This window comes from Nocardia sp. NPDC058518 (assembly GCF_042719655.1).
Classification (GTDB): domain Bacteria; phylum Actinomycetota; class Actinomycetes; order Mycobacteriales; family Mycobacteriaceae; genus Nocardia.
This window is the reverse complement of record NZ_JBHXNJ010000004.1, coordinates 145,290-198,207: the sequence shown is the minus strand read 5'-3', so window position 1 is coordinate 198,207 and position 52,918 is coordinate 145,290. Positions and strand designations below refer to the sequence as shown.

At 66.8% G+C, this 52,918-nt stretch carries 46 protein-coding genes; 26 read left to right on the top strand and 20 right to left on the bottom strand.

Annotated features, from left to right (window positions below):
* The first annotated feature begins 571 nt into the window (after positions 1–571).
* The 3 genes from ACFWPX_RS09935 (at position 572) to ACFWPX_RS09925 (ending at position 3,390) form a co-directional block, all read left to right on the top strand.
* On the top strand, positions 572–1,513 hold the full coding sequence (locus ACFWPX_RS09935) for a ParA family protein (RefSeq protein WP_378922071.1): 942 nt from the start codon (positions 572–574) through the stop codon (positions 1,511–1,513).
* Positions 1,514–1,552: 39 nt separating this feature from the next.
* Positions 1,553–2,584: a ParB/RepB/Spo0J family partition protein gene (locus ACFWPX_RS09930; protein WP_378922069.1), complete on the top strand. Its 1,032-nt coding sequence runs from the start codon at positions 1,553–1,555 to the stop codon at positions 2,582–2,584.
* 80 nt (positions 2,585–2,664) lie between these two features.
* Entirely contained in the window at positions 2,665–3,390 is a 726-nt protein-coding gene (locus ACFWPX_RS09925) for a GNAT family N-acetyltransferase (RefSeq protein WP_378927222.1), read from the top strand.
* 136 nt (positions 3,391–3,526) lie between these two features.
* Here the strand turns inward: ACFWPX_RS09925 and ACFWPX_RS09920 are convergent, their stop codons facing one another.
* The 6 genes from ACFWPX_RS09920 to ACFWPX_RS09895 form a co-directional block, all read right to left on the bottom strand.
* Positions 3,527–4,738: a peptidoglycan-binding protein gene (locus ACFWPX_RS09920; protein WP_378922067.1), complete on the bottom strand. Its 1,212-nt coding sequence runs from the start codon at positions 4,736–4,738 to the stop codon at positions 3,527–3,529.
* 133 nt (positions 4,739–4,871) lie between these two features.
* The gene (trxA, locus tag ACFWPX_RS09915; RefSeq protein WP_056822621.1) at positions 4,872–5,204 is read right to left on the bottom strand and encodes a thioredoxin; all 333 of its coding nucleotides are present in this window, start codon (positions 5,202–5,204) and stop codon (positions 4,872–4,874) included.
* A 41-nt stretch (positions 5,205–5,245) separates the two neighbouring features.
* Positions 5,246–6,232, bottom strand: a complete 987-nt coding sequence (gene trxB / locus ACFWPX_RS09910) for a thioredoxin-disulfide reductase (protein WP_378927085.1) — start codon at positions 6,230–6,232, stop codon at positions 5,246–5,248.
* A 317-nt stretch (positions 6,233–6,549) separates the two neighbouring features.
* Positions 6,550–7,317, bottom strand: coding sequence for a hypothetical protein (locus ACFWPX_RS09905; RefSeq protein ID WP_378927084.1), 768 nt, complete (start codon positions 7,315–7,317; stop codon positions 6,550–6,552).
* A 96-nt stretch (positions 7,318–7,413) separates the two neighbouring features.
* Positions 7,414–8,010, bottom strand: a complete 597-nt coding sequence (gene sigM, locus ACFWPX_RS09900; protein WP_378927221.1) for an RNA polymerase sigma factor SigM — start codon at positions 8,008–8,010, stop codon at positions 7,414–7,416.
* Between the two features lie 298 nt (positions 8,011–8,308).
* On the bottom strand, positions 8,309–12,091 hold the full coding sequence (locus tag ACFWPX_RS09895; RefSeq protein ID WP_378927083.1) for a murein biosynthesis integral membrane protein MurJ: 3,783 nt from the start codon (positions 12,089–12,091) through the stop codon (positions 8,309–8,311).
* Positions 12,092–12,979: 888 nt separating this feature from the next.
* On the opposite strand from ACFWPX_RS09895, the gene ACFWPX_RS09890 reads away from it, so the two are divergent.
* The gene (locus ACFWPX_RS09890) at positions 12,980–13,273 is read left to right on the top strand and encodes a hypothetical protein (protein WP_378927082.1); all 294 of its coding nucleotides are present in this window, start codon (positions 12,980–12,982) and stop codon (positions 13,271–13,273) included.
* 72 nt (positions 13,274–13,345) lie between these two features.
* On the opposite strand, the gene ACFWPX_RS09885 is transcribed toward ACFWPX_RS09890, so the two are convergent.
* Both ACFWPX_RS09885 and ACFWPX_RS09880 read right to left on the bottom strand, forming a co-directional pair.
* Positions 13,346–15,805, bottom strand: coding sequence for a DUF6049 family protein (locus tag ACFWPX_RS09885; protein ID WP_378927081.1), 2,460 nt, complete (start codon positions 15,803–15,805; stop codon positions 13,346–13,348).
* The gene (locus ACFWPX_RS09880) at positions 15,802–16,257 is read right to left on the bottom strand and encodes an NUDIX hydrolase (protein WP_378922054.1); all 456 of its coding nucleotides are present in this window, start codon (positions 16,255–16,257) and stop codon (positions 15,802–15,804) included. The genes ACFWPX_RS09885 and ACFWPX_RS09880 overlap by 4 nt, the downstream gene beginning before the upstream one ends.
* Positions 16,258–16,458: 201 nt before the next feature.
* Between ACFWPX_RS09880 and ACFWPX_RS09875 the strand changes: the two genes are divergently transcribed.
* Positions 16,459–17,922 carry a CCA tRNA nucleotidyltransferase gene (locus ACFWPX_RS09875; protein WP_378927080.1) on the top strand — a complete coding sequence of 488 codons (1,464 nt, stop codon included), beginning with the start codon at positions 16,459–16,461 and terminating at the stop codon, positions 17,920–17,922.
* On the opposite strand, the gene ACFWPX_RS09870 is transcribed toward ACFWPX_RS09875, so the two are convergent.
* Positions 17,923–18,738, bottom strand: a complete 816-nt coding sequence (locus ACFWPX_RS09870; RefSeq protein ID WP_378922050.1) for a hypothetical protein — start codon at positions 18,736–18,738, stop codon at positions 17,923–17,925.
* Between the two features lie 210 nt (positions 18,739–18,948).
* Between ACFWPX_RS09870 and ACFWPX_RS09865 the strand changes: the two genes are divergently transcribed.
* The 3 genes from ACFWPX_RS09865 (at position 18,949) to ACFWPX_RS09855 (ending at position 21,348) form a co-directional block, all read left to right on the top strand.
* The gene (locus ACFWPX_RS09865; RefSeq protein WP_378922048.1) at positions 18,949–19,698 is read left to right on the top strand and encodes a LamB/YcsF family protein; all 750 of its coding nucleotides are present in this window, start codon (positions 18,949–18,951) and stop codon (positions 19,696–19,698) included.
* 15 nt (positions 19,699–19,713) lie between these two features.
* Positions 19,714–20,388 (top strand): allophanate hydrolase subunit 1, encoded by a 675-nt coding sequence (locus tag ACFWPX_RS09860; RefSeq protein WP_378927079.1) that lies wholly within the window; start codon positions 19,714–19,716, stop codon positions 20,386–20,388.
* 69 nt (positions 20,389–20,457) lie between these two features.
* Entirely contained in the window at positions 20,458–21,348 is an 891-nt protein-coding gene (locus tag ACFWPX_RS09855) for a biotin-dependent carboxyltransferase family protein (protein ID WP_378927078.1), read from the top strand.
* On the opposite strand, the gene ACFWPX_RS09850 is transcribed toward ACFWPX_RS09855, so the two are convergent.
* Complete coding sequence (locus ACFWPX_RS09850) at positions 21,317–22,864, bottom strand: DUF4185 domain-containing protein (protein WP_378927077.1); 1,548 nt, start codon at positions 22,862–22,864, stop codon at positions 21,317–21,319. The two genes, ACFWPX_RS09855 and ACFWPX_RS09850, sit on opposite strands and share 32 nt — an antisense overlap.
* Positions 22,865–22,956: 92 nt before the next feature.
* On the opposite strand from ACFWPX_RS09850, the gene ACFWPX_RS09845 reads away from it, so the two are divergent.
* On the top strand, positions 22,957–23,193 hold the full coding sequence (locus ACFWPX_RS09845) for a hypothetical protein (RefSeq protein WP_378927076.1): 237 nt from the start codon (positions 22,957–22,959) through the stop codon (positions 23,191–23,193).
* Here ACFWPX_RS09845 and ACFWPX_RS09840 read toward each other — a convergent pair.
* Complete coding sequence (locus ACFWPX_RS09840; RefSeq protein ID WP_378927220.1) at positions 23,162–24,475, bottom strand: MFS transporter; 1,314 nt, start codon at positions 24,473–24,475, stop codon at positions 23,162–23,164. The two genes, ACFWPX_RS09845 and ACFWPX_RS09840, sit on opposite strands and share 32 nt — an antisense overlap.
* A gap of 247 nt (positions 24,476–24,722) precedes the next feature.
* Here ACFWPX_RS09840 and ACFWPX_RS09835 point away from each other — a divergent pair, with 247 nt between their 5' ends.
* On the top strand, positions 24,723–25,442 hold the full coding sequence (locus tag ACFWPX_RS09835) for a pirin family protein (RefSeq protein WP_378927219.1): 720 nt from the start codon (positions 24,723–24,725) through the stop codon (positions 25,440–25,442).
* A 2-nt stretch (positions 25,443–25,444) separates the two neighbouring features.
* Here ACFWPX_RS09835 and ACFWPX_RS09830 read toward each other — a convergent pair whose 3' ends face one another.
* The gene (locus ACFWPX_RS09830; RefSeq protein WP_378922038.1) at positions 25,445–25,975 is read right to left on the bottom strand and encodes a hypothetical protein; all 531 of its coding nucleotides are present in this window, start codon (positions 25,973–25,975) and stop codon (positions 25,445–25,447) included.
* Positions 25,976–26,196: 221 nt separating this feature from the next.
* On the opposite strand from ACFWPX_RS09830, the gene ACFWPX_RS09825 reads away from it, so the two are divergent.
* The 5 genes from ACFWPX_RS09825 (at position 26,197) to ACFWPX_RS09805 (ending at position 31,591) form a co-directional block, all read left to right on the top strand.
* Positions 26,197–27,051 carry a helix-turn-helix domain-containing protein gene (locus ACFWPX_RS09825; RefSeq protein ID WP_378927074.1) on the top strand — a complete coding sequence of 285 codons (855 nt, stop codon included), beginning with the start codon at positions 26,197–26,199 and terminating at the stop codon, positions 27,049–27,051.
* Positions 27,052–27,061: 10 nt separating this feature from the next.
* A complete protein-coding gene (locus ACFWPX_RS09820; protein WP_378922034.1) occupies positions 27,062–27,427 on the top strand; it encodes a DUF397 domain-containing protein in 366 nt (121 codons plus the stop codon).
* 42 nt (positions 27,428–27,469) lie between these two features.
* Positions 27,470–29,485, top strand: coding sequence for a M13 family metallopeptidase (locus tag ACFWPX_RS09815; RefSeq protein ID WP_378927072.1), 2,016 nt, complete (start codon positions 27,470–27,472; stop codon positions 29,483–29,485).
* A gap of 70 nt (positions 29,486–29,555) precedes the next feature.
* A complete protein-coding gene (locus ACFWPX_RS09810) occupies positions 29,556–30,308 on the top strand; it encodes an MBL fold metallo-hydrolase (RefSeq protein WP_378927071.1) in 753 nt (250 codons plus the stop codon).
* Positions 30,309–30,412: 104 nt separating this feature from the next.
* A complete protein-coding gene (locus tag ACFWPX_RS09805; protein WP_378927070.1) occupies positions 30,413–31,591 on the top strand; it encodes a Fic family protein in 1,179 nt (392 codons plus the stop codon).
* Here the strand turns inward: ACFWPX_RS09805 and ACFWPX_RS09800 are convergent.
* The 7 genes from ACFWPX_RS09800 to ACFWPX_RS09770 form a co-directional block, all read right to left on the bottom strand.
* On the bottom strand, positions 31,588–32,664 hold the full coding sequence (locus ACFWPX_RS09800; protein ID WP_378927069.1) for an ABC transporter ATP-binding protein: 1,077 nt from the start codon (positions 32,662–32,664) through the stop codon (positions 31,588–31,590). The two genes, ACFWPX_RS09805 and ACFWPX_RS09800, sit on opposite strands and share 4 nt — an antisense overlap.
* Positions 32,665–32,733: 69 nt before the next feature.
* Complete coding sequence (locus ACFWPX_RS09795; RefSeq protein ID WP_378927068.1) at positions 32,734–34,062, bottom strand: ABC transporter substrate-binding protein; 1,329 nt, start codon at positions 34,060–34,062, stop codon at positions 32,734–32,736.
* A 21-nt stretch (positions 34,063–34,083) separates the two neighbouring features.
* Complete coding sequence (locus ACFWPX_RS09790; RefSeq protein WP_378927067.1) at positions 34,084–34,950, bottom strand: carbohydrate ABC transporter permease; 867 nt, start codon at positions 34,948–34,950, stop codon at positions 34,084–34,086.
* The gene (locus tag ACFWPX_RS09785; RefSeq protein ID WP_378927065.1) at positions 34,947–35,858 is read right to left on the bottom strand and encodes a carbohydrate ABC transporter permease; all 912 of its coding nucleotides are present in this window, start codon (positions 35,856–35,858) and stop codon (positions 34,947–34,949) included. Before ACFWPX_RS09785 ends, ACFWPX_RS09790 begins: the two co-directional genes overlap by 4 nt.
* Before the next feature lie 157 nt (positions 35,859–36,015).
* Entirely contained in the window at positions 36,016–36,906 is an 891-nt protein-coding gene (locus ACFWPX_RS09780) for a L,D-transpeptidase (RefSeq protein ID WP_378927064.1), read from the bottom strand.
* Positions 36,907–37,225: 319 nt separating this feature from the next.
* On the bottom strand, positions 37,226–38,563 hold the full coding sequence (locus ACFWPX_RS09775) for a cytochrome P450 (RefSeq protein ID WP_378927062.1): 1,338 nt from the start codon (positions 38,561–38,563) through the stop codon (positions 37,226–37,228).
* 36 nt (positions 38,564–38,599) lie between these two features.
* Positions 38,600–39,760 (bottom strand): serine hydrolase domain-containing protein, encoded by a 1,161-nt coding sequence (locus ACFWPX_RS09770; RefSeq protein ID WP_378922073.1) that lies wholly within the window; start codon positions 39,758–39,760, stop codon positions 38,600–38,602.
* 151 nt (positions 39,761–39,911) lie between these two features.
* Between ACFWPX_RS09770 and ACFWPX_RS09765 the strand changes: the two genes are divergently transcribed.
* A complete protein-coding gene (locus ACFWPX_RS09765; RefSeq protein WP_378927061.1) occupies positions 39,912–40,556 on the top strand; it encodes a hypothetical protein in 645 nt (214 codons plus the stop codon).
* A 35-nt stretch (positions 40,557–40,591) separates the two neighbouring features.
* A complete protein-coding gene (locus ACFWPX_RS09760; RefSeq protein ID WP_378927060.1) occupies positions 40,592–42,052 on the top strand; it encodes an MFS transporter in 1,461 nt (486 codons plus the stop codon).
* Between the two features lie 63 nt (positions 42,053–42,115).
* On the opposite strand, the gene ACFWPX_RS09755 is transcribed toward ACFWPX_RS09760, so the two are convergent.
* The gene (locus ACFWPX_RS09755; protein WP_378922009.1) at positions 42,116–42,784 is read right to left on the bottom strand and encodes a S1 family peptidase; all 669 of its coding nucleotides are present in this window, start codon (positions 42,782–42,784) and stop codon (positions 42,116–42,118) included.
* Between the two features lie 490 nt (positions 42,785–43,274).
* Between ACFWPX_RS09755 and ACFWPX_RS09750 the strand changes: the two genes are divergently transcribed.
* The 9 genes from ACFWPX_RS09750 (at position 43,275) to ACFWPX_RS09710 (ending at position 52,775) form a co-directional block, all read left to right on the top strand.
* On the top strand, positions 43,275–44,129 hold the full coding sequence (locus tag ACFWPX_RS09750; protein WP_378922007.1) for an MlaE family ABC transporter permease: 855 nt from the start codon (positions 43,275–43,277) through the stop codon (positions 44,127–44,129).
* A 3-nt stretch (positions 44,130–44,132) separates the two neighbouring features.
* Positions 44,133–44,996 (top strand): MlaE family ABC transporter permease, encoded by an 864-nt coding sequence (locus tag ACFWPX_RS09745; protein WP_378922005.1) that lies wholly within the window; start codon positions 44,133–44,135, stop codon positions 44,994–44,996.
* 7 nt (positions 44,997–45,003) lie between these two features.
* Entirely contained in the window at positions 45,004–46,497 is a 1,494-nt protein-coding gene (locus tag ACFWPX_RS09740) for an MCE family protein (protein ID WP_378927058.1), read from the top strand.
* On the top strand, positions 46,494–47,519 hold the full coding sequence (locus ACFWPX_RS09735; protein WP_378927057.1) for an MCE family protein: 1,026 nt from the start codon (positions 46,494–46,496) through the stop codon (positions 47,517–47,519). The genes ACFWPX_RS09740 and ACFWPX_RS09735 overlap by 4 nt, the downstream gene beginning before the upstream one ends.
* The gene (locus ACFWPX_RS09730) at positions 47,516–48,511 is read left to right on the top strand and encodes an MCE family protein (protein ID WP_378927056.1); all 996 of its coding nucleotides are present in this window, start codon (positions 47,516–47,518) and stop codon (positions 48,509–48,511) included. Before ACFWPX_RS09735 ends, ACFWPX_RS09730 begins: the two co-directional genes overlap by 4 nt.
* Entirely contained in the window at positions 48,508–49,608 is a 1,101-nt protein-coding gene (locus ACFWPX_RS09725; protein WP_378927055.1) for an MCE family protein, read from the top strand. Before ACFWPX_RS09730 ends, ACFWPX_RS09725 begins: the two co-directional genes overlap by 4 nt.
* Positions 49,609–49,616: 8 nt before the next feature.
* Positions 49,617–50,705, top strand: coding sequence for an MCE family protein (locus ACFWPX_RS09720; RefSeq protein WP_378927054.1), 1,089 nt, complete (start codon positions 49,617–49,619; stop codon positions 50,703–50,705).
* Positions 50,702–51,880, top strand: coding sequence for an MlaD family protein (locus ACFWPX_RS09715; RefSeq protein ID WP_378927053.1), 1,179 nt, complete (start codon positions 50,702–50,704; stop codon positions 51,878–51,880). The genes ACFWPX_RS09720 and ACFWPX_RS09715 overlap by 4 nt, the downstream gene beginning before the upstream one ends.
* A gap of 130 nt (positions 51,881–52,010) precedes the next feature.
* The gene (locus ACFWPX_RS09710; RefSeq protein WP_378927052.1) at positions 52,011–52,775 is read left to right on the top strand and encodes a hypothetical protein; all 765 of its coding nucleotides are present in this window, start codon (positions 52,011–52,013) and stop codon (positions 52,773–52,775) included.
* Positions 52,776–52,918: the final 143 nt, after the last annotated feature.

Below are 52,918 nucleotides of genomic sequence, written 5' to 3'. Positions count from 1 at the left end.
GCTTGCTCTCCGTCCTCGCCCGCCCCCCCCGGGGCCGCGCGGCCCCCCCCCCGGCCACTTCGTGGCCGCCGCTCCCTAGGGGTCGCGGGTGCGGGTTGGGAGTGCGGTCATGGCAGACCTGGTGTGTGCGGTGTGGATGGTTTCACGTGGAACGCGGACTGTTCCTCGCTGCGGAGATTGATCGGCGGGACGCAGCCGACTGATCTCGCGAGGACATGGGTAACTCCTCAACCACCTCCCAATGGCTACCCGCATCACGTGAGGCCGAAGGAGAACAGTCGCGCTACCGGACGGCACGCTGAAGGCTCGGAGAGGCGGAATAGGCGTGTCCTTCTCGGCGTGCCGCGATTCAGCTTTCCTAACTGACTTAGGGCTGGCAAGCTGTCAGAGTCGGGCGGGAGTGAGCCACCCTCCTCGAGTCTTCGAGTTCTCCACCGACACAGTTTGTTTGTGACGACACGGCGCCGACGCTCGTCGGGGATACGTGATCTGAAGTTTCTCGGGTTAGGAGCAATCTATGTCGAGCGGTCCGGCGAATGTTTCACGGGAAACAACGTCGCGGGTCCCGGGGATGCTGGATTCCAGCAACTTCGACGCGGAGACGTTCGGGAATACTCCTTTCGGGCATATCTCCCCGGCCGAGACCCCGATCGCGGCGGAAGCGCAACGCGCCAGCCAGATTCTGCATCCAGGAAAGGTCAATGTGCCGAAACCTCGCGAGCAACGGATCATCACTATCGCCAACCAGAAGGGCGGCGTCGGTAAGACGACTACGACGGTCAATCTCGCTGCGGCGCTAGCGCACCAGGGAATGACGGTCCTTGTGGTCGATCTTGATCCGCAGGGGAACGCGAGTACGGCGCTGGGCGTCGCACACAACTCGGGTGTGCCGTCCAGCTACGAGCTGTTGATCGGCGAGGTGACGGTCAAGGACGCGATCCAGGTGAGCCCGCACAGCGAGCGCCTGCTGTGTGTTCCGGCCACGATCGATCTGGCCGGCGCGGAGATCGAACTGGTCTCGATGGTCGCCAGGGAAGGCCGGTTGAAGACCGCGATCCGCGAGGCGGGCATGGTCGGTTTCGACATCGATTACGTGCTGATCGACTGCCCGCCCTCGCTCGGCCTGCTCACGGTCAACGCGCTCGTAGCGGCCAAGGAGGTGCTGATCCCGATCCAGTGCGAGTACTACGCGCTGGAAGGCGTGGGTCAGCTGCTGCGCAATATCGGGCTGGTGCAGGCGCACCTCAACCCGGAACTACACGTGTCGACCGTCCTGCTGACGATGTACGACGGCCGCACCAAGCTGGCCGACCAGGTTGCCGAGGAGGTGCGCAACCACTTCGGAGACGTCGTCCTCAAGTCGATGATCCCGCGCAGCGTGAAGGTCTCGGAGGCGCCGGGCTACGGGATGACCGTGCTCGATTACGATCCAGGCTCCCGCGGTGCGATGAGTTACATGGACGCGGGACGCGAGCTCGCCAGTCGTGCGCAGCTGAAGCAAGACGCGTCGTAGCGTGAGCGTGAGTTGGAACGAAGAAGGGATCGGTAGCCGATGAGTCAGGCGAAAAAGGGCGGTCTCGGTCGCGGGTTGGCCGCATTGATCCCGACGGGTCCGGCCGTGACGCCGGGCCTGAGTAGTGCCGCGGCAAGCGTGATCGGGATCAATCCGATCGGCCCGCAACCGGCCGAGGCATTCCTGCATCGGGTTCCGGACGCCGAGCCGGAACCCGAGCCCGAATCCGATCTGGTCTCCCCCGGCGGCGCGGTGTACCGCGAGGTTCCCGCGGACCTGATCGAGCCGAACCCGAAGCAGCCGCGTCAGGTCTTCGAGGAAGACGCACTGGCCGAGCTGGTGCACTCGATTCGCGAGTTCGGTCTCATGCAGCCGATCGTCGTGCGCCGTATCGAACCGGGCGTCGACAAGTTCCAGTTGGTCATGGGCGAGCGCCGCTGGCGCGCCTGCCAGGAAGCCGGACTCGCCACCATCCCGGCGATTATCCGCGACACCGACGACGGTTCGATGCTGCGTGACGCGCTGCTCGAGAACATCCACCGCGTGCAGCTGAACCCCCTCGAAGAGGCGGCGGCCTATCAGCAGCTGCTCGAGGAATTCGATGTCACCCACGAGGAATTGGCTTCGCGAATCGGTCGATCCCGGCCGGTGGTGACGAATATGATTCGTTTGCTGAAACTGCCGATTCCCGTGCAACGTCGGGTGGCCGCCGGGGTGCTCTCGGCCGGACACGCCAGGGCGCTGCTCGGCTTGGATGCCGGCGCGGACGCACAGGAAGTACTGGCGGCGCGGATCGTCGCAGAGGGGCTGTCGGTTCGGTCTACCGAGGAAGCGGTGCAACTCGCGAATCGCGAGCCCTCGCCGACCGCTCCCCCGGCACCGAAACGCAAACCGATCCACATGCCGGGACTGCAGGATGTTGCCGAGCGACTCTCGGGGTCTTACGACACCAGGGTCACGGTCAGCCTCGGTAAGAACAAGGGCAAGATCGTTGTCGAGTTCGGTTCGGTCGAAGATCTCGAGCGCATCGTGGCGCTGATGGAGCAAGTCGGCCCCGAAACGTCACTGTGACTGAAAGAGGCGGCACGTACTGTGGATAGTGATGTGGCGTGAGCGTGGATGAATCCGACAGCTGGAGGCTGAACAGAGCGGTGTCGACCAGCGTCACGGCGTTGACTCTCGACGGGCTCGGTCAGCTCCCGGCGCACACCCGGCGGTGTGTGTTCTGGGAGCTCGACCCGGCCGTCGCCGCTGACTCGCACGCGTTCAGCGATCCGGTCTTCGAGAAGGAAGCCTGGCTCTCGACGGTGATGCTCGAATGGGGCTCGTGCGGGCAGGTGGCCCACGTGGACAACAACCTCGCGGGCTGCGCGCTGTACTCCCCCCCGAGTGCGGTGCCGCGGTCGGCACTGTTCCCCACCTCCCCCGTGAGCCCGGATGCGGTCCTGCTGACCACGCTGCAGGCCGAATTCCCCTACGACGAGGCCGATGTAGCCCATCGCCTTGTTCAGGCCGTGGTGGCCGATCTGGTGCGTCGTGGCGTGCGTGCGCTGGAGGCGTTCGGCATTCGCAACGGCCCACCGTCCAGTTCGGTGGCCGATCGGGGCTTCGGATCGTCGATGCGGCTGATGGAACGGATCGCGGCGCCACTGCGCGACCCGTCGTCGGCGACGAGGTGCACTCCCGAAACCTGCATGATCGACGCGGATTTCCTCGCCGAGGTCGGCTTCGAAGTGGTGGCCCCGCATCACCGCTTCCCCCGCCTGCGGCTGGAGCTCAACTCCGATCACGGCTGGAAGGAAGACGTCGAGCGCGCACTCGACCAACTGCTGGCGGCTGCGCAGATCCGCCTCCCCGTGACTTCTGGCCAGATTTAGGTGCGTTGTCGGATAGTGACGCGGCTGGCCGGAAGGCGGGGAGCCGGTTGGCCCGTTCCCGGTGAGTTACCCATGTAGTCACGAGATCAGTGAAACGGCCCCGCGGAAAACCGCGGGGCCGTTGGTCTTTGTAGAACTACACGCGCGGGGCTGGAACGTGGCCCGCGTCGGCGGCCGCCAGTTCTTCGGCGAGCAACTCGGCGAAGGTGTAGGTGCCGGTGGGCTGGTCGTCCTGGCCGAGTAGGTAGAGCCGCTTCACCGAGATGAGAATCGCTTCGGCGATCACGTCGCGCATGCGCGGGTTGGTGAGCACCGAGGCGTCGTAGTCGTTGGTGAGGTAGCCGAGGTCGACCTGAACGGTCGGCATCTTGGTCAGGCGTAGCAGGTCCCAGGTGCGCTGATGAGTCCGGCAGTCCTGCACCGAGGTTCGGGCCACTACTTCGCGCTGGATGAAGCCGGCGAGTACCTGACCGATCATCGACACCGAACCGTGGGAGTTGCCGAAGTAGAAGCCGGCCACCCCCTTCGCCGACGGGTTGTCACTGGTCGCGCAGCGCAGCGAGATCATCAGATCGGCATCGAAGGCGTTGGAGGTATCGGCGCGTTCGACATCGGTGGGGTTGGCGCCCCACGGCCGGGACAGGAAGGTTTCCATGCCCGTCGCGGCCATCCGGCCCTCGAGGCGGGAAGCCAGATCCCACAGGATCTCCGACTCGAAGACGTCGCCGAATTCGGTGGGTACCGCGAAACCCTTGTCGGTGCCGCCGAATCCGGGGTCGATGACGATCCGCTTACCGGTGAGCTGCGGGCCTGCCCGGTGCACCACTTCTTCCTCGGCGATGCGGTGCGGGTTGCCACCGGTGACACGCGCGCCGAGCAGATCCAGCGAGCGCAAGGTGTCGGGTCCGCAGATACCGTCGGCGGACAGACCGATCTCGCGCTGGAACGCGCTGAGACCGTCGTGGGTGTGCGGGCCGAAGTGCCCGTCCACCCGGTACACGTAGAAGCCGAGATCCTGCAGCTTGCGCTGCAGGGTGGCCACGTCGTCACCGTAGAGCGGTGCCGACAATTGGTAGATCAACGTGCGAGCACCCAGCCGGTAGGAGGCTTCCTTCAGCGCGCGATAGGTGGCCGGACCGACCACCCCGTCGACGAGGAGACCGCGCTGCTGCTGGAACGCGCGGATCGCCGAATCGAGGGGCCGATCGAACACCGCCTCGGTGTCTTTCCAATACTCCGGGACGTCGGTGGATTCGACGTGTGGGAGATGCAGGAAGCCGAGGCTTGCGAGGGTGCTCCGAACCTCTGCGACGGCTGGTCCTGAATCGCCGTGACGAAGTCGGTGCATGCGTGAGAGCCCTTTCCTTCGGCCGGAGCGTGGCGTCAATTGTCGCAGACCCGGGCCGCTTTGCGGGAATCCCGGGTCCAGGCATCCTACGGCGCGTCGGCCGGTAGGAGACGCTTTTATCGGATGCTCTGTGTTAGATGAGCCCGTCGAGCTCGCGCAGCAGTGCGGCCTTGCCCTTGGCACCGACGATCTGCTTCACCGGCTTGCCGCCCTGGAACAAGATCATCGTGGGCAGCGAGAGGATCTGGTAGTCGCGGGCGATGCCGGGATTGGCCTCGGTGTCGAGCTTGGCGATGGTCAGCTTGTCGGCGTGGGTGCCTGCGATCTCCTCCAGCACGGGGGCGACCATCTTGCACGGGCCGCACCAGTCGGCCCAGAAGTCGACCAGCACCGGCTTTTCGCTGAGCAGGACGTCATCAGCGAAGGACTGGTCGGTGACGGTGATGGTGTTGGCGCTCTCGGCCATGGGTGTCTCCTCGACAGGGGTGGAACTCGAAATACTCGAAATCAGTTGGTGCGCACGGCGGCCGGGCCGTCGGCGTGGTCGAGCGTGTTGGCGGTGATGTCGCCCTGCTCGGCGAGCCAGCGCTCGGCGTCGATCGCGGCGCGGCAGCCGGTACCCGCGGCGGTGATCGCCTGCCGGTAGGTGTGGTCGACGAGGTCGCCCGCGGCGAACACGCCCGCCACGTCGGTGGCGGTACCCGGTTCGGTCACCTGCACATAGCCTTCGCCGTCGAGTGCGACCTGGCCCTTGACGAGTTCGCTGCGCGGGTCGTGGCCGATGGCCACGAACAGCCCGGTCGCGTCGAGCTCGGACTCCTCGCCGGTACGGGTGTCGCGCAGGGTGAGGCTGGTGACGCTCTTCTCACCGTTGACCTTCACGACCTCGGAGTTGAGCCGGAACTTGATCTTCTCGTTGGCCTTGGCGCGCTCGAGCATGATCCGCGAGGCACGGAACTCCTCACGGCGGTGTACGACCGTGACGCTCGCGGCGAACTTGGTGAGGAAGGTCGCTTCCTCCATGGCGGAGTCACCGCCACCGACCACGACGATGTCCTGGCCCTTGAAGAAGAAGCCGTCGCAGGTGGCGCAGGCGCTCACGCCGCGGCCGAGCAGGTCCTGCTCCCCCGGCACGTTCAGGTAGCGCGCGGCCGAGCCCATCGCGAGGACGATGGCGTAGGCCTCGAAGGTCTCGTCACCGACGGTGACCTTCTTCACCGGGCCGGACAGGTCGATCGCGTCGACGTCCTCGGTGCGCAGCTCGGCGCCGAAACGCTTGGCCTGGTCGCGCATCTGTTCCATGAGGTCGGGACCCATGATGCCGTCGCGGAAGCCGGGGAAGTTCTCCACGTCGGTGGTGGTCATCAGGGCGCCACCGAACTGGGTGCCCTCGAAGACCAGCGGCGAAAGCTCCGCGCGGGCGGCGTAGACGGCCGCCGTGTAGCCGGCGGGTCCTGAGCCGACGATGATCAGGTCGCGAACTGGCGTGCTCATGGGGCCCTTCCGAAAAAGCAATGTGGGGACGTGTCGATTAACAACAGCCTAAACGGTGTTGTTCCCACAGCACGTCGGTGCTGCCCACAAGTGGTGCAAGGCGCACAAACAAACAACCAAGTGCACAACCTGGTCCGAGTAACCCTGATATGTCCCTACCCGAAGGGGCCCGCCCCGATCTGGACTGACCGGAGGGTGCGACGAAGGAGTACCCGGAGGGAGGGAAGATCGGGGGCCCGAAGGGCCCCGACTCGAGCGCGTCAGCGCTCCAACAAACACAGCAAGCTAAACCGCCCCGGGCCCGGTTTTACCTGATGTCAGCCGATGTCGCGCAGGGTCAGCTGTTCGGGGGTTCCGGTCGTGCAGCCGGTGCCGACAACGAGAGCCGTAATGGTCGGGGCCTCGGCGCCCTGGACGAGGACGAGGACGGCGTCGGAGCCACGGAAGGTGATATTCGACGCTCCGAGCACCGCCCGGTCGATGCCGTTGGCTTGCACACAGCGGGTGAGGGCGGCGTCGTCGGCCAGCGGCCCGATCACATCGCGCTTGCCCAGTGCGCGCAGCGCGGCGGCGGTGGTGAGTTCGTCGTCGGGGGCCGCCGGTTCGGTGAACGGCGCGGCGGTGGGGGTGCCCTCGGTGGTGTCGAGGGTGCTGAACACGGCACCGGCTCCCGCCAGGACGGCCACCGTAGCGGCGGCCGCGGCGAGCAGCCCCAGTCGGCGCCGGGAGCGGTATCGGTCCAGCGAGATCGGGGCCCGGTCGGCGGTTGGTGCGGGCGGCTCGGCAGGCGACGTCTGGGGAACGGCCGAGAGCGGTGTTATTCGGTCGGTCGGCCCGTCCCCCGCGTCGAGCTGGGCGACGAAACGGAACATGCGGTCGGCCACGTCGTCGGGCATGCGGTGCATGACCCGCTCGTCGGTGGCGAGCGTGCGGAGGTGGGTGTTCACCTCGTCGAGCTTGTTCAGGTAGTGCAGCGCGTCTACGTCGGTGCGGACCACGGGCCACAGTTGCTCGCACAGTTCGGGCGCGAGGTTGTCGGCATGCAGATCGGCCAGCAGTTCCGACGGGAACGGAGGCTGCGGCACGGATCGAGACACCCTCGCACCTCCCCTGTTCTGTCGATATCGGATCGCAGGATTTACATCGCTGACTTGTTCGTCACTGTTAATGACGCATCCCGACTACATCCGGTTCCCTGGATCCCGGAAAAATTCCAAACGTTCTTGCAAACGTACGCGCGCTCGGGCGCATCGGCTCTTGATCGTGCCCGGCGCCACGCCGAGCGCAGCGGCGGTTTCGGCGACGCTGCGACCTTCCATCTCGGTCATCACCAGGGCCAACCGTTGTTCGTCAGGGAGGGTGAACAACGCCTCGCTCACAACGGTGGACAGTTCGTAGTGAGCAAACGCATCATGCGGGTCGATCGCCTCTGGCATGGTGTCGGGCAGGATCGAGACGGCGCGACGGGTCTTGTTGCGCCGGATCCGGTCGAGGCAGGCATTGACCACGATCGCGTGCAGCCAGCTGCGCACCTCGGATTCGGCGCGGAACGAGCTTGCCGTGCGATGGGCCGAGAACAGCGCGTCCTGCAGGCAGTCGGCGGCGTCCTCGCGGTTGTAGGAGGTGCGCAGCGCGGTCTGCCAGAGATGGTCGGAGTGCCTGCGCAGCAGCTCGGCGAAGACGTGCGGTTCCCCGCGCACGTGGGCGGCAAGCAATTGCTTGTCGCTGCCGTTCTCCAGGAACGAGCGGACGCTGGGCGCGACCTGCCGCGGTGGCACACCGCGGACTTGCTCGTTGACATCCGGCGACAAAACTGACCCCTTGGACAGCGCTCATTACGGCGACTTCAAGTCGGCGAAACAAGGCCGATCCATCACCTGACTACTACGCGGCGTCCAGGATCGACGTCGACAAATCCTGGGTAACTCCCAACCGAGAGCGCGCAGGGATCATATCGTTGATAACAATTACGCACCAACCGGACCGCGGTTCGATGAAGATCGGCAACGGGCCCAGAAATGATCGACCACCTGCGTCGATGCGGAGGTGGGAGGGGTGCGGTCCGGGTTTTACGGACTAAGGTGCCGCGTCGAAGCGGACGTCGGCGATCGCGGTCTGGAACTGACCGCCGGAGTTCGCCAGTCCGGTAATCCACACGAGCACGAAACGAGCGGCCTGATCGGTCTGCACGGCGATATCGGTGACCCCGTCACCGAGCTTGGCCGAGCCGATCAGCTGGGTCTGGTCGAGGGTGGGCGCCTCGGTGGGCGAGGTGCGGATCTCGACGGTGCTCCCCGCGCTGGGCGAGGTGATCGACACATTGGTCAGCTTCGCCGGGGTCGGCAGCGTGGCCAGCAGTCCCACGCCCTTCTTGAGGGCGGGGAACTGCTGGAAGTACTGATCGGTGCGCCAGACCGTCGTCGCGTTGTGGTCGAGCACCGCGCCCGCCGCCGCGGCGCCGTCGGGCGTGCCCTCCGGGGAGAACACCGCGGCACCGGTGACCGGCACCGGCACGCTCGTCGGCGGTGCCGCGGGGTCATCGGCGGGCGGTGCCGACGCCGCGGGCGGCGCCACACTCGAGGTGAGCCCGATATTGATCTGCTGGTCAAGCGGCTTGTCCGACGCGCCGGGCGCGAAGATGCTGACCATCCACCAGATCAGCACGCCGACCACCAGCGCGGCGAGCACGCCGAGGGCGACCATGATCCACATCATCCGCTTGGAGCGTTCCCGCTCGGCCGCGAGCAGTTCCGGGTCGGCGAGCGAATCGGCACCGGGGGCAACCGCCCGCTGACCCAGACGTAAGACCGGAATGAAGTCGGTCTTCTGGTCGACGACCGAGGCCTGCTCGAGCACGTGCTGCACGGTGGCAGCGGTGCGAACGCCCTTGTTGGATTCCAGCGAGCGAACCGCGACGGCCGAGATCTCGAACGGCACTTCCGGCCGGATCTGCCGCGGTTCCACCGGGGTGCCGTCGGGCCCGAAATCGGCCAGCCGCAGCCCGCCGATGGTGGCCGCCGAGCCGGTGACACCGCCGACGCGAATCGGCCAGCGCGCGGTGATCAGGGCGTAGAGCATCGCGCCGAGGCCACGGACGTCGCCTTGCGCGTCGGAATCGCCGAGTGTGCCGGGGAACGCCAGGACGGCGTCACCGGAGGCACTGATCCGGATCCGATCGGGGTGATCGATCGACAGCGAGCCGCCGCCACGGTGGGCGAGTTCGGCCGCCGAGGCGAGTGCCCTGATGGCCCTGGCCGCGCCGATCGGCGACGGCACGGTCTCGGCCATCTCGCGCAGCGAACGGCCGGGGGTCCACTCGGCCACGACGATGCCGCCGGAGCTGCCGCGAACCACATCGAGGACCCTGGCAAGGCCGGGCGAATTGATCCGGCCCAGTCGCAGCGTGCGCGACAGCACCGCCTGCGGGCCGTCGTGACCGGAGTTCTCACTGGAGGTCTGATCGGCGTCCACGAAGGTCAGCGCGACCTCGCGATCGAGCTTGATATCGAGTGCCTGCCAGAACTTCAGCCCGCGCGCACCACCGTGACCGGCCAGCAGCCGGTACCGGCCACCGGCGACCGACGCGCCGGGGATGAGCTTGGGGCCGCGCTGACCACGGTTGGCCGCGGCGCTCGGGGGCACCTGCGGTGGGATCGGCAACATGCCGGTGTCGTATGTCGGATCGTGCGGCGGCATGGCCGAACGCGCGTCTTCCTCGTGCGTATCGCCTTCGTCTGGCGCGTCGGTATGCTCGGAATCCGTCGAGTTCGGCGCATCGGGCCCGACCTCGGTGGACATTCCTGCTGCCGCGCGCGCCGCAGAATCAGCGGCCGGGACGCCGCCCACCGCGTCATCGCTCACCCTCGGTCCTCCTTCGGCCTGAAAACCCGTGTCGGTCTGCGGAACAGCGTACGGGAACTGTGCTTTACCGGTGCTGTCAACAGCGCCCGGTCGAATGACGGGAAGCACCATGGTCTGGGTGTCCAAAGACTGCCCGTATGCGGGGAATCCATAGGTATCGGGACGGCGCAGGACGGTGGTCGCGTAGATGTCGTCTGCCGGGGTGTCGTCGAGTCCGAGATCCGGCGCGGGCGGGGTGATACCGAGCTTGCGCGAGATCGCGACGGTGATGGCGACGACCTCGGGGATACCGGCCAGACGCATCAGGCCGAACGCCACCGAGAACATGACCAGCGAATCGATGACAACGCGCAGCAGCGAGCCCGCGCCCCCCGAGACGCGGTCGAGTCCGGTCACCGTATCGACGATCAGCATCACCGCGCCGCCGGCGATCGAGGCGAGCAACACTCTGGTCACAGTTCGGCCGACATTGACCATGCGCAAGTCGCCGAGGCTGCGGTGCAGCAGTACGCCGCCGATCACCGCGCCCGCGGTGAATCCGAGGCCGGTGGCGACACCGAGAACGATCACCACATCGTCGCTGTCGCGGGCGATGACCGGTGCCAGTGCCGAGATCAGGATCTTGATCGTCGTGATGCCGAGGATGATCCAGGTCGGTGTCCACGCCTGCTCGCGCGCGTAGAACACCCGCAGATGGATGAGCACGAGCGAATACGGGATCAGCGAGAACGCCGACCAGCTCACGGCATCGCCGAGCCGTTCGGCGTCCCCGGCGAATCGCGCGTAGCCGTAGAGCGCCTGGCCGATCTCCGGGCCCGCGAGGGTCATGAATGTGACGATCGGGATCATCGCGATCATCGTGAGCCGGGTGGCGACGGACAGGTCGTCGACTACCGCGGGGGTGTCGTCGTCGGCGGCGCTGCGGCTCAGCCTCGGCATGATCGCGGTGAGCAGGGTTACCCCGATCACGCCGTAGGGCAGCTGCAACAGCGCCCATGCGTTCGCGAAGATCGCGGGACCCGCCACGTCGGCCTGGGAAGCGATGTTGTTCGCGACCACCAAGCCGACCTGGCTGATCAGCACGTACAAGATGATCGCGATGCCCATCTTGCCGAACTGCTTGAGGCGCGCGTCGACACCCCACAGTGGACGCAAGTTGATCCCGTGCCTGCGGATCGCGGGCAGCAGACAGAGCGCCTGTGTCGCTACGCCCGCGGTGATACCGAGGCCGAGAACCAGCAGTTTCGGATCGCTCATCCGCACCGGATCGAGGGTGATCTCGCCGGGTGTCAGCGCGTAGACCGCCAGCACTGTCAACGCGACCACATTGTTCATCACGGGGGCCCACGCACCCGGCTTGAACGCCTGCCTGGTGTTGAGGATCGCGGTGAACAACGCCGACATGCCGTAGAAGAGGAGCGCCGGTGCCAGTAGGTAGGTCAGCGCGACGGTCAGGTCCGTGTTCACCTTGCCGTCGGCGGAGACGAGCACGTGACCGGCCAGGATCGGCGTGGCCGCCAAGGTCAGCACGGTGGCGATGAACAGCACGGTGAAGGCCGCTGTCACCAACCTGCGCACGAACGCGGCACCGTTGTCGGCGTCCTCCTGCTCGGCGCGAATCAAGGTCGGCACGACGATGGCGGTCAGCACGGCGCCGAGGACGAGCTCGGCGATCATGTTCGGGATCAGGTTCGCGGAGATGAACGCACTGGCGATGGCCGGACCGAGCACCGTCAGCAGCAACAGCTGCTTGGCGAAACCGGTGATACGGCTGATCAGCGTGGCGACCGCGATCGAACCCGAGTCCTTGAGCAGCTTGGCATTGGCGCTCATCGGGGCCTTGCCCGCTTCTTGCGCCGCAGGTTCGGCGGCCACCTTCTTCGGCCGGGCGATGACCTGAGTCCGCTCCGCAGACCGATCAACAGCAGGCGAACCGCCCGCTCCCGGCCTGCGGTCGCGGGATCCCGCACCTGCCCGCGCGGAATCCGCAGCGGGCATCCCGGGGAAACTTCCACGCGGGGGCACGGGTCGCCCCTGCTCCGGTGGACTCTGCCGCCGCCCACCGGCCTGATCGGGTCGATCCTGTCTCGGAATGGCGCCGGACTGCGCACCACGCGGCGGGACGGGGCGTTGCTGGGGGAACTCGCCCGAAGGGTTCGGGCCGGGCCGCCGTTGGGCGAACCCGTCCGGTCCGGCGCCGGGGCGTTGCTGTTGCGGGAATTCACCTGAACGACCGGCGGAACCCGGGCCGGGGCGTTGCTGTTGCGGGAACTCACCTGAACGACCGGCGGAACCCGGGCCGGGGCGTTGCTGCTGGGGGAACTCACCCGAGCGCCCTGCGGAACCGGGCGCGCGGCGTTGCTGTGGAGGCGCGGGGCGACCGTCGGGGCCGTATGCCGCTGGACGCGGTGGCTCGCCGGGGCGGCCGCCAGGGTGCTGTGGTGCGCCGGAAGGACCGCCTACGCCGGGGCGCTGGGGCGGTACAGGACGTTGCTGCTGCGGGAATTCACCCGAGCGATTCGCCGGGCCGGGAGGCTGTTGACGCGGGTTCGGGACCTGTCCGGGCCGTTCGCCGTGCGGCGGACGTTGCGGATCCGGTGAGCGATAGCCGCCGGGCGGTTGGGGCGCGCCTTGCCTGCCCGGTCCTGGGCGGTGTCCAGCGGGCGGTTGGTCCGGTCCTGGGCGGTATCCGGGCGGCGGGGGTTCAGGGCGATAAGCCGGCTGACCCGGCGGCATGGCAGGGCGCGGGGTGCGCTGACCGGAGGGCGGCGCCGGTGCGCCGGGGTCGGCGGAACCCGGCCGGTAACCGGTCTGTTCGAAGGGCAGGTAACCGGCCTGGCCCGGTTGCTCGGGCTGAGGTCCGGCACCGGGATGACGAGGCATCGCATGCGGATCGAACCCCGGATCACCGGGCCGGACCGGCGGACGGCCATCTCGGGGCCCGGCGAAGTCGGGTCGATGACCGGGTACACCAGGGCGCCGATCCCCCGGTCGATCCACGTGTGGCACAGCCTCGTCGTGATCAGCGTCCTGCCCGGCCGTCATCCCGCGTTCCCACGGCGCGCTGGGGGCCCGGCGCAGGGTCGGGTCGTCGTCGTGGTCACGCCGATGAGCGGAATCATCGTCGCCCATCATGCCTCCTGTACCCGGCGTAACCCGCGAATCCCGCCGGTCCGATGAGCGTTTCGCTCACCAGTGCCACTCTCGTCCTTGTCTGTCATGGTGCCCTGACCGCGCGTCAGGCGCGGGCGTTCACTGCCGCTGCAGTCGCTGACGTGCGCGCCGCAGCCGACCCGCCCGTTCCACCGTCTCCGGGGTGAACCCTTCGTCGGCGGGGTCGGGTTGCCCGCGGAACCGCCGCAGCAGTCGGCGCCCGGCCAGCAGCAACAGCAGTATCGCGGCACATGCGGTAATTATGGCCAGGGCCTGACCGTAGGCGTTCGAGCGCACCGAGACCGAGGTCGCCTCTCCTAGCGCTATCCCGTCCGGGGTGGTAAGGGCGATCGGAATCACCAGCTTACGGCTGTCGCTCACCTCGGTCGGAATCTGGAACGACCGGGTACCGGACGGCGGAAGCAGCTGTTCGCCGATATCGGTGATGTTCGTCTCGGCAGGCGCTTCGATCCGGAACATCACCCGGATGGCGACGGGCAGTTCATTGCGCGCCACCAGCAGCAACGGGCTCTGCTCGGAGGCCAGCGTGTACACCCCGCCTGGCGGCAGCACCGAGACCGAGGAGAACATCGTGTCCAGTTCCCGGGTCGCCTGGTCGATGCGCCGCTGGGCGTGCAGGTCGGCGAGTGTGTCGTTGTCGGCCCTGCGGTCGGACAGGCTCAGCGCGCGCAGCAGATCCTCGCGCGCCGGGGTCAGGAACGCGTGCGGGGTGAGCTCGGATTCGGGCAGTTCGACCAGTGCGCGCATCAGCTCGGTCACCCGGGCGCCCTGGGCGTGAATCGGTCCGATGAACTCTTCCGGCGCCGCGTCCTGGGCGGCGCGCGGCAGGTACTCCAGCGCGAACGGCCGCGGATCGGGCGCCTGGGCGATGAGGTCGGCGAAGGCGCGCGGGCTCGCGAGGTTGTTGCGGGTGAGCAGTTCGACCTGCTTGAGCAGCGCGACGCCCTCCTCCCGGCTGGCACCCCACTGCTGCGGCGGCATCAGCAACTGCGATCGCGGCCGGTCCGGCGACGGATTGAGCGCACTCCACGCCATCGCGCCGAGCGCGTCCTGCAATCGGGCCGAGCGCGAATCGTTGGTGACGTCGAAACGCACCTTCGACGGCGTGAACGACGGCGTCGGCGGATTCGAACCGACCGCGGCCAGCGCGGTCGCCGACCAGATATCGAAGGTGGTCACGCGCAGCGCGGGATCGGTCCCCACGGCGGCACCGGCGGGCGGTTCGACGCTCACATTCGGCACCCGCACGACATCGGGCGCGGGCTGTTCCCCACCCACGACGACATCGGGCGTGAGCATGGTCGGCGCGGTGGTGAGCGCGTTGTCGGTATCGGGCGGCGACCCGTCACCCGACACCGCCGAACCGGCCAGCACCGCCGTTCCGTACCCGTGCTGGCGCAACAACTGCCCGGCCGGATCGTCGATGCTGCCCGAGTCGGGCAGGCTCACCCCGCGCAACGACTGGGTGCCGAGGATCGAGTCCACTACATCGGCGGGCGCGAGCAGTGCCCGCGCCGACAGACCAGGATCGTTCACCGAGGCCAGCGCCGAGATGTCGACCTGCGCGAACGGCAAGGCCACCGTGCACATCGACCCCGCCAGCGCCCGCAACCGGTCGAGCCAGGCCTGCGCGTTCGCCGCCCCGGTCCCCTCCCTGGTCGCCCCGCTCGGATCCGACGGACTCGCCAGTACCCGATAGCCGCGGGTCATGGTCTGCACGGTCGAGACGAGGTCGGGATCGATGGCGATACACACCGATCCGGCCACACCTTTGTCTTTGCCCGGCGTCGGCACCACCGATTCCAGGGCCGCGACGAGCTGTTCGAGGCGGCCACCCTTGCCGACCGAGGCCGCCAGTTCGTCATCGAGCAGTTCGACCTGGCCGTTCACCGCGCCGGGTTTACCCGCGACCATGCGCGGCCGGTCGGCCAGCGGCCAGATCATCGTGGTCGCGATGGGCGACGCTTCCGGCGGTGCCCCGACCGGTGGATTCGTGTCGTCGGTGCCGGGCAGCCCAAGCACGGGAAGCAGGAAACGCGCGTCGTCGAGCCGGGCCTGGGTGCCGTAGGCGGGTTCGCCGTTGACATTGAGCAGCAGCGGATACACACCGGGATCGGTCAGTCCCAGCGATGCCTCCGAGCCAGCGCGCAACGCGATACTCACCGAGAACTGTTTGCGCTGACCGGGACTCAACTGCGGCGCCACATCCTGGAACGGACCGGTCACCTCGTAGTTCACCTGGTCCAGACGCAGCGAGCTGCGCAACCCGCTCGGCGAATCCACCGCGGCCGCCCGCTGGATTCGCACGCTCACATCGTCGACGACCCGGTCGCCGATATTGGTGACCGTGCCCGACACGGTCAGCTTCGGGTCGCTGCCGGTGGTGACCGTGCCCGGCGCCACCGCGTCAAGGGTCAGCTTGAGAAACTTCGGCGTTCCCGACCCGTCCGTTTGAGCGTGCGCGACCGCGGGCAGCAGCGTCATCGAACCCAAGATGGTCAGGACCGCCGTGATCAGCCGGATCAGTCCACCCGTCATCGCTTGCCGGTCTCCATCCGGTCGATCAATCGATTCGCCACTTCGGCCAGCCGCCGTTCGTCGGCGTAGGCCAATCGGGAATCCAACTCGCTCAACGGAACCCACGCAACCTGGGTGACTTCGACGTCGGCATCGGACAATTCACCACCGAGACATCGCAGCAGGAAATGGTGCACGGTCTTGTGTACCCGTCTGCCCTCGGTGACGAACCAGTAATCGATACTGCCGAGTTCGGCGACCACTTCGCCGTCGATCCCGGTCTCCTCGGCGACTTCGCGGATGGCGGTCTGCTCGGAGGTCTCGCCCTGCTCGATATGCCCTTTGGGCAGCGACCACAACAGCCGGCCGCGTCGGTCGGTGCGGCCGATCAGGGCGGCGGTGCGCTGGTCTTTGGGACCGTCGAGGCCCTCGACGACCAGTCCGCCCGCCGAGGTTTCCCGCACGGTGCGCATGCGAGGTTTGCCGGCAGTGTTCGCCGAACCACGCCGCCGCGGCTGGCGGCGTCGACTGTTCGCGCGATCGGCCGGAGGAGACACCTCGCCAGCTTAGCTGTGTTGTCGGCGTCCGCTTCGTGGCCGCCGCTCCCCAGGGGTCGCGGGTGCGGGCCGGGTGGGTTGGGTAATCGGTTCGACGGGGTCGGTAGGCTACTTTTCGTGGTTTCTCCTGACGTTGTCCCTGATGCTGTGGCGGATCGTCGTGCTCGCCTGCTGGCGGGGGCGGCGGTGACTTTGGGGCAGCTCAATGATGTTTTGGCGCCATTGGGGGGAATGTTCGCCGAGCGGGGGCACAGTCTCTATCTGGTCGGCGGCAGCGTGCGCGACGCGGTGCTCGGCCGGCTCGGCAACGACCTGGATTTCACCACCGATGCGCGGCCGGAGGTCGTGCAGGAGTTGATGCGCGGGTGGGCCGACCATCTGTGGGATACCGGCGGCCTGGCTTTCGGCACGGTCAGCGCGGCCAAGGATGACCAGCAGCTCGAGATCACCACCTTCCGCGCCGATACCTACGACCGGGTCTCGCGCAATCCCGAGGTCACCTTCGGCGACACCCTCGACGGCGACCTGGTGCGGCGCGATTTCACGGTGAACGCGATGGCGGTCAAGATCGCCGCCGACGGGTCGCTGGAATTCGTGGATCCGCTCAACGGCATCGACGCGCTGCTCGAGGGCGTGCTCGATACCCCTGCGGCGCCGCAGGATTCGTTCGACGACGATCCGCTGCGCATGCTGCGGGCCGCGCGCTTCGTCGCCCAGCTGGGGTTCGAGGTGGCGCCGCGGGTGCGTGCGGCGATCATCGAGATGGCCGATCAGATCGACCGGATCACCGCCGAGCGGGTGCGCGCCGAACTCGACAAGCTGATCGGTGCCGCTCACCCGATCGACGGCATCAACCTCATGTGCGACACCGGTCTGGCGCAGCGGGTGCTGCCCGAGGTGCCCGCGATGAAGCTCGAGATCGACGAGCACCACCAGCACAAGGACGTGTACCAGCACTCTTTGACGGTGCTCTCGCAGGCGATCGACCAGGAGGAGGGCGACCCCGACCTGGTGTTGCGCTGGGCGGCGCTGCTGCACGACATCGGCAAGCCCGACACCAAGCGCAACGAGCCCGCGGGCGGCGTCAGCTTCCACCATCACGAGGTGGTCGGCGCGAAGATGGTGCGCAAGCGGATGCGGGCGCTGAAGTATCCGAAGGCGTTCACCGAAGAGGTTGCGCGCCTGGTGTTTCTGCACTTGCGTTTCCACGGATACGGCAAGGGTCAGTGGACGGATTCGGCGGTGCGCCGGTATGTCACCGACGCCGACGACCTCCTCGACCGGCTGCACAAGCTCGTACGCGCCGACTGCACCACCCGCAACAAGCGGCGCGCCGCCGCGCTGAGCTCGACCTACGACGAGCTGGAGGAGCGGATCGCGGCGCTGCGCGCGCAGGAGGATCTGGCGCGGGTGCGCCCGGATCTGGATGGCAACGCGATCATGGAACTGCTCGGTCTGCCGCCTGGTCCGCAGGTGGGTAAGGCGTGGAAGTTCCTGAAGGATCTGCGCCTTGACCGCGGTCCGATGACGAGGGAAGAAGCCGAAGCCGCCCTCCAGGAATGGTGGAATACCCAGAACTGATCAGAAGACGATCAGTGTTGTTCCCGCGATGATGGCGTCGCGGATCTGGGTCAGGTCGAACGAGCCGGTGGTCTCCGGCAGTTCGAGCCGGAATTTCACCTCGTCACCGCGCCGGTGCGCGTAGGAAATGCTCGCCCGGTTGGGCAGGTCGTCGAGCAGCAGCGCGGGCGCGGGCACGACGCGTTTGGGCAGCCGGATGCCGTACCAGCTGGCTTTTCGGATGTCGATGGTGAGCAGGTTGTCGTAGACCTGCCCGTCGACGACCGCCCGCATCTTGCGCGTGCGATGGGTCGCGACGATCTGTCCGCGATCGTCGAGCCGCACCCGCCAGTCCAGGTTCTGGGCGTCCACCCAGTCGGCCATCGCGCCGATCCCGATGGTGCCCTCGATATCGAGCTGCTGGACCCGGACCTTGGTTGGCACACCGGGAATAAGCCGCACGCCGTGCGCGACCACGGTGACCGTGTCGAAGGGATGCGAGTCCCAGACCAGGTTCGACAGCACCGTCTTGCTCTGGAAGTGCGCGCCGCGTCTGCGCACCTTGAACGTATCGAGGGTGGCGGTGAGGTCGTGCCCGAGCAGCGTGGCGCTGATCTCCTGACCGCCGAAACGGCTGAGGATGCCCTCGCTGAGCACGGTCATCAGCACATCGGGCATGAGGGCGGTGACGGTGCCGGAACCCAGGTCGGCGACGGGATCGGCCCAGGACGTGGTGAACCCGAGCCACTGGTCGATCCAAGACGGGTCGAGCAGGCGTTTGCCCATGTCGACAGCGCCCGCCAGTGACCAGGACTTCGGATCGAAATACGTGGCCATGATGGCTCCGAGCGTACTTGGCGGAATCGCCGGTTGCCACGAAGTGTGACCCGATTTTTTGTCCGAGCGCGCCGCTCTGAGCCGGTGCTCCCGCGGGGGTACGCCTGCTGAACCACGCCCCCGGTAATAACGGTATGAATCTGTGCGTTCATGCTCGAATTACCGGGGTACCTACCCGGCGAGTGACCCGCGAAGACCGGAGGGCATCGCATGCCGCTGGACCTGAACAGTGATCTGGGCGAAGGCTTCGGCCCGTGGCGGATGGGCGACGACGCCGCCATGCTCGACATCGTGACCAGCGCCAACATCGCGTGTGGTTTCCACGCGGGCGACCCGACGATCATGCGCCGCACCTGCGAACTGGCGGTGGCCAAGGGCGTACGGATCGGCGCGCATGTCGGCTATCGCGATCTGGTCGGGTTCGGCCGTCGCGATATCGCCATCTCCCCGGCCGATCTGCGCGACGAGGTGCTCTATCAAATCGGCGCGCTTGCGGCCTTCGCGCGGGCCGCGGGCGATCGGGTGCGCTATGTGAAACCGCACGGCGCCCTCTATCACGCGGCGGCCCGCGACCGGCTGCTCGCCGAGGCGCTTGTCGCCGCTGTGGCGGAGGCCGAACCGGGCCTTGCGCTGCTCGGTCCGGCGGGCACCGAATTGGAGCGTGCCGCGCAGCGGGTGCGTTTCGTCGGTGAGGGATTCGCCGACCGGGCCTACACTGCAACAGGTTCGCTGGCCCCGCGCGGAGTTGCCGGGGCGGTGCTGTCGCCCGACGACGCCGTGTCGCAGGCGACAACTCTTGCGCTGTCGGGGACCGCGCGTACCGTAGACGGTCCCGGTACGGTCGCCGTGACCGTGGCCAGCGTGTGCGTCCACGGCGACTCTCCGGCGGCCGTCGAGATGGCCCGCCGGATCCGGGGGGCGCTCGACGAAGCCGGGATACCGGTGGAGCCGTTCAGCTGAGGGGCGGGAGGCAGGATGGACATCGATTGGAACGCGCGGATCCGACCCGCGGGTGACCGCGCCATGCTCATCACCCTGGACGACCCGCGCCCGGTGCAAAGGCTGGCCTCGGCGTTGCGCGTGCACGCGATCGCCGGTGTCGAGGATGTGCTGCCGGCGGCGGAAACCGTGCTGGTCACCATGCATTCGGTGAGCTACGGCGTGCAGGTCCGCCGCGAGCTCGTCGCGCTGCTCGACCGGCTGGATCACGAGCCACCACAAGCGGATTCGCCGGATGTTTCCCGTGGAACAGTGCCTGATACCGAGCCTGTCGTGGAGATTCCCGTCCGCTACGACGGCGCGGATCTGCCCGAGGTGGCCCGGTTGCTCGACCTGTCGATCCCGGCGGTGGTCGCGGCGCACACCGGCACCGTCTGGCGGTGCGCGTTCGTCGGGTTCGCGCCCGGTTTCGGCTATCTCACCTCGCCCGACGGCAGGCTCACGGTGCCGCGGCGCACCCGCGCCCGCACGGCCATCCCCGCGGGCGCGGTGGCACTCGCGGGCGGATATTCGGCGGTCTATCCGCGCGGCACACCGGGCGGATGGCAATTGATCGGCACCACCGATCTGCGAATGTGGGCGGTGGACCGCGATCCGCCCGCGCTGGTGCGGGCGGGTTCGGCGATCAGGTTCGTCGCTTCCGAGGAATAGCTGCTTCGGCGGATAATCAAGGGCTGCTCAACGGTGCGCCGCCTCGACAGCAATTCGGGGAGAGATCGCATGCTGATCTTTATCGAGCGGGTGGGGCCGCTCGCGACGGTGCAGGACCTGGGCAGACAGGGCTGGTTCGATTCCGGTGTCGGGCAAGCGGGCGCGGCCGATCGTGGGTCGCTCCGGCTGGCGAACCGGCTGGTCGGCAATCCGGAGGACTTCGCCGCCATCGAGGTGCTGCTCGGCGGGCTGGCCCTGCGCGCCGACGGTCACCTCACCGTCGCGGTCACCGGCGCGCCCGCCCCCGCCACCGTCGATGGCACCCCGGTCGGGCATGCCAGCGTGCTCGAACTCGATGAAGGCCAGGTGCTGCGACTCGGCCTGGCGAACACCGGTCTACGCAGTTATGTGGCGGTGCGCGGCGGTATCGACGTGGCCAAGGTGCTGGGTTCGCGCAGCCGCGACACGCTGTCCGGCATCGGCCCCGACCCGTTACTCGTCGGCACGCAACTACCCGTCGGTCCCCCGCCGCGCACCCTCCCGACCGTGGAATTCGCGCCGGTTCCGCTGCGGCCGGACATACTCACGGTCCGCGCCTGTCCGGGCCCGCGCGCTGACTGGTTCACCGACCCCGACCAGCTGTTCCGCGGTTCCTGGATCGTTTCCGCCGACACGGACCGCGTGGGCGCCCGCCTGGATCGCGCCGACGGACCACCGCTGGTGCGTTCGGTCGCGCGCGAATTGCCCTCGGAGGGCGTGGCGCTGGGATCGGTGCAGGTACCACCGAGCGGTCAGCCGGTCGTGTTCCTGGCCGACCACCCGATCACCGGCGGCTACCCGGTGATCGCGGTCGTCCTCGATGCCGATATCGACCGGGTCGCGCAGGCTCGTCCGGGAGACAAACTGCTGTTCGTGGCAGCACCGGCGATCAACGCGGCGGATTCAATCGTGCGTGCATGAGGTACACGTTGTAGCTGTCCCACGCCGACATCGTGAAATACAGATCCTGCGCGGTCGACCACGGATGGATGAAACCGCCGTACGCCTTCGGATACATCTCGGTGGACACCAGCGGCACCCCCGAAGTCCACGCGCCCTGCGGCTGACTCGCGGTCCGCAACACGATCTGGCCCGCGACCGAGTCGAGGTAGACCATCTGCCACTGCCGGCTCTCCTCGTCGAACCGCACCGACAGCTCACTGGCGGTGCCGTGCACGAGCGGTGTCGCCGAGTTCTCCGCCGCGGGTGCCCAACTGCCGTCCACCCAGTACTGGTAGGCCGTCTTGTTTAGCACGTCGTCCTTGCGCACCCTGGCCAGCCCGATCATTCCGATCCGGCCGTTGGGCGTGCCGAACATGTAGACGTAATCCCCGTGCGGCACCATCGCGGCCACCTGGAATTGCCCGAGCCCGAACATGTTCTCCCAGCGGGCATGCTGGTCTTTGGTCCAGGTCTGGCCGCCGTCGTCGGAGTAGGCGAGTCCGCCGTAGTTCGTCATCCACATGCCGGGAATCTTCGACCAGTGGTTCACCGACATGTAGCTCAGGAACTGCCTTTTCCCGAGCGCGAAACCCGAGGTCGGGATCGTGGTGGTCTCCCAGTTCTTGATCTTGCGGCTGCCGAGGAGCTCGGCGGCGTGGCAGGGGCTGTCCTGCACCATCGAGTCGATGGTGATCCCGTCGCTCAGGTCCTTGTCGGTGCTGTAGGCGAGCACATTCGACCGCCAGTCGGCGGTATCGGCGCCCGCGCCGCCGTAGGCCCAGCCCTCACCGAAGGTGTCACCGAAAACCATGGCGACCTTGCCCGGTTCGGTTTCCCAGAACAGCCCGAGATCGGTGCCGTCGACCTGCCAGCGCATATCGGTCCGGTTGGCCGAGCCGTGCCCGGTGACCTGGTCGACGAGCCGCACGGATTCCACCTTCGCGGGCACGACGGGCGCCGCCAGCGGGCCACGCTCGATCGGCCGGACCACCGGCGCCGGCGGCTCCTGGGCAGGCTCGCCCTCGCCACCGGGTACCGGGATCGGAATCGGCTCGATCTCCGGTTTGATCCTGATCCGGGGCAACGGGGTGGCTGAACCGGTCCCTGAACCGGTCGCCGAACCGGTCGACGTTGTCTCGTGGGTATTTTCCGGTTCCGGTTCCGGCGTGTCCCGCACCTCCGGGCACGGATTGCGGCATGGATCCGAGGGCAGCGGGACCTGCGCGACGCGCGTGTTGTCGTGCGGCGGATCGGGAATCGGCACCGGCGTCAGCTCCGGCACCCAGACCGGGATATCGATGCTCGGGGGCAGGACCGGCGCGGGCGGCGCTGCGGGATCCGGCAGCCGGTTGACCGGGTCGAATCCCGTTTCGCCGCAGATGTTTACCGGCGGCGGCACCCACGGCAGCGGACCCGCCTGCGCGGGAACAGCGAGGATCGCGGACAGTGCCACACCCACGGCGGCAGTTCCGTGCGATACGGGTCTTGCGCGCATCTGGCTCCCTCGAATCGGTGTCGGCGAGGAACACCTGTGATCTTGTGTGAACTTACCGGAACCGATCGCTGTTGCCGTGCGTCCAAACAGATGTGAACGAAATCGAGTACGTCTTCGGAACCGGCGACGCGGTCGTGCACCACTGGTCGAGCCACGACGAACTGGCCGACACGAGCGTCTTCGACGCCCTATGGATCGACTACGACTCCGGCATCGACAGCGACGCTTTCCTCCCCGACATCCCGCTGGCCACCGTCGACCATCGAACGGTCCTGGCGCAGGAACCCGCGGGCACCCTCAGCAGGCCACCCTGGCTCGACGGGAGTTGAGCGCGATGGCCACGATGCCGAGCGCGTAGACCCCGGCACCGGCCAGTACTACCCCGATGGAGCGTCCATCGGCCGGAATCACCAGCGCGGCCACCGCGATCGCCAACACGAAACAGACGTTGAAAACCGTGTCCTGCAGGGCGAATACCTGGCCGCGCTGATCGTCGTCGATATCGATCTGCATGCTCGCGTCGCCGGTCAGTTTGATCGTCTGACCGGCGAGGCCGAGCCCGAACGCGCCGATCAGCAGGAGCCGGTGCGCGTTGTCGATCGCCGAGCCGGTCGCCAGCGCGATCGGTGTCACGAGCGTGAGCTGCACGATCACCGCTGTCGTCAGGCCGAGCAGCACGGTGCGCGGCCTGCCGAGACGGGGAATCAGGATCGGCGTTCCGATCGCGGCCACCAGCATGCCCGCCGCCGCGAACCCGATCGCGACCCCGAAGCCGACCAACCCGCCGCTCATCTGCGCGCCGTCGGTCGGCTGACGCAGCACCAGCACCATGATCAGTGTGTTCATCCCGAACACGATGCGATGCGCGCCGATTCCGATCATCGCCGTCGTCACCTGCACCGAATGCCACACCGCCCGCGCGCCGGTGCGCAGACCGGTCGCGATGGCGTGCACGGTGCTCTCGCTCCCGGCCGAACCGCGATCGGGCCCGAGCACCTGCGGGCGGAACCCGAGTGCCAGCACCGCACCGACCAGCGAACCGATCCCGCTGAGGGCCACCGCCACCGCCGAGGCCGCGTCACCCGCGCCGATCAGCGCGATCACCGCCACCGAGGCCGCCGCGCCGATCCCGGCACACACCGAGGCCACCGTCGCCAGCACCGAATTCATGGGCACCAACCAGCGCTGTTCGAGCACTCGCGGCAGTGCCGCCGACACCCCGGCCAGCACGAACCTGCTGATCCCGACCGTCGCCAGGGCCAGCACCAGCAGTGGCGTCTCCCCCACGCCGAGGAACAACCCGATCGCGGCCACGCCGATCAAGACCGCCCGCGCCACACTCGCGACCAGCAGCACATTGCGCCGATCCCACCGATCCAGCAGCGCGCCCGCGTACGGCCCGAGCACCGAATAAGGCAGCAGCAGCACCGCGAAACCGGCGGCGATGGCCAGCGGATCGGTCTCGCGTTCGGGGTTGAACAGGATCGCGCCCGACAGGGCCGCCTGGAACATCCCGTCACCGAACTGCGCGGCCAGCCGCAGCAGGGCAAGACGCGGCATCCGCGGGTTACGGCGGACCACCGCGCGGGTGTCGCGAAGCAGATGTCTCATCGAGATCGGCTGCTCATCCGCCGTATTCGAGCCGTCCGAGGGATGAGTCGACACGCCATGACCATAGTGCCAAGGAGAACCGTCCAAGGGAGCACTCATACCCGTGAGCAGTACACCATCACCAGCGCCGAGGCGAACCGCCGCACACCCGTGGGCTGTACACCTTCACAATTGGTGCCAGAATTGAACTGTGACGCCCACATCGACGACACCACCGCGGATCGAACTGCACCGCGGTGGCGACCGGATGAAGACGCGGATCCCGTGGCTCGACTCGAAGCATTCGTTCTCCTTCGGTGAGCACTACGATCCCGACAACACCCATCACGGGCTGCTGTTGGTGAACAACGAGGACGTGGTGCTGCCCGGCGAGGGCTTCGACACCCATCCGCACCGGGACATGGAAATCGTCACCTGGGTGCTCGGCGGCAGTCTCGTGCATCAGGATTCGCTCGGCCACAACGGTGTCATCTATCCGGGTCTGGCCCAGCGGATGAGCGCGGGCACCGGCATCCAGCACTCGGAGAAGAACGATTCGTGGCGCCTCGACGGCAAGTCCCACGACGAGCCCGTGCATTTCGTGCAGATGTGGGTGGTCCCCGATGAGCCCGGCGTCGACCCCGGCTACCAGCAGCTAGAGATCGATGACGAACTAGCGCGCGGCGATCTGGTGACGGTCGCCTCCGGCCTACCCCGCTATCGCGACCGCACCGCCATCGCGATCAATTCCTCGCACGCGGCTATGCATGTCGCCAGGATGACGGCCGACAGCCCCGGTGTGACCATCCCCGATGCGCCCTACCTGCATGTTTTCGTCGCGCGCGGCGAGATCGACGTCGAGGGGCTCGGCACCTTGTCCCAGGGCGACGCGGTCCGGCTGACCCGCTCCGGCGGGCAGTTGATCCGTCCGCACGGCTATGCCGAAGTGCTCGTCTGGGAGATGCACGCGCGTCTCGGCGGACAGTGAACTCAGGCCGAACCCGGCTGCCGCAAGAGGGTCGCCGACTTGGCATTGGTCCGGGTAGCGGCGACGATCTGCGCGAAATCCGGCCGGAAATCACCGTCGGGCGCCTGCATCCAGGTGCGATAACCGCTGCGCTCGTCGGCCGGCGACGGCAGCACGATATCGCTGCCGGGTAAGGCGACCGAGGCGCACACCCGGAACAGCTCGGCGAACAGCACGGTGTCGAGGTAGGAGTTGTCGACCGGCCCGGTGAGGAAGGTCCAGCGACCGGAGCGCGGGTGGGCGATGATCGGCCCGCAGCGCATACCGCGCGTGACGAGCAGCCCGCGGACCCGTTCGCCCAGCGTCGACGGCATCACCACCGCGCCGACCGAGCCGATCTCGAGCACGATCCGGCCGAGCGCCGCGTCGACGACGCCGTAGAGGCCATGGTGTTTGCGGTACTGGCGACAGCGCGCCAGTGCGTCCTGGATGGCCGAGTATTCCTCGGCCGCCGTGTACCCGCCCTTGTCCTCATCAGTGCGCAACGTGCTCATCACGACCTCGTCTCTGTCGACGCTGGTTCGATGTAGCTGTGAGTTCGCTCGATCGGGGCGAATCTCGGTGAGAGTTGAAGCATCACGACCCGGTGGCGCGGGAAACTTTTTCATAACGGCAGGACGTGAGGGAAAAAGACCGTTCCGCACAGCCTATAGCCGCACAACCATGCTGACAATAGTCAGTAGCTGGCGTGTCGATCGGCGTACCATATTCGCCCATGGCTCCCGTTTCGCCGACCGTCGCGCGGTGGGAACTCGTCCTGCGTCTGCGTGAACTCCGCGAGCAGCGCGGGTTCGATTCGGCCGGTTTCGCCCGCCGCGTCGGGTTCACGCCCGCCAACTGGTCCCATGTCGAGAAGGGCAGGCGGGTGCTCACCCGCACCACCATCGAACCGGTCCTCGACGTTCTCGATGTCACGCCCGACGAGCGCCACGAACTGCTCGCCCTGCTCGAGGCGAGCAAACAGCGTGGCTGGTGGGCGACGGCCTCCTCGGCCCTGATCGGTTCCGAGTTGCAGCGGCTGTACGGGATGGAGGCGGGCGCGCAGAGCATCCGCAGCTACGACAGCATGATCGTTCCCGGGTTGTTGCAGACCGAGGCTTACGCGCGTGCCCTGATCAGCGCCGATGTGATGATCCGCCCGGTGCAAGTAGACCAATTAGTCGCAATACGCCTGCGCCGTCAGCGGCGGCTGCGCGAGCCCGATCCCCTCGAGCTCACCGCCGTGCTCGGCGAGGCGACTCTCCGTCAGCAGACCGGCGGCAGCGCGGTGTTGCGCGAGCAGTTGCGGCACCTGGTGGCGCTGGTGCGTGAGCTCGACACCGTCGATGTGCGCGTCATCCCGTTCAGTGCGCCCGAAGGAGCCGTGCTCGGCGGTTCCAGCTTCCATCTGCTCGACTTCGCAAGCGATCAGCTACCAACTTTCGCCTGGGCCGAGAGCGCGGTGTTCGGTGGTCATGTCGACGACGCCGAACAGGTCCGCGATCTCGGCTTCGCCTACGTGCGCGCCCGCGAGCAATCCCTTTCCCGCACCGAATCTCTCGCCCTGATCAGGGAGTATGCGAGCGTGTAAGATTCGGGGTATGTCCACCACCGCTCGTCGCCGCCCGGCCGAACACGGCTGGTTCTCCTCGTCACGCTCCAACAACGGCAACCAATGTGTCGAGGTTCGTTTCGATGGAAACACTGTCCAGGTACGAGACAGCAAATTCCGCCGCGACCCGATGAACGCCGACTCGGCCGAGCCCATCATCACCGTCGACGCCCCCGTGTGGACAGCCTTCCTGCACTCCCTCCTGACCGAACACCGCCACCCCGACCTCATCACTCACGTCTCCCCCGACGGCTCGACCACCCTCCGCCACAAAGACGTGCAGTTGCGTTTCACCGCCGCCGAATGGCAAGCCTTCGTAGCCGGCGCCCGAGACAACGAGTTCGCCTGCGTTTGAGATGACGTCGACAGCCGCCGGTGTTTCGGCATACTGGACCGCGTGACTTCTGATCTGAGTGCTCCCTCCGGAATTGATCTGTCCTTCCGCGATCAAGATGTGCGGGTGCAGGACGATCTGTTCGCGCATGTCAACGGGCAGTGGTTGGCCGGGTACGAGATCCCGGCCGACCGGGCCGTGGACGGTGCGTTCCGCACGTTGTACGACCAGGCCGAGCTCGATGTGCAGGCGATCATCACCGACAGTGCCTCCGGTGCGGCCGACGATGCCGATGCCCGCAAGATCGGGGACCTGTTCTCGAGCTTCATGGACACCGAGGTGGTCGCGGCGGCGGGGTTCTCCCCCATCGCCGATGAGCTGCGCTCGATCGCCGAGGTAGCCGATCCGAGTGCGTTCGCCGCGCTGCTCGGCCGGTTGCAGCGCACCGGTGTTCGCGGCGCGCTCGCCTATTACGTCGACACCGACGACAAGAACTCCACCCGCTACCTCGTGCACGCGACCCAGTCGGGCATCGGGCTGCCCGACGAGTCCTACTACCGCTCCGACGAGTTCGCGGAGATCCGCGACGCCTACATCGCGCACATCGTCAAGATGTTCACCATCGCCGCCGAGGACGCGTCGTTGGAAGGGCTGCTGCCCACTGACCCGGCCGACGCCGCTCGCCGCGTGTTCGAGCTGGAACGCAAACTCGCCGCTGGTCATTGGAATGTCGTACGGCGCCGTGATGCCGAGAAGAGCTACAACCTCACGACTTTCGCCGACCTGGTCGCCGAGAACCCGGAATTCGACTGGGCTGCTTGGGTAGACGGCGTCGCCGAGGGTCTCGACCGTGACGGCGAGGACCTGTTCGCCGAGCTCGTCGTACGTCAGCCCGACTACCTGCGCGCCTTCGCCACCGCGTGGGCCGAGCTACCGCAGGCGGATTGGCAGGCGTGGACGGCGTGGCAGGTGCTGCACGCGCGCGCCGGTTTCCTCACCGACGAGATCGTCGAGGAGTATTTCGACTTCTACGGCCGCACCCTCACCGGCGCCGAGGAGAACCGCGAGCGCTGGAAGCGCGGTGTCTCGCTGGTGCAGGAACTGCTCGGCGAAGCGGTCGGCAAACTGTATGTGGCCCGGCACTTCCCGCCGCAGGCCAAGGCCCGCATGGTCGAGCTGGTGGACAACCTCCAGGAGGCCTACCGCCGCAATATCACCGACCTCGAGTGGATGGGGCCCGACACCCGCGCCGCCGCGCTGACCAAGCTGGAGAAGTTCACCCCCAAGATCGGCTACCCCGACAAGTGGCGTGACTACTCCGCGGTCGAGATCGACGCGGGAGACCTCGTCGGCAACTACCGCCGTGGCTACGCCGCCGACCACGATCGTGACCTGGTCAAACTGGGTGGCGAGGTAGATCGCGGCGAATGGTTCATGACCCCGCAGACCGTGAATGCCTACTACAACCCGGGCATGAACGAGATCGTGTTCCCCGCCGCGATTCTGCAGCCGCCGTTCTTCGACATGAACGCCGACGACGCCGCCAACTACGGCGGCATCGGCGCGGTGATCGGCCACGAGATCGGCCACGGCTTCGACGACCAGGGTGCGAAGTACGACGGCGACGGCAATATGCAGGACTGGTGGACCGACGAGGACCGCGCCGAGTTCGGCAAGCGCACCAAGGCGCTGATCGACCAGTACAACGTGCTCTCCCCGGCCGACCTGGACGACGAGCACACCGTGAACGGCGAGTTCACCATCGGCGAGAACATCGGCGACCTGGGCGGCCTCTCGATCGCTCTTGCCGCCTACAGGATTTCGCTCGACGGCGGGCAAGCCCCGGTCATCGACGATCTCACCGGTCTGCAGCGCGTCTTCTACGGCTGGGCGCAGGTCTGGCGCACCAAGGCGCGTACCGAGGAAGCCATCCGCCGCCTCGCCGTCGACCCGCACTCCCCGCCGGAGTTCCGCTGCAACGCGGTGATCCGCAACATCGACAGCTTCTACGAAGCCTTCGACGTGACCCCCGCCGACAAGCTGTTCCTCGATCCCGCGGAGCGCGTGACGATCTGGTGACGTGCTCGACCCTGCCGGCGAGCAAACCGCCGGTAGGGTCGAAACCGTTGCTCGAGAAGGGGTTCGATCAGTGCTTTATCAGCAAGTAGCCGACGAGGTTTTCACCATCGCCGGCACAGATGTGAACATGGTCCTGCTCCGCGAAGGCCGAGACCTGACGCTGATCGACGCGGGTTGGTACGGCGACGCCGGACTGATCGAAGCCACCATCGCAGCCCTCGGGCACCGCCCCGAGGACATCCGAGCGGTCCTGCTGACCCACGCTCACCTGGACCACGTCGGCGCCCTCAACCACCTCCAGGCGAAGTACGGCATCCCGGCATACACCAGCCCGCTCGAGGTGGCCCACGCCAAGGGCGAAGTCCACGAGTCGGCCACGCCGCTCGACGTCGTCAAACGCCTTACCGACATATCCACCTGCGGCTGGGCCCTGCGCATTACCCGCGCGGGCGGCCTCCGGAAGAACACGGTCCCCCACATCCAGCCCTTCCCGACCGAAGGCCCCCTGGATCTGCCCGGCCGTCCGGTCCCTGTCCCCACCCCGGGACACACCTCAGGACACTCCGCCTTCCACTTCCCGGACGCGGGCGCCGTGGCCACTGGCGACACCCTGGTTACCGCCCACCCCACCTCGAAATTCCATGGCCCCCAGGTACTCCCCAAGTTCTTCAACCACTCGACACCGGATACGGTGCTGGCCCTGCGCGCCCTCGAATCGCTCGCTGCCGATCTGGTCCTCCCCGGCCATGGCGACCCCTTCGCCGAGGGCATCGGCCGAGCCGTCGACCGAGCGCGGGCCCACGCGACCACCAGCCTCACCTGACGACCCCGCGGGAGTAGTGAGCTGGTTACTCTCGTTACAACCGAAAAACGCGAGTAATTCGCGAACTAGTGGCGTTTCCGATAGCGAAAGTACTGCAAGAACTGATGAATTGGCCGGCGCACCGAGTCGAACAGCGACCATGGACCGCGCACGGCGGGCGCGGTTCTCCAGTGGGCCCCATGCCCGAGCAGGTCGCTGTGTCGATTCCCCCGCACATCGCCCGACTCGATTTCGCCACCAGGCGAACGACATCGGCCAGCGAAGCAGCGGCGATCGCAGTGACCCACCTCGAAGCCGGCCAGGGCGACCTGGCTCCCCTGCGCGAATTCCTGCTGCGCAGCGAGGCGGTCGCGTCATCGAGAATCGAGCACATCGACGCCGGTTGGCGAGCATTCAGCAAAGCCTTCGGCGGCGCGACGGCTCATCCCGAAGCCGCGTCACAGGTGGCCGCGGTGCGGGCGCTGACCGGCCTGGTCGACACCGCGGAGAACGGCCAGATCACCGAGGCGGGTCTGCTCAGCGCTCATCGGGTGCTGATCGCCCCGGAGTGGGAGAAGGCCGGGCGCTTCCGCACCGTCCAAACCTGGATCGGCGGCAGTGACTACACACCACTCAACGCGCTCTATGTGCCGCCCCCACCGGAACTCGTGCCCGAACTGGTGGCCGACTTGCTGGCCTTCGTCGCACGCGGTGACCTGCCGATCCTCGTGCAGGCCGCGCTCGCGCACGCGCAGTTCGTGTCGATCCACCCGTTCGTCGGTGGCAACGGCCGGATCGGCCGCGCCCTGGTGACCGCCATCCTGCGCCGGCGCGGCCTGACCGACCGGGTGACCGTCCCCTTCTCCTCGGTGATGCTCGCCGACACGTCGCGCTACTTCGCCCAACTGGCCGCCTACCGGACCGGCGCCGCCGAGGAATTCGTCGTTTACCTCGCGCTCGCCGCGGTGTACGCGAGCGAAGCCTCGATCGACTCGGCCCGCGCACTCACCGCGCTCCCCGCTGGCTGGCGCGACAGAGCCCGCCCCCGCGCCGGCTCCGCCGATGAGGCACTCCTGGCGAACCTGCTCGAGCATCCGATCCTCACGATCGCCGGAGCGAACGCCATCACCACGACAACGGACTCGGCCACCTACCGAGCGCTGGATCGACTCGCCGACGCGGGCATCCTCGAAGTCGTCTCCGACTCCAAACGAAACCGCATCTGGGCCGCGACCGACATCTTCGCCGAACTCGGCGCCCTCAACGCGGCGATCGGTCGACGCACCGCGGCGGGCTTGTCCTAGCGCAAGCGCAGTTCGGTGTCGGCGTCGAAGAAGAAGATCTCGTCGGGCTTGGGACGCAGATGCAGGGTTTCGCCGAGGGTGGTCTGGAAGCGCCGGTCCACCCGGACGACGATCTTGCCGGAGCGGGTGGACCAGTCGGTGCCCGCGCCGTGGGTGTAGACGAACGATTCGGCGCCCAGTTCCTCGAGTAGTTCGGCGACGACGGTGATCCCGGCGGGATCGGTGGTGACTTCCCAGGATTCGGGGCGGATGCCTAGAACCGCGCGAGCACCGGAAATAGTGCGGGGAACCGGGATTCGCAGACCGTCCAGGACGGCCTCGCCGTCGACCACGGGCGCTTCGAGCAGGTTCATGCCGGGCGAACCGATGAACCCGGCGACGAAGGTGTTCAACGGGTTGTCGTAAAGCTCACGCGGAGAAGCGATCTGCTGCAAAGTGCCGTCGCGAAGCACCGCGACCCGGTGGCCCATCGTCATGGCCTCGACCTGGTCGTGCGTGACGTAGACCGTGGTGGTGCCGAGACGCTGCTGCAACGCGGCGATCTGGGAACGGGTGCTCACCCGCAGCTTCGCGTCCAGGTTGGACAGCGGCTCGTCCATGCAGAACACCTGCGGGCGGCGCACGATGGCGCGGCCCATGGCGACGCGCTGACGCTGGCCGCCGGAGAGCTTGGCCGGTTTGCGGTCGAGCAGCGGCTCGAGTTCGAGCATCGCCGCGGCTTCCTTCACCCGAACCAGTGTGTCGGACTTCGACATTCCCGCGTTGCGCAGCGCGAAGCCCATGTTCTCGGCGACGGTCATGTTCGGGTACAGCGCGTAGCTCTGGAACACCATCGCCACGTCGCGGGCGCGCGGCGGCAGGTCGGTGACATCGCGCTCACCGATCCGGATGGTGCCGGCCTCGACCGATTCCAGCCCGGCCAGCATGCGCAGGCTCGTCGACTTGCCGCAGCCGGAAGGGCCGACCAGCACGAGGAATTCACCATCGGCGATGTCGATGTCGAGTGCGTCGACGGCGGGGGCGTCGGCGCCGGGGTAGCGATGGGTCACACCGTCGAACTGCACTGTCGCCATGGCGAATTCTCCTAGCGGGGAAAGCGAAACGGGCCGGTGGTCACAACGAACCACCGGCCCGTGGGGGAACTACTTGGGCAGCTTGGGCGTGATCTGCCGATCGATGATCGCCTGCACGTCGGCGGCCACCTTCGCGAGAACCGTTGCCGGATCGGCGTTCTGGAGACCGATCTGCTCGTAGCCGGTGCCGATGATCTGATCGGCGCCGGGCACGAACACTCGCGCGTAGTCCTGCGACTTAGCTACCGCGAGCTGGTCGATGGCGACCTTGGAGTTGGGGTTCTTCGCCAGGAAGTCGATCTCGCTCGGGTCGGTCACGGCTGACTTGCGCACCGGCATATAGCCCGTGTTCTGCGTGAAGTACGCCGTGTTGGCAGCGTTGGTGATGAACTCGATGAACTTGAGCGCGTTGACCTTTCGCGTGTCCGAGATCCGCGACGGAATCGCCAGACCGGCGCCGCCGGTGGTGACGCCGGGACCGTTCGGGTGCGGCAGGAACGCGGTGCCGACCTCGAACTTGCCGTCGGCGTTCTTCTTGATGCCCTTGAGGTCGCCGGTGGAGGCGATGGTCGAGGCGGCGACGCCGGTGCCGAAGTCGACCGCGATCTGCGGGCGGATGGCGGCGTACTTCTTGACGTTGATCGATTCACGCAGGTAGGTGGCCGCGGCGATCGAGCCCGGATCGGTGAACTTCAGCTTCCACTGATCGGAGTAGGCGCCGCCGAAGGTCCAGTTCGGGCCCTGGAAGGTCCAGCCGAGGTAGTTCTTGGCGTCGCCCCAAGCGTGCGCGAACTTGTCGGCGCCGACGAGGGACTGCAGCTTCGGGCCCCACTCGTCGAATTCCTGCCAGGAGTTCGGGCCGCGGTCGGGCAGGCCTGCCTTCGCCCAGACGTCCTTGTTGTAGTAGAACAGCGGCGTCGAGCGGGCATACGGCAGCGCGTAGTGCTTGCCGTCGAACAGGTAGTCGGCGACGAGCGAGTCGACGTAGTCGCCCAGCTGCACACCGGCGGCACCGAAGTGCCCGTCGAGCGGCTCGATGGCCTTGCTCAGCGCGTAGTTGAACCACCAGACATCCGACAGCACAACGACATCGGGCAGTTCACCACCGGTGAGCGCGGCATTGAACTTCTGCGCCACCTCCTCGTAGTTCTTGCCCGCGTCGACCAGGTTCACCTTCAGATCGGGGTCCTTTGCCTGGAAGCGGTTGATCAGCTCCAGCTCCAGCTCCTTGGAGGTGCCGGGGTGATTGGACCAGAAGGTGATGGTGTCGGCGTCGCCGGAATCGCCGGATCCGCCACCGGTGCCCGCGCACGCGGTCAGGGCTGCGGCAGCGGCAACGCCGCCGGTCAGGCCGAGGAAGCCACGGCGACTCAACGCCGGGAATCGTGAGTTGGACACTGGCGAACTCCTGTTCGAGATTTAACCCTTGACCGCACCGGAGGTGAGGCCCTTGATCATGTGACGTTGCAGGACAAGGAAGACGATGAGGATCGGCAGCATCGTGAGCACGGTGCCCGCCATCACCGGCCCCCAGTTGGTGACGCTGGGGTTCTCGGTGTTCTGCAGCAGGGTCAGGCCGACCGGCAGCGTCGCGACATCGGCGGAATCGGCCATCAGGAACGGCCAGAGGTACTCGTTCCACTCGTTGACCAGCGTCACCACCGCGAACGCCACCATCGTCGGCCCCGACATCGGCAGCACCACCTTGGTGAGCAGCCGCCACCAGTTCGCGCCGTCCATCCGCGCCGCCTCGATGACCTCACCGGGCAGCGACAGAAAGTGGTTACGCATCAGGAAGGTGCCGAAGGCGACGCCGCAGAGCGGAATGATGATGCCCTGGAAGGTGTTTCGCCAGCCGAGCTGCGCGATGAACGCGTAGTTGGAGATCACCGTGATCTGGTTGGGCACCATCAGCGCCGCGATGATCACCAGGAACACGATGTTCTTGCCGGGGAAGCGCAGGAACACCAGCCCGTACGCGCTGAACACACCGAGCGCGAACTTCACCGCCGACACCACGCTGGTGACGATCAGCGAGTTACGCAGGAACGTCCAGAACGGCACCGTGGTGGTGGCGTGGCTGTAGTTCTCCGGACGCCAGCTGTGCGGCCAGTAGACCGCGGGCTGGGTGTAGATGTCGGAGCGGTCCTTGAGCGAGGTGATCAGGATCCAGAACAGCGGGACCCCGACGATGATCAGCACGCACACCATCGCCGCGTAGCCGAGCAGGGTGACGGCGCGTTCGCGGCGCCGGTACGAAAGTGTCTCTGGGCCTATGTGTTTCATCGCTCGCCTCGGTCCATCACGCGCACCTGGATCAACGTGACCACCAGCAGCACCACGAACATGATCGTGGCCACGGTGGCGCCGTAGCCGGCCCGGAAGTTGCGGAACGACTCCTCGTACACCTGGAACACCATCGTCGTCGTGCCGTTGCCGAGCGGTCCGCCGCGCGTCATCACATTGATGATGTCGAAGACCTGTAGCGAGTTGAGCAACACGGTGATCGACAGGAAGAATGTTGTCGGACGTAGTTGTGGCAGAAGGACTTTCGTGAATCGGGTCCAACTGCTCGCGCCATCCATTTCGGCCGCTTCGAGCAATTCGGCGCGCACACCTTGCAGCGCGGCCAGATAGATCACGAAGGCATAGCCGAGGTTCTTCCAGATGTAGGTGAGCGTCACCATGAACAGGGCCCAGTCCGGGTCCTGATAGAAATCCGGCACATTGTCGACGCCGAGCCGGTGCAGAACGTCTTGTACCAGACCGAAACTCGGATCGAAGATGAATTGAAAAGCTACGCCGATCGCCGCGCCCGAAATAACGAATGGCGCGAAAATAGCCGAGCGGACTACATTGCGCCCGAACAGTTTTCGATCGAGCAGCATGGCGAGCGCGAGACCGAGCGCCATACTCACCACGACCGCGGCCACGGTGAAGATCACCGTATTGCTGACGACCTTCCATGAGTCGTCGCGCTGCCACCATTCGATGTAGTTGTCGAACCCGACCGAATTCGCCACCGGATCGGCGATGTTCCAGTCGGTGAACGACAGCCGGATGTTATCGGCAAGCGGCCGGTAAACGAACAGGGTGAGCAGCGCCAGGTTCGGCACCACGAGTACCACGAACAGCGCGTAGTCCTGCCACCGGCGGCTTCTCCCGGGGAGCACCCGCTCTGGACTCTTTCGCACCGCGGCAGCTTTACGGCGCACGGCGAACCGTTGGTTAACCCTGCCCGCCGATTCTCTGAACATCGGGCGCACAGCACCGATTACAGCAAAACCCGAACAGCACGACCTCGAAAGATCGTATTGTTCGGGTTTTGTTCAGCGGGTTTTGTTCAGTGCCTCAGTTCCAGTCGCCGAGACCGTCACCCGCGCTGAGGGTTCCGCCCTTGGTGCCGGTGACGACCACGGCGTCACCGCGACGGGTGTTCTCCAGGAACCACTTTCCGTCCTCGGTGCTCACATTGAGGCAGCCGTGGCTGGCATTGGAGTAGCCCTGCTGACCGACCGACCACGGGGCGGCGTGCACGAAGATGCCGCTGTTGGACAGGCGGGTCGCGTATTGGACCTCGAGCTTGTAGCCCTCGGGATCGGTGACCGGCACGCCGTACGTCGACGAGTCCATCGTCATCTTCTCGAGCCGCTCGCCCACGATGTAGGTGCCGTTGGGGGTCTCGTAGCCGGGCTTGCCGAGCGAGGTCGGCATCTCGCGCACGACCTCACCGTTGATCGTCACGACGATCATCTTGGTGGCGTCGTCCACGGTGGCGACGAACGCGTCACCGATGTGGAACGAGCTGGTGGTGCCACCCGCGACCACGGTCACATTGGTGTTGGCGGGCCAGAACTCGGCGGGCTTCCAGCGGACCTGCTTGCTGGAGGTCCAGTAGAAGTAGCCCGGCGCGTTCGTGCTCGAGGTGACCTTGATGGCCCGCTCGGCGGCGGCGCGGTCTTCGACCGGTTCCTGGAAGGTGATGATGATCGGCTGCGCGACGCCGACGGTCTCGCCGTCGGCGATGTTGATGTTCGGCGGCGCGAAGGGTGCCTGCTGCGCGGGCTCGTTCACCGCGGGCTGGCTGGAACCGCCGCCGAAGAACGGCAGATTCGGCTGAGCCTGCGCGGGCACGGCGATCAACGCGCCGGTCGCTGCGATCGCTGCCGACAGCAGCAGACCCCGGCGAAGCCAGTGCGATTGCTGCGTATTTGCCTCGTAGTGCATAGGTTTCTCGTCCATTCCATCTCTCGTTCCGCGTGCGGCGGCGCGAGATCTACTCAGTGACGCTCGTTCTCTTTGACGCAGAGGCCGCAACGGGTCTCTACGGGGTAACGACTTCCCCGACCCTGACCCTCCATTACTACCCGCACCAGGTGACCAGGTGCCAGCCGTGTTGAGTGGTGATAACAGACCCGCAACTATGTGCGGTGCGTCACATAACGCGCTGTTATTCATCGGCTTCCGCCAAACGCCGCGCTCACAGCGGCGAGTCGATAGCGGTGCGCGCGAACAGCGGGGAAGCACATGGGTGTGACTCCCAAACGCCACGTGAGGCAGATCACCCGGTCCGTGTGAAGTGGATCGCCCGATCCGGCGCGGTCGCGATATTGCGGGGCACCGTGCGGGGTCGACGGCCGAGTGCCAGTGCGGGCTCGAGGGTCAACCGGACCTCGGTCAGCAGCGTCGCGAGCACGATCCGCAGCTCGTGGTCGGCCAGCGTCGAGCCGATGCATCGCCGGTGACCACCGCCGAACGGCGCGAACTCGAACGGGGTGACCGTGCGATCGAGGAATCGGTCGGGGTGGAACAGGTGCGGTGCGGGCCAGGTAGACGGCTGGCGGTGGAGTGCGTCCACGGCAAGGCCGATGGTGGCGCCCGCCGCCACGTCGACTCCGCGCCAGCGCAACGGCTCCTTCAGGGTGCGCAACACGATCGGTACCGGGGGGTGCAGGCGCAGGGTTTCCTGGCAGACGGCGTCGAGCAGCGGTAGTCGGGCCTGTTCGGCGGGGTCATCGCCCGCGGTGGGTAGCTCGGCGAGCAGGCGGGTGAGCAGGCCGGGTTCGCGGTGCAGGTGGTAGAGCGCCCAGGTCAGGGTGGTCGCGGTGGTTTCGTGGCCCGCGACCAGCAGGGTGCGTAGCTGTTCGCACAGTTCGGTGTCGGTGGGGCTGGTGCCGTCGTCGTAGCGGGTGGTGAGGAGGAGGTCGAGCAGGTCGCCGCCGGCGGGGCCGGTGCGGCGGCGCCGGGTGATGTCGGCCAGGAGCAGCTCGTCCAGCCGCGCTCGTGCCGCGGTGAACCGCTCCCACGGACCGAAACCACCTATGCCACGGCGTAATACGGGCGCCACCATGAGTGGGGTGGTGAACGCGGTGAGGAAATCGGTCACCACACCGCCGTATTCGGCCTCGCGATCGGATTCGGACCCGAACACCGCGGCGAGGATGACCCGCAGGGTGATGGTGCGCGCGGCCCTGAGCGAATCGATCCGAGTGCCGATCCGCCAGGGACCATCCGCGCCACAACGGATCTCGTTCAGCGTCGCGTTCCGGATCACCTTCTCCAGCGACCGCACCCGCGCACCGTGCAACGCGGGCGCCAGCAGCGCGCGATCCGTGCGATGCCGTGTTCCCGAACTGAGAATCAGCGACGCTGCCCCGACCATCGGCTCGATCGGATTGGGCCGCGGTGGCTCGAGCAGTGCGACCGGCGCCCGGAACAATTCGCGCGCCCCCTCGGCCGTTCCGGTGAACAGCACCGCCGGAAACCCGGGGAACCCGACCGCGAACGGATCACTGCGGGCAGCGCGTCGTCGCAGGTAGCCGCCGAAATCCCGCCCCGCGGCGACGCCGTGCAGCAACGACAGGCGCGGCGCGGCGGGCGCGGGGTTCGGCGAACTCATGTCCTTTACTACGGCGAGCTCCTCCCGGTGGTTCGATCAGGAACGGGCCGTGCGTACGGTCCCCTGGGCGATCGCCGCCAGCTTGGCCAGCCGTGCGTCACCGAGCGCCGTGACGGCCCCGCCCAGCCGATTGGTGACGAACGCGATCGACATCCCGAGATCGGGATCGGCATACGCCCCGGAGCCGCCGACACCGTAGTGGCCGAAGGCATTTCGCGGTTGCTGCTTGGTCATCAATACCGGCCGGTGATAGCCGAGGGTGAATCGCAGCGGTAGTCCGAGGACATAGTCGCGGCTGCTGGTCTGCTGGGTCCGGTTGATCGTCTCGATCGTCTCCGGCCGCAGGAACCGCACCTGGCCCACCTGCCCACCGTTGGCGAGCGCCCCGTACATCCTGGCCAGCGCCCGCGCCGAGAACACACCGTTCCAGCCGGGCATCACCGCATCGTGCACCCGTGGGTCGCGGACGAGCTCGTCGAAACTCTCCGGCATCCCCGCCTCGGCCAGCCCGCGCGCGGGCCGCACCCACGACAGCACCGACGACGCGGTGTTCCACCGGATCCCCGGTGGCGCCAGATGCGGAAAGATCTTCGCGATCCGGTACCGCTCGCCCGGCGGCACCTGGAACCAGAACTCGTCGATTCCCAAGGGCTGCGCCACTTCTCGACGCAAGACCTCGGTGAACGGATCGCCGGTCACCCGCTGCACGATCTCGGCGACAAGCCAGCCGAAGGTGATCGCGTGATAGCCGGAGGTGCGGATGCGGCGCGGGTCGGCGGGGCTCTCGGCGAGCGCGGTCACCACCGCGTCGTAGTCGAGAATGCCCTCGCGACCTGGCACCAGCCCGCGCACCCGGTGCAGGCCCGCGCGATGGGACAGCACGTCACGCACGGTGATGTCGTCCTTGCCGTGCGCCCCGAACTCCGGCCAGTAGGTGGCCACCGGCTCCTCGTAATCGAGGAGCCCGCGCTCGGCCAGCCGATGCAGCACGGTGGTGGCGACGCCCTTGCCGGTGGAGAAGGTGAGCGCGACGTTCTCGCCGGTCCAGCGCTGATCCTTGGCCGCCCAGCCCGCCCAGATATCGACGACCGGGCTGCCGTCCAGATAGATGGCCAGCGCACCGCCACCGCGACTCGGCTGGGCGAACATCCCGAAGAAATGATCGGCGAGGCGGATGAAGCGCGGATCGACCACCATCTGCCGTGGCGCCGCGAAATCGCCGGTCGGTACTGGTGCCGAGGTACTCACGATGACCTCCTGATACACGATCGGGGGCCTGCGCCGCACGTGGCGACCGGAATCCCAAGGGTATCGCAGTGACCCGGCTATCGGACTGGAGTCGACGGGGGTGGCTCCGGTGGTGTATTCACAATGGGTGTTTGCAGATTTGCCAATCGGCCGGCTCGTCGGCGCGATCGCCATCACCGTGACCGCGTTCGTCTCGACCGGTTGCGGAGGCACCATCGACGGCTACGCCCAGCCTGCGATCGATGTCGTCCCCGCGACCAGTAGCGCGACGCCGACCACCAAGCCGGGCAAGTCGACCACCACCAAGCCGGCGCCCACGTCGAGCAAGGGCGGCAAGACCGACTTCCAGGCCAATATCGGCGACTGCGTGTCGCTCGGCGGCACCGTCAACGACGCGACGATCGAGAAGGCCGCGTGCGGTAGCCGCTCGTCGAACTACAAGGTCATCGGCAAGGCCAAGACCAGCAACGGCTGCGTCGGCGACCGCGACAACTTCTACGCCGAGACGCTCAACGGCATCGAGACCGGCGCGCTGTGCCTCGACATCGACTGGGTCATCGGCGGCTGCATCGACGTGGGCGGCGACGAACCCAAGCGCATCGAGTGCAGCGAGGGCGGGACCGAACCCGTCAAGGTGATCACGATCAACAAGAACTCCGACAGCGTCGACGACTGCCCCGATGCCGCCGATTCGGGCTTCAAATACGCCGAGCGCCGCGTCGTCGTCTGCGTGGAGAGCCTGTAGTTCCGACGAAAGACGCCGGTGGCGGCTAGTTTGGGGTGGTGCCCCAGACGGTTCGGCTGAACTCGGCCACGGGCCGGTGGATTCTGCTCGCCACCATCCTCGGCTCCTCGATGGCGTCGCTGGACGCCACCGTCGTCTCCGTGGCGCTGCCACGCATCGGCGAATCGCTGCACACCGATGTCGCCGGATTGCAGTGGACCGTGAACGGGTACACCCTCACGCTCGCCTCGTTCATCCTGCTCGGCGGTTCGCTCGGTGACCGGCTCGGCCGACGTCGCGTATTCATCTGGGGGATCATCGGATTCGCGATCACCTCGCTGTTGTGCGCGGCCGCGGTGAATATCGAGATGCTCGTCGGCGCGCGGCTGCTGCAGGGCGTGGCGGGCGCGCTGCTCACGCCCGGGAGTCTGGCGCTGATCTCGGCGTCGATCGATCGCCGCGATCAGGGCAGTGCGATCGGACTGTGGTCCGGTCTCGGCGGGGTGGCCGGTGCGTTCGGGCCGTTGCTCGGTGGTGGGCTGATCGACCTGGTCGGCTGGCGGGCGATCTTCCTGCTCAATGTGCCGCTGGCGCTGGTGGTCGCCGTTGTCGCGATCAAGACCGTGCCGGAGAGCCGCGATCCGCAGGCGCCCGCCCGGATCGACGTGCCGGGTGCGGTGATCGTCGCCCTCGGGCTCGGTGCCCTCACACTGGGACTCATCGATTCCCGGGTCGTGCTGGTCGCGGTCGGGGTGGCCGCGCTGGTGTGTTTCGTGCTGGTGGAACTGCGCAGCCCGAATCCGCTGGTCCCGCCGTCGCTGTTCCGGTCTCGGGTGTTCACGGCGGCGAATCTGGTGACGTTGCTGGTGTACGCGGCGCTCGGTGGTGTGTTCTTCCTGCTGGTGCTGCAATTGCAGCTGGTCGCCGGGTACTCGCCGATGGCGTCGGGCGCCGCGGGACTGCCTGTCACGCTGCTGATGCTGGTGCTCTCGGCACCCGCCGGACGGTGGGCGCAGCGGCACGGGCCGCGGATTCCGATGACGATCGGTCCGCTGCTGGCCGCAGGCGGGGTGTTCGCGCTGCAGCGCATCGGACCCGGCGCGGACTATCTCACCGATGTGCTGCCCGGTGTGTTCGTCTTCGGGCTCGGGCTTTCGGTGCTGGTAGCGCCGTTGACCGGCGCGGTGCTCGCCGCGGTGCGCGAGGGCGAGGCGGGCATCGCTTCCGGGGTGAACAACGCCGTGGCGCGAACGGCACAGCTACTCGCGGTGGCGGCGTTGCCCGGTCTGGCCGGGTTGTCCGGTGCGTTCGACAATCCGGTCGCCTTCGCCGCGGGCTTCGACACCGCGATGCGCTGGTGCGCGCTGCTGCTCCTGCTCGGCGCCGGTATCGCCGCGGTCCTGCTTCGCGTGCCGCGTCAGCCGCCACAGCCCGAACGCGTCGACTGCCTGCCGCACTGCGCGGGCGCCGATGGACCCGCGCTCGCACCGAAATCGCTTGCCGCTCAGGACCTATAGAAAGAGCGGGCCGCGTGGACAACCACGCGACCCGCTCGACATCCGGGGAGTACAGGCGAGGAACTAGATCGGGTGGAAACCCGAACCCACGCCACCGCGGGCGTTGATGTCGTCCATGATCGAGTTCATATTCGTCCCGACCTCGGGCCCGAAGCAGGCCACAGCCAGATAGGCGTTCACCATGCCGACCAGGGTCGAGCCGACGACGACCGGCGCGCCGGAATCGCCCTCGACCACGCACATCTGCGACCAGGTCTCGGTATTGGTGGCGAAGACGTCGCCCCAGGTGATGCCGCAGGTGTTGCCGGTGGTCCGGCCTTCCTTACAGACGATCGTCGGGAACTGCGCGGGCCCGCCGACACCGGTGATGGTGACGTTGCCGATCCGGTTGACCGGGGTGATCCGGCCGGGCGTGAACTCGATGACCGCGTAGTCGAGTTCGGAATTGCTGTGTACGAACCGGCCGATCTCGCCGTAGCCGCGATCGACCTCCGCGCTGACGGTGGCCCCGGCGTCGCCGCAGTGACCCGCTGTCAGGCCGACCAGCCTGCCTGCGCCGTCGTACCCGACCGTGGTGACGGTGCACTCGAACGCGTTGTCGATCACGATTCCGGAGCCGCCGCCGATCACCGGGGGGCCTGCTTGCGCGTTGGCCGCACCGGTGCCGAGCAGAGCTGCACCGAGGGCAAGAGCGAAGGCGGCGTTGGCCACCTTGGCGAGTTTGCTGAACATGTCCCTCCAGATGTCGGAAGTTCGCACGATATCAATACGGTCTGTCTATCGTGCCTGTATTCGGTCCCGGGCGCGCCTCCGGACCGGTGCGTTTGCTGGGCGAGTCGCCCGCGCCTCCAGTCCGTCGCCGTCATAGCGATTCCCTATTGCAATCTTGCCGCAGCGCGTCGTTCGTGTTTCTCGCGTGATGTGTTCGGATAATTCGGCGAGGACTTCGTTATGAATGACAAAGTTCCGCAATATTCCTTTACCGCGACCGCTGGTACTGGGAAACCATGTAGGAAAAGGCCTTCGCGCGTAATCCCGGGAATCCCGGAATATCGGACTGTAGGGTCCGTCATGGCCGGTCTCATAGCCGTTTTGGACAGTGACCTCTATCTATGACAGCGCTCACATGTCGGTGATGTGTTCTGCGCTACTCCGTAGTAAGGTGCGTCAAGCAAACAAGTCGCCGGGGCGTTGAGGGTCCGGCGTCGAGAGGGGTTATGCAGTGCAGTCGACCGAGAGTCCGCCCACACGTTCACGAGCCAGTGAGGCTGTCGACTGGACGAAGGGCCTTTGGGACGACCATCCGAAGAAGTCGCTGGAAACCTTCGGTCGACAGATCACGATGGGTATCGAAGCGATCACGGAGTTGTTCGTCGCGATCTTCCGTCGGCGTTTTCCTTTCGATGAGTTCATCCGTCAGTCCGCGTTCATGGCCAGCGTCGCCGCGGCGCCGACACTGCTGGTCGCCATCCCGATCGCGGTGATCGTCTCCATCCAGGTCGGCGCGGTCGCGGGTCAGGTCGGTGCCACTTCGTTCATCGGTGCGGCCAACGGCCTCGGCATCATTCAGCAGGGCGCCCCACTGGTCACCGCGCTGATGATCGCGGGTGCCGTCGGTTCGGCCATCTGCGCCGACCTCGGCTCGCGCACCATCCGTGAAGAGATCGACGCGATGAAGGTCATGGGTGTCGACCCGCTGCGCCGCCTGGTGGCTCCCCGCCTCGGCGCCGCGATGCTGGTCAGCTTCCTGCTCTGCGGCTTCGTCGTCTTCGTCGGCTTCCTCACCGGCTACATGTTCAACATCTTCGCCCAGGGCGGTACACCCGGCTCCTACATGAGCACCTTCGCCTCGTTCGCGGTCACCCGCGACCTGGCGGTGGCGCTGTTGAAGTCGGTGCTGTTCGGTCTGATCGCCTCGATCATCGCTTGCGACTGTGGGCTCAATGCTCGCGGCGGCCCCGGTGGTGTCGCCAACGCGGTGAACTCCGCGGTGGTGAGCTCCACCGTCATGCTGCTCGGTGTCAACGTGGCGATCACCCAGATCTACGCCGCAGTCTTCCCCCCACAGGTGGTCTGAGCCATGTCATCTACATACGTACCTCCGCTACTGCGGCCGATCCGGTCGCTGCAGAAAGCCAGCAAGGCGCCCGGCGACCTGCTCGCCCGCCTCGGCCACCAGGTCTTCTTCTTCCTGCGCTCGGTCGGCTCCATCCCGCTGGCCTTCAAGCAGTACCCGAAGGAGGTCTGGCGTCTGCTCTCCGACGTCACCTGGGGTAACGGCAATATCGTCGTCGGTGGTGGCACCATCGGCGTCATCCTGATCATCAGTGCCTTCGGCGGGATGACGGTGGCCATTCAGGGCCACACCTCGCTGAACCTGCTCGGGCTCAGCCCCATCACGGGCGCGATCTCGGCCTTCGCCACCACCCGCGAGCTCGGCCCGCTGCTGGCGGCATTGGCCTTCGCCGCCCAGGCGGGCTGTCGATTCACCGCACAGCTGGGCGCCATGCGCATCTCCGAGGAGATCGACGCGCTCGAATCGGTGGCGATTCGCCCGCTGCCCTACCTGGTCAGCACCAGGATGATGGCCGCGGTGATGGCGATCGTGCCGCTGTACGCCGTGGGTCTGACGATGGCGTACCTGGCCTGCTCGGTCACCGTGCAGTTGATCGGCGGTACCGCATCGGGCACCTACTCGCACTACTTCTTCCAATTCCTGGTGCCGACGGACGTGCTCTACTCCCTGCTCAAGGTGATCGTCTTCGTCATGATCACGACGTTCATCCAGTGCTACTACGGCTTCTTCGCCTCGGGCGGTCCCGAAGGCGTCGGCGTGGCGGCCGGCCGCGCGATCAAGATGTGCATCATCCTGGTCGTGTTCGCAGACCTCCTCATGACATTGGCGATCTGGGGCATCAACCCCGGCATCAGGATCTCGGGGTAAGCGCGCGATGATCATCGATCCGAGTGGGCGCGGTCCCACCATGAAGCAGTTGTACGTGGCCGGTACCGCCGGTCTGATCGTGTTCGGCATCGTCCTCGTTTTCCTCACGGCCAGGTACCAGGGCTACTTCGTACCCAAGGTCAATGTGGTCGCGAACCTGTCGACCACCGGTGACGGCCTGCCGTCGGATGCCGACGTGAAGTTCCGCGGCGTGCTCGTCGGCGTGGTGAAGAACGTCGAGATCGGCAAGAACGCTGAGCAGAAGGTGAACATCGAGCTCAAGCCCGAGTTCGCCGACGGCATCCCGAACACCGTCACCGCACGCGTCGTGCCGTCCAACCTGTTCGCGGTCACCTCCGTGGAGCTGGTCTACAACGGCGCGAACAGCCAGCACCTGAAGGAAGGTTCGCAGATCCCCGAGGACCGCAGCCAGGGCACGATCGCGCTGCAGGACACGCTCACCACGGTGCGCGACATCCTCAACGAGGTCGACCCGGTGCAGCTCGGCCGCGTGCTCGGTTCGCTCACCCAGGCGCTCGACGGCAGCGGCCGGGTCCCCGGCTCGACCATCCAGCGCCTCGACCACTGGCTGACCACGGTCGCCGATGCAGGCCCGAACCTGGGCGGCATGCTCGACAACTTCTCCAACTCGGCGCACGCACTCAACCAGTCGGCGCCGGAACTGCTCAACGTGCTCGGCTCCTCGGTGCAGACCGCGAACACCATCGCCACCAAGCGTGAACAGCTGATCGCGCTGCTGGCCGGTGCGAGCGCCACCACCGATCGGGTGAACGACCTGTTCGCATCGAATCCCGATGTGGGCAAGGAAGTCACGGTCGGCATGAACGCCACCCTCGGTGCGCTGGCCGCCGACCCCGCGTCGATCACCAAGACCTTCCAGGTCTTCGGTCCCTCGCTGGCCCAGCTCAACACCACCTTCCACGGTGGCCCGAGCGGCAAGCAGATGGTGTGGAACGCCGGCCTCACGCTGACGCCGTACCAGCCCAACACCGTCGCCGACTGCCCGCGCTACGGCGACCTGCTCGGACCCAGCTGCTTCACCGCACCGGCCGAGGCCGCCCCGCCGGTGATCCCGGACAACCTGCGTCCGCGCAGGCTCGACACGGCCGCGGGCCTCCCGCCGCTGGTGTCGATCCCGGGCATGCCCGACATCCCGGGTCTCACCAGTCCCGGTGTCTCGCCGATGCACACGGCCAACGGCACCGAGATCAAGCCGTTCCAGGGCACCCCGCTCGAGGGCCTCGTCCCATCGATCCAGATTCCGGGTCTGCCCGGTCTGGGTGGCGCGCCCGCTCCCGCGGCTCCGGCCGCGGCGCCCGCTCCGGCGACGGTGCCTGCCGCCACACCGATCTCCTACTCCGGTGACGCGGCGATGACTCAGCTGCTCGGTCGCAAGCCGAACGCGTCCGAATATCTGCTGCTCGGTCCGATTTTGAAGGGCGGAACCCTGCAAGTGTCCGAAAACGGGGGTGGCGCATGAGTATCCGCAAGCCACTGATCGGGTTCAGTATCTTCGCGCTCGTGTCACTGCTCGTCACCGTGGTCGTGTGGAACACACTGGCCCGCACGGTCGACGGTGACACCCGCAAGTACACCGCGATCTTCACTGACGTCCTCGGGCTGCGGCCCGGCGACGATGTCCGGATGGCCGGCGTGCGCGTCGGCAAGGTCGAGAAGATCGAGCTCGACGGCAAGAACGACGCCAAGGTGTCGTTCATCGTGCAGAGCGACCAGACACTGTTCAACGACACCAAGGCCCTGGTCAGGTACCAGAACCTGATCGGTCAGCGCTACGTCGCGCTGACCCCGGGCGCGGCACCGAGCCCGGAGCCGCTCAAGAGCGGTTCCACCATTCCGCTCGACCGCACCGAGCCCTCGTTCGATATCTCGGCCCTGCTCAACGGTTTCCAGCCGCTGTTCCAGGCGCTCGAGCCCGCCGAGGTCAACGCGATGTCGGAGACCCTGATCCAGGCGCTGCAGGGCGATGGGGTTTCGCTGTCGGCGTTCATCATTCAGGCGGCCCAGCTGGCCACCGATTTCCAGCGTCGCGACGCGATCTTGTCCGACGTGATCACCAACCTGTCCGGTGTGATGGCCGGGTTGGCAAAGCGAGGGGATGAATTGGAGACCCTGATTACCCAGACCAGGGCGTTGATCGGTGGGCTCTACGACCAGGGGCAGTCGCTGCAGGCTTCCACGGTCACCCTCGCCGATTCGACGACCGCCTTGGTCGGGATGATGACCAAGATCCAGCCCAAGCTCGCGGCGACCCAGAACTCGACTACCGCGGCGCTGAATCTGCTGCTGGCCAACGGCGCCAAGCTCGACCAGGTCGCGATCGACATGCCGTCCATGCTCGCCGACCTCGGCCGGATGACATCGGAAGGCACCCACGCCAACGCCTACCTGTGTGGTCTGGATATCTCGCTGTACGGGGTTCTGTTCCCGCGCGGTCTGTTCAGCCAGATCGGTGGCAACGGCCATTCCGAGGTGTGCAGATGAGCAAGATCAAGTCAGCCTTCGTCGGTAACCGCAACTTCTGGCTGGGTGTGGTCGGTGCGCTGTGCATCGTGCTGCTGCTGGTCGGTTCGAGCATCTTCCAGTTCATCGGGCTCGGAAAACAGTCCATCGACGCGGAATTCGTGCAGGCCGCGGGCATCAAGACCGGCGACAAGGTCGCGGTCTCGGGTGTGCAGGTCGGCACGGTCTCCGGTGCGAAGATCGAGGGCGACCACGTGGTGATCACCCTCGACGTGGACAGTTCGCTGAAGCTCGGTCCCGACGCGCACGCCGCGATCAAGATGGCGACCCTGCTCGGCGCACGCTACGTCGACCTGCAGCCCGGCGACGGATCGGGTCTGAAGAACAAGACGATCCCGCGCAGCAACACCGACGTGCCGTACGACATCGCCGATGTGGTCCAGGTCGGGACGCCGAAGTTCCAAGCGCTCGACACCAAGAAGCTCGCCGCCTCGCTCAACACCATCAACTCCCAGCTCGGTGATTCGCCGGAGCTGGTTGCCCAGGCGCTCGACAGCGTCGGCGCGGTCGCCAAGGTCGTCGACCAGCGCAAGGGTGAGGTCGACAGCCTGATCAAGGACCTCAACCGGGTCACGCAGCTGCTCGCCGACAACCGCAACTCGATCCTGCTCGTCATCACCCAGGGCGAGGCCATCGCCAACCGGGTGATGGAACGGCAGAGTCTGCTGCGCCAGCTGCTGGACAACGTCGCCACGCTGACCCGTCAGCTGGAGGAGATCGGCGCTCAGAACGGCGACCAGTTCGGCGGGACCATCAGCCAGCTCAACACCATGGCCGAGGGCCTGCAGAAGAACAAGGACAATCTCGACAAGCTGCTGCAGATCGGTCAGCCCACCGCGCGCTACTTCAACAACGCGCTCGGCAACGGCAACTACGGTTCGGTCGCACTGCCGTGGGTGTTCCCCGACAACTGGCTGTGCTTCGTTCAGGTGATCCAGGGGTGCCAAGGATGAAACTGACCAACAAGCTCCGCATCGCGCGGACGATGATGATCGCCACCACCGCGCTGGCGCTGGGTAGCTGCTCGCTGCTGCCGAGCCAGTTCGACGACGCGCTCGGCCGCTCGACCAAGATCACCGCCGACTTCGAGAACATCGCAGGCATGTACGAGGGCAACGAGATCATGGTGCTCGGCCTCGCGGTGGGCAAGGTCGACAAGATCGTGCCGAAGGGCACCTACGTCGAGGTCCACATGACCATCGACGCGGGCGTCAAGATCCCGAAGGAAGCGATCGCCGCGATCATCTCGCCCTCGATCGTCACCGACCGGCACATCGAGGTGAGCCCGCCCTTCACCGGCGGTGAGGCGCTGAAGTCCGGCGATCACCTGCCCAAGGCGCGCACCAGGACGCCGGTCGAGCTGGACACGATGATCAAGACCATCGACCAGTTCGCCGCCGCGCTGAAGCCCGAACCCGGCCAGGAGGGTCTCGGCCCGCTGTCGGGCCGGGTGCTCTACCCGGTGCTCAACGGCAACGGCCAGAAGATCAGGGAAACCCTCGACGCGCTCTCCGGCGCGCTGAAGGTCGGTGTCGACAACAAGGACGCCATCGCCAACATCATCATCAAGCTCAACGAGCTGACGACGATGCTGGCCGACAACGACCAGTCGGTGCGCGACTTCAGCGACCGGATGACCGCCATGTCGGGGCTGCTCGCCGAGCAGGCACCCGGTCTGCAGGCCACCCTCGACCAGCTCAACCAGTTCCTGAACAACACCTCGACGACTTTCGCCGGGCATCAGGAAGAACTGGCCGCCTCGCTCACCGGCCTGACCACCGTCACCAACCAGTTGCGTGCCAACTCGGGCGCGATGGTCGAGATCGTCGACGTGGTGCCGCTGCTCATGCAGAACATCGACGGCGCCATCAACAAGGAAAAGGGCTTCGTCCGCCTGCAAGCGTTGATCGGCACCGCCCTCTCGGGCGAAATCGTCAGCGTGTTCTGTGAGCGGATCCAGATGCGGGCCGATGGTTGCCGCTCCGGAAACGTCCAGGATTTCGGCCCCGACTACGGGCTCACCGCCGCACTGCTCGGACTGACGAAATGAACCAGCGAATGACGATGAAGGCCCGCCGCGCGCTGCTCTCCGCAGCCGCATTGGCCACGGTCACGATCACGACCGGCTGTGGCTTCACCGTGGAGGATCTGCCGCTGCCGAAGCCGGGCACCGGCGGCGAGACCTACACCTTGCACGCGAAGTTCGAGAACGCCCTCAACCTGCCTGACCAGGCCAAGGTGAAGGTCGGTGGTTCTGATGTCGGCGTCGTGACGTCGATCAAGACCAAGAACTTCGAGGCCGTCGTCGACATGGAGATCAACACCGACTTCAAGGTGCCGAAGGGCAGTACCGCGGAGTTGCGCCAGGCCACCCCCCTCGGTGACGTCTTCATCTCGCTGAACCAGCCGAAGAACATCACGAGCGCGGAGACCCTGCCCGCGGGCGCGACCCTCGGTCTTGACGCCACCTCGGCCGGTGCCACGGTGGAAGAGCTGCTGATCTCGGTGTCGATGCTGTTCAACGGTGGCGGTGTCGCCAGCCTGAGCAGGCTCGGTACCGAACTCGGCTCGATCCTCAACGGGCACGGCGGTGAGCTGGGGCATCTGATCTACGAGATGACCGGCGTCATCGGCGAACTGAACGCCAACAGCACCAAGGTCGACTCGGTGCTCACGGAGTTCAACACCCTCGCCAACACCATCGAGGCCAACAAGGGCCAGCTCGGCCAGGTGGCCGACACCCTCCCCCAGGCCATCGGCGCGATCGCCGAGAACAACCGGGCGATCGGTGATCTGCTCACCAAACTGGCCACGGCCACCGCGGCCATCGGTGACTACTCCAACACCACAGGTGACCAGCTCTCCGATCTGCTCACCAATCTCGACAACCTGATGAACGCGCTGGCCGCGACCGGCAACGACTTCGGTTATGTGATGGATCAGTTGCACGCGATCCGGCCGGGCGCCAACCAGACGTTCAAGGGTAAGAGCCTGGCGCCGTACGCGACGCTGACCAATCTCGATGTGGGCCTGCTGACCGACCCGGCGAACAGCAAGCTCTGGGACATGAAAGATGTGAACGATTTCGTCGGCAGCTTCATTCAGGTGCTGCAGGTCGTTCAGGGCCGAGTGGGAGGCCACCGATGAGCAGGCTGAAGAAGTTCGCGAGCAGCAAGATCTTGCTGGCGAACAGCGCGCTCGTAGTCGTGCTGTTGCTCGGTGGGACGTACCTGCTGGTCAACGTGATGCGGGTCAATCCGCTGCGGTCCGAGTACGACGTCACCGTCAACCTGGACCGCTCCGGCGGTCTGCAGCCGGGCAACGACGTGACCATGCGCGGATTCCGGATCGGCAAGGTCACCTCGATCGAACTGATCAACGACGGCGAGGCGATCGCCGCCAAGGCGCGGATCGACAAGGACTTCAAGATCCCGGTCGACACCATGATCCAGGTGGCGGCGCTGTCGGCGGCGGGCGAGCAGTACATCGACTTCCGTCCGAAGAGCGATGTCGGCCCGTTCCTCAGTGACGGTGCGGTGATCAAGTACAGCCCGGAGCAGATCCAGACGCCGGTTCCGGTGTGGGCCGTACTCGACGACACGAGCGCGCTGATCGGCTCGGTGGATCCCAAGCAGTTCAGCGTCATCCTCGACGAGCTCGACATCGCGCTCGGTGCCGGTCCCGACCAGCTGCGCAGCCTGATCAACGGCGTCAGCCTGGTGGTCGCGGGTCTGGACAACCTGCTGCCGCAGACGGTGAACCTCATCGCCAACCTGCGGGTGATCGCCGAGACCACCTCGAACGCCCAGCCCGATCTGCAGACGCTCACCAGCAATTCGGGTGCGCTGCTCACGCAGTTCAACAACGCCAACGCCGAGCTGCAGAGCGTGCTCGACAACGCGCCGGCTCAGTTCGAAACCCTTGGCGCGGTGCTGGATTCGACGGCCGATCCGATCAGTTCGCTGGCGGCCAACTTCGTGGCCATCACCAGGGCGGCGCAGTTGCGTACGCCTGCCATGCGGCTGCTGTTCCCGTCGTTGGCGCTGGGTCTCGGGTCCATCAGCGCCCCGGCGCACGACGGCGAATTCCACACCATCATCGACATCTGGCCACGTCCGACGTGTAACTACGACACCGAGTACCGGCGCAACGAAGAGGTACAGGACGGCAGCATTCCGAAGTGGAATTACTGCACCAACCCGACCTCTGACCTGCAGATCCGTGGTTCGGCCAATGCCCCCCGCCCGAACGTGCCGAACAACGGCGCGCAGATGCCTCCCGGTGTCGACCCGAACGAGCGGACACCTATTCCCGCCAAGTGAGTTGATGCCCGGCCAGGCTGTTCACAGCTCGACCGGGCATACTCGCGGGGAAGACGTGTGGCCCGGCTCACGGGCCATGTACTCAGAAATCGGTGCGATATGTGCGCCGGGAAAGAGCAGGATTGATTCGATGACCAGCGACGATGCCCAGAGTAAGTCCGATGGTGCCGCGGCAGACAAGCCCGATCTGGCCAAGGCCGACGACACCGTGAAGGGTGCGGCGGCGACTCCCGAGGTCGATCAGCCCACTGTCAAAGCACAGACCGTGACCGAGGCGCCGGCTCCGGCCGCTGCCCCGAGCGCGGCATCGAGCTCGACGGGCTGGATCGCCGCAGGTGTGGCCGGTGTGGTCGCAGTCGGCGCGATCACCGCGGGTGTGGTGTTCTTCCTGCAGAACAACAACAAGGCCGAGAAGCTCGACGCCATCGCCGAGTCCACCAAGGCCGCCTGTGACTACGGCGCCATCCTGGCCAACTACGACTACTCCAAGGATCTCGACGGCTACATCGCGTCGATGAAGGCGGGCGCCACCGGCGACTACCTCAAGGAGTTCAGCGATGCCAGCGAGGCGCTCAAGGGCGCCATGGTGCAGGCCCAGGTCAAGTCGACCGGCGAAGACGTGCAGTGCGCTTACATGTCGGGCAGCACCGACGACGTCAAGGCCATGGTCACCATGACCCAGTACCGCACCAACTTCACCCAGACCCAGCCCGACCGGATGATGTTCGCGATCGAGATGAGCCTCGAGCGTTCCGGCGACAAGTGGCTGGTCAGCAAGCTGGACTCGCCGCTGCTCAAGAACGGCGGCGGCGGTGCTGCCGGCGGTACGGCACCCGGTCAGGCGGTTCCGGCCCCTGCCCCGGCTCCCGCGCCCGCCCCGACACCGGGGAACTGAGCACCGGGAACTGAGCCAACCGAAACGCCGCGGGGGCGTTGAAACCCCCCCGGCGGTTGGTTTTGGGGGCCCCCCCCGGGCCCCCCCCCCCAGAAAAGGGTGTGTAGGGTGGGTGTTTAAAAAAAAACAGCCCCCCCGGACAA

Excerpts from the sequence above, each read along its gene's own strand:
- ACFWPX_RS09880 (WP_378922054.1), bottom strand. The coding sequence starts at position 16,257 with ATGCGCACCGTGCGGGAAACCTCGGCGGGCGGACTGGTCGTCGAGGGC.
- ACFWPX_RS09890 (WP_378927082.1), top strand. The coding sequence starts at position 12,980 with ATGCGGATCGAACCCCGGATCACCGGGCCGGACCGGCGGACGGCCATC.
- trxA (WP_056822621.1), bottom strand. The coding sequence starts at position 5,204 with ATGGCCGAGAGCGCCAACACCATCACCGTCACCGACCAGTCCTTCGCT.
- ACFWPX_RS09710 (WP_378927052.1), top strand. The coding sequence starts at position 52,011 with ATGACCAGCGACGATGCCCAGAGTAAGTCCGATGGTGCCGCGGCAGAC.
- ACFWPX_RS09930 (WP_378922069.1), top strand. The coding sequence starts at position 1,553 with ATGAGTCAGGCGAAAAAGGGCGGTCTCGGTCGCGGGTTGGCCGCATTG.
- ACFWPX_RS09895 (WP_378927083.1), bottom strand. The coding sequence starts at position 12,091 with ATGCCCGCTGCGGATTCCGCGCGGGCAGGTGCGGGATCCCGCGACCGC.
- trxB (WP_378927085.1), bottom strand. The coding sequence starts at position 6,232 with ATGAGCACGCCAGTTCGCGACCTGATCATCGTCGGCTCAGGACCCGCC.
- ACFWPX_RS09935 (WP_378922071.1), top strand. The coding sequence starts at position 572 with ATGCTGGATTCCAGCAACTTCGACGCGGAGACGTTCGGGAATACTCCT.
- ACFWPX_RS09830 (WP_378922038.1), bottom strand. The coding sequence starts at position 25,975 with ATGAGCACGTTGCGCACTGATGAGGACAAGGGCGGGTACACGGCGGCC.
- ACFWPX_RS09735 (WP_378927057.1), top strand. The coding sequence starts at position 46,494 with ATGAGTATCCGCAAGCCACTGATCGGGTTCAGTATCTTCGCGCTCGTG.
- ACFWPX_RS09825 (WP_378927074.1), top strand. The coding sequence starts at position 26,197 with ATGGCTCCCGTTTCGCCGACCGTCGCGCGGTGGGAACTCGTCCTGCGT.
- ACFWPX_RS09790 (WP_378927067.1), bottom strand. The coding sequence starts at position 34,950 with ATGAAACACATAGGCCCAGAGACACTTTCGTACCGGCGCCGCGAACGC.
- ACFWPX_RS09920 (WP_378922067.1), bottom strand. The coding sequence starts at position 4,738 with ATGCACCGACTTCGTCACGGCGATTCAGGACCAGCCGTCGCAGAGGTT.
- ACFWPX_RS09865 (WP_378922048.1), top strand. The coding sequence starts at position 18,949 with ATGCCGCTGGACCTGAACAGTGATCTGGGCGAAGGCTTCGGCCCGTGG.
- ACFWPX_RS09870 (WP_378922050.1), bottom strand. The coding sequence starts at position 18,738 with ATGGCCACGTATTTCGATCCGAAGTCCTGGTCACTGGCGGGCGCTGTC.
- ACFWPX_RS09770 (WP_378922073.1), bottom strand. The coding sequence starts at position 39,760 with ATGGTGGTCGATCCGCGCTTCATCCGCCTCGCCGATCATTTCTTCGGG.
- ACFWPX_RS09800 (WP_378927069.1), bottom strand. The coding sequence starts at position 32,664 with ATGGCGACAGTGCAGTTCGACGGTGTGACCCATCGCTACCCCGGCGCC.
- ACFWPX_RS09775 (WP_378927062.1), bottom strand. The coding sequence starts at position 38,563 with ATGAGTTCGCCGAACCCCGCGCCCGCCGCGCCGCGCCTGTCGTTGCTG.
- ACFWPX_RS09850 (WP_378927077.1), bottom strand. The coding sequence starts at position 22,864 with ATGCGCGCAAGACCCGTATCGCACGGAACTGCCGCCGTGGGTGTGGCA.
- ACFWPX_RS09835 (WP_378927219.1), top strand. The coding sequence starts at position 24,723 with ATGAAGACGCGGATCCCGTGGCTCGACTCGAAGCATTCGTTCTCCTTC.
- ACFWPX_RS09840 (WP_378927220.1), bottom strand. The coding sequence starts at position 24,475 with ATGAGACATCTGCTTCGCGACACCCGCGCGGTGGTCCGCCGTAACCCG.
- ACFWPX_RS09725 (WP_378927055.1), top strand. The coding sequence starts at position 48,508 with ATGAAACTGACCAACAAGCTCCGCATCGCGCGGACGATGATGATCGCC.
- ACFWPX_RS09780 (WP_378927064.1), bottom strand. The coding sequence starts at position 36,906 with ATGGACGAGAAACCTATGCACTACGAGGCAAATACGCAGCAATCGCAC.
- ACFWPX_RS09855 (WP_378927078.1), top strand. The coding sequence starts at position 20,458 with ATGCTGATCTTTATCGAGCGGGTGGGGCCGCTCGCGACGGTGCAGGAC.
- ACFWPX_RS09805 (WP_378927070.1), top strand. The coding sequence starts at position 30,413 with ATGAATTGGCCGGCGCACCGAGTCGAACAGCGACCATGGACCGCGCAC.
- ACFWPX_RS09715 (WP_378927053.1), top strand. The coding sequence starts at position 50,702 with ATGAGCAGGCTGAAGAAGTTCGCGAGCAGCAAGATCTTGCTGGCGAAC.
- ACFWPX_RS09820 (WP_378922034.1), top strand. The coding sequence starts at position 27,062 with ATGTCCACCACCGCTCGTCGCCGCCCGGCCGAACACGGCTGGTTCTCC.
- ACFWPX_RS09885 (WP_378927081.1), bottom strand. The coding sequence starts at position 15,805 with ATGACGGGTGGACTGATCCGGCTGATCACGGCGGTCCTGACCATCTTG.
- ACFWPX_RS09745 (WP_378922005.1), top strand. The coding sequence starts at position 44,133 with ATGTCATCTACATACGTACCTCCGCTACTGCGGCCGATCCGGTCGCTG.
- ACFWPX_RS09755 (WP_378922009.1), bottom strand. The coding sequence starts at position 42,784 with ATGTTCAGCAAACTCGCCAAGGTGGCCAACGCCGCCTTCGCTCTTGCC.
- ACFWPX_RS09720 (WP_378927054.1), top strand. The coding sequence starts at position 49,617 with ATGACGATGAAGGCCCGCCGCGCGCTGCTCTCCGCAGCCGCATTGGCC.
- ACFWPX_RS09730 (WP_378927056.1), top strand. The coding sequence starts at position 47,516 with ATGAGCAAGATCAAGTCAGCCTTCGTCGGTAACCGCAACTTCTGGCTG.
- ACFWPX_RS09740 (WP_378927058.1), top strand. The coding sequence starts at position 45,004 with ATGATCATCGATCCGAGTGGGCGCGGTCCCACCATGAAGCAGTTGTAC.
- ACFWPX_RS09860 (WP_378927079.1), top strand. The coding sequence starts at position 19,714 with ATGGACATCGATTGGAACGCGCGGATCCGACCCGCGGGTGACCGCGCC.